Annotated in this window: 54 protein-coding genes (1 of these 54 running past the window's edge); 40 read left to right on the top strand and 14 right to left on the bottom strand. The window is 39.2% G+C overall.

Features of this window, described 5'->3' with window-relative positions; genetic code table 11:
• Positions 1 to 71 precede the first annotated feature (71 nt).
• The 3 genes from LC419_RS13750 to LC419_RS13740 are packed head-to-tail and all read right to left on the bottom strand — an operon-like array spanning position 72 to position 2,049.
• Positions 72 to 653 (bottom strand): Crp/Fnr family transcriptional regulator, encoded by a 582-nt coding sequence (locus tag LC419_RS13750; protein ID WP_223607903.1) that lies wholly within the window; start codon positions 651 to 653, stop codon positions 72 to 74.
• 48 nt (positions 654 to 701) lie between these two features.
• Positions 702 to 1,157: a PPC domain-containing DNA-binding protein gene (locus LC419_RS13745; RefSeq protein WP_223607902.1), complete on the bottom strand. Its 456-nt coding sequence runs from the start codon at positions 1,155 to 1,157 to the stop codon at positions 702 to 704.
• Between the two features lie 46 nt (positions 1,158 to 1,203).
• Positions 1,204 to 2,049: an NAD(P)-dependent oxidoreductase gene (locus LC419_RS13740; RefSeq protein WP_223607901.1), complete on the bottom strand. Its 846-nt coding sequence runs from the start codon at positions 2,047 to 2,049 to the stop codon at positions 1,204 to 1,206.
• 250 nt (positions 2,050 to 2,299) lie between these two features.
• Here LC419_RS13740 and LC419_RS13735 point away from each other — a divergent pair, with 250 nt between their 5' ends.
• The 4 genes from LC419_RS13735 (at position 2,300) to LC419_RS13720 (ending at position 8,206) form a co-directional block, all read left to right on the top strand.
• Positions 2,300 to 2,932 carry a chloramphenicol acetyltransferase gene (locus tag LC419_RS13735; protein ID WP_223607900.1) on the top strand — a complete coding sequence of 211 codons (633 nt, stop codon included), beginning with the start codon at positions 2,300 to 2,302 and terminating at the stop codon, positions 2,930 to 2,932.
• Between the two features lie 360 nt (positions 2,933 to 3,292).
• Positions 3,293 to 4,759 (top strand): tellurite resistance TerB C-terminal domain-containing protein, encoded by a 1,467-nt coding sequence (locus LC419_RS13730; protein ID WP_223607899.1) that lies wholly within the window; start codon positions 3,293 to 3,295, stop codon positions 4,757 to 4,759.
• A complete protein-coding gene (locus LC419_RS13725) occupies positions 4,752 to 6,068 on the top strand; it encodes an ATP-binding protein (protein WP_223607898.1) in 1,317 nt (438 codons plus the stop codon). The genes LC419_RS13730 and LC419_RS13725 overlap by 8 nt, the downstream gene beginning before the upstream one ends.
• The gene (locus LC419_RS13720) at positions 6,065 to 8,206 is read left to right on the top strand and encodes a DEAD/DEAH box helicase (RefSeq protein WP_223607897.1); all 2,142 of its coding nucleotides are present in this window, start codon (positions 6,065 to 6,067) and stop codon (positions 8,204 to 8,206) included. The genes LC419_RS13725 and LC419_RS13720 overlap by 4 nt, the downstream gene beginning before the upstream one ends.
• Before the next feature lie 143 nt (positions 8,207 to 8,349).
• On the opposite strand, the gene LC419_RS13715 is transcribed toward LC419_RS13720, so the two are convergent.
• On the bottom strand, positions 8,350 to 8,943 hold the full coding sequence (locus LC419_RS13715; RefSeq protein ID WP_223607896.1) for a Crp/Fnr family transcriptional regulator: 594 nt from the start codon (positions 8,941 to 8,943) through the stop codon (positions 8,350 to 8,352).
• A 629-nt stretch (positions 8,944 to 9,572) separates the two neighbouring features.
• On the opposite strand from LC419_RS13715, the gene LC419_RS13710 reads away from it, so the two are divergent.
• Complete coding sequence (locus tag LC419_RS13710) at positions 9,573 to 9,914, top strand: hypothetical protein (protein WP_223607895.1); 342 nt, start codon at positions 9,573 to 9,575, stop codon at positions 9,912 to 9,914.
• Between the two features lie 18 nt (positions 9,915 to 9,932).
• Here LC419_RS13710 and LC419_RS13705 read toward each other — a convergent pair whose 3' ends face one another.
• A complete protein-coding gene (locus LC419_RS13705) occupies positions 9,933 to 10,664 on the bottom strand; it encodes an MBL fold metallo-hydrolase (protein ID WP_223607894.1) in 732 nt (243 codons plus the stop codon).
• A gap of 75 nt (positions 10,665 to 10,739) precedes the next feature.
• Entirely contained in the window at positions 10,740 to 11,489 is a 750-nt protein-coding gene (locus tag LC419_RS13700) for an NUDIX domain-containing protein (RefSeq protein WP_223607893.1), read from the bottom strand.
• A 439-nt stretch (positions 11,490 to 11,928) separates the two neighbouring features.
• On the opposite strand from LC419_RS13700, the gene LC419_RS13695 reads away from it, so the two are divergent.
• Complete coding sequence (locus LC419_RS13695; protein ID WP_223607892.1) at positions 11,929 to 13,125, top strand: MFS transporter; 1,197 nt, start codon at positions 11,929 to 11,931, stop codon at positions 13,123 to 13,125.
• Position 13,126: 1 nt separating this feature from the next.
• Here the strand turns inward: LC419_RS13695 and LC419_RS13690 are convergent, their stop codons facing one another.
• Complete coding sequence (locus tag LC419_RS13690) at positions 13,127 to 13,495, bottom strand: helix-turn-helix domain-containing protein (RefSeq protein ID WP_223607891.1); 369 nt, start codon at positions 13,493 to 13,495, stop codon at positions 13,127 to 13,129.
• 156 nt (positions 13,496 to 13,651) lie between these two features.
• On the opposite strand from LC419_RS13690, the gene LC419_RS13685 reads away from it, so the two are divergent.
• From LC419_RS13685 to LC419_RS13640, 10 genes are all read left to right on the top strand, one after another.
• Positions 13,652 to 14,596 (top strand): alpha/beta hydrolase, encoded by a 945-nt coding sequence (locus LC419_RS13685; RefSeq protein WP_223607890.1) that lies wholly within the window; start codon positions 13,652 to 13,654, stop codon positions 14,594 to 14,596.
• A complete protein-coding gene (locus LC419_RS13680) occupies positions 14,593 to 15,762 on the top strand; it encodes an MFS transporter (RefSeq protein WP_223607889.1) in 1,170 nt (389 codons plus the stop codon). The genes LC419_RS13685 and LC419_RS13680 overlap by 4 nt, the downstream gene beginning before the upstream one ends.
• Positions 15,763 to 15,847: 85 nt before the next feature.
• The gene (locus LC419_RS13675; RefSeq protein ID WP_223607888.1) at positions 15,848 to 16,552 is read left to right on the top strand and encodes a DsbA family protein; all 705 of its coding nucleotides are present in this window, start codon (positions 15,848 to 15,850) and stop codon (positions 16,550 to 16,552) included.
• 358 nt (positions 16,553 to 16,910) lie between these two features.
• Positions 16,911 to 17,489 carry a nucleosidase gene (locus tag LC419_RS13670; RefSeq protein ID WP_223607887.1) on the top strand — a complete coding sequence of 193 codons (579 nt, stop codon included), beginning with the start codon at positions 16,911 to 16,913 and terminating at the stop codon, positions 17,487 to 17,489.
• Between the two features lie 12 nt (positions 17,490 to 17,501).
• Positions 17,502 to 18,026 (top strand): GNAT family N-acetyltransferase, encoded by a 525-nt coding sequence (locus LC419_RS13665; RefSeq protein ID WP_223607886.1) that lies wholly within the window; start codon positions 17,502 to 17,504, stop codon positions 18,024 to 18,026.
• 12 nt (positions 18,027 to 18,038) lie between these two features.
• A complete protein-coding gene (locus LC419_RS13660; protein WP_223607885.1) occupies positions 18,039 to 18,608 on the top strand; it encodes a Crp/Fnr family transcriptional regulator in 570 nt (189 codons plus the stop codon).
• Between the two features lie 147 nt (positions 18,609 to 18,755).
• Positions 18,756 to 19,568, top strand: a complete 813-nt coding sequence (locus LC419_RS13655) for an alpha/beta hydrolase family protein (RefSeq protein ID WP_223607884.1) — start codon at positions 18,756 to 18,758, stop codon at positions 19,566 to 19,568.
• A 240-nt stretch (positions 19,569 to 19,808) separates the two neighbouring features.
• The gene (locus LC419_RS13650) at positions 19,809 to 20,282 is read left to right on the top strand and encodes an RNA polymerase sigma factor (protein WP_223607883.1); all 474 of its coding nucleotides are present in this window, start codon (positions 19,809 to 19,811) and stop codon (positions 20,280 to 20,282) included.
• Entirely contained in the window at positions 20,275 to 20,865 is a 591-nt protein-coding gene (locus LC419_RS13645; protein WP_223607882.1) for a hypothetical protein, read from the top strand. Before LC419_RS13650 ends, LC419_RS13645 begins: the two co-directional genes overlap by 8 nt.
• 12 nt (positions 20,866 to 20,877) lie before the next feature.
• Positions 20,878 to 21,753 carry a PHB depolymerase family esterase gene (locus tag LC419_RS13640; RefSeq protein ID WP_223607881.1) on the top strand — a complete coding sequence of 292 codons (876 nt, stop codon included), beginning with the start codon at positions 20,878 to 20,880 and terminating at the stop codon, positions 21,751 to 21,753.
• 101 nt (positions 21,754 to 21,854) lie between these two features.
• Here the strand turns inward: LC419_RS13640 and LC419_RS13635 are convergent, their stop codons facing one another.
• Positions 21,855 to 22,952, bottom strand: a complete 1,098-nt coding sequence (locus LC419_RS13635) for a TauD/TfdA family dioxygenase (RefSeq protein ID WP_223607880.1) — start codon at positions 22,950 to 22,952, stop codon at positions 21,855 to 21,857.
• 217 nt (positions 22,953 to 23,169) lie between these two features.
• On the opposite strand from LC419_RS13635, the gene LC419_RS13630 reads away from it, so the two are divergent.
• From LC419_RS13630 to LC419_RS13590, 9 genes are read left to right on the top strand one after another with little or no spacing between them, the layout of a single operon-like run.
• On the top strand, positions 23,170 to 24,696 hold the full coding sequence (locus tag LC419_RS13630) for an aspartate aminotransferase family protein (RefSeq protein WP_223607879.1): 1,527 nt from the start codon (positions 23,170 to 23,172) through the stop codon (positions 24,694 to 24,696).
• Entirely contained in the window at positions 24,668 to 27,094 is a 2,427-nt protein-coding gene (locus tag LC419_RS13625) for a GNAT family N-acetyltransferase (RefSeq protein ID WP_223607878.1), read from the top strand. Before LC419_RS13630 ends, LC419_RS13625 begins: the two co-directional genes overlap by 29 nt.
• Complete coding sequence (locus LC419_RS13620) at positions 27,087 to 28,403, top strand: lysine N(6)-hydroxylase/L-ornithine N(5)-oxygenase family protein (protein ID WP_223607877.1); 1,317 nt, start codon at positions 27,087 to 27,089, stop codon at positions 28,401 to 28,403. Before LC419_RS13625 ends, LC419_RS13620 begins: the two co-directional genes overlap by 8 nt.
• A 7-nt stretch (positions 28,404 to 28,410) precedes the next feature.
• Positions 28,411 to 30,225, top strand: coding sequence for an IucA/IucC family siderophore biosynthesis protein (locus LC419_RS13615; protein ID WP_223607876.1), 1,815 nt, complete (start codon positions 28,411 to 28,413; stop codon positions 30,223 to 30,225).
• Positions 30,222 to 31,625 (top strand): MATE family efflux transporter, encoded by a 1,404-nt coding sequence (locus tag LC419_RS13610; protein ID WP_223607875.1) that lies wholly within the window; start codon positions 30,222 to 30,224, stop codon positions 31,623 to 31,625. Before LC419_RS13615 ends, LC419_RS13610 begins: the two co-directional genes overlap by 4 nt.
• 1 nt (position 31,626) lies before the next feature.
• The gene (locus LC419_RS13605) at positions 31,627 to 31,872 is read left to right on the top strand and encodes an acyl carrier protein (protein ID WP_062646915.1); all 246 of its coding nucleotides are present in this window, start codon (positions 31,627 to 31,629) and stop codon (positions 31,870 to 31,872) included.
• 4 nt (positions 31,873 to 31,876) lie between these two features.
• Positions 31,877 to 33,265: an AMP-binding protein gene (locus LC419_RS13600; protein ID WP_223607874.1), complete on the top strand. Its 1,389-nt coding sequence runs from the start codon at positions 31,877 to 31,879 to the stop codon at positions 33,263 to 33,265.
• Positions 33,252 to 35,690: a TonB-dependent receptor gene (locus LC419_RS13595; protein WP_223607873.1), complete on the top strand. Its 2,439-nt coding sequence runs from the start codon at positions 33,252 to 33,254 to the stop codon at positions 35,688 to 35,690. Before LC419_RS13600 ends, LC419_RS13595 begins: the two co-directional genes overlap by 14 nt.
• A 1-nt stretch (position 35,691) precedes the next feature.
• Positions 35,692 to 36,876, top strand: a complete 1,185-nt coding sequence (locus tag LC419_RS13590) for a PepSY domain-containing protein (protein ID WP_223607872.1) — start codon at positions 35,692 to 35,694, stop codon at positions 36,874 to 36,876.
• A 799-nt stretch (positions 36,877 to 37,675) separates the two neighbouring features.
• On the opposite strand, the gene LC419_RS13585 is transcribed toward LC419_RS13590, so the two are convergent.
• Complete coding sequence (locus tag LC419_RS13585) at positions 37,676 to 39,163, bottom strand: PLP-dependent aminotransferase family protein (protein ID WP_223607871.1); 1,488 nt, start codon at positions 39,161 to 39,163, stop codon at positions 37,676 to 37,678.
• A gap of 65 nt (positions 39,164 to 39,228) precedes the next feature.
• Between LC419_RS13585 and LC419_RS13580 the strand changes: the two genes are divergently transcribed.
• The 7 genes from LC419_RS13580 to LC419_RS13550 all read left to right on the top strand — a co-directional run bounded on the left by LC419_RS13580 (position 39,229) and on the right by LC419_RS13550 (position 45,472).
• Positions 39,229 to 39,852, top strand: a complete 624-nt coding sequence (locus tag LC419_RS13580; protein ID WP_223607870.1) for a hypothetical protein — start codon at positions 39,229 to 39,231, stop codon at positions 39,850 to 39,852.
• A complete protein-coding gene (locus LC419_RS13575; protein WP_223607869.1) occupies positions 39,845 to 40,945 on the top strand; it encodes an aminotransferase class I/II-fold pyridoxal phosphate-dependent enzyme in 1,101 nt (366 codons plus the stop codon). Before LC419_RS13580 ends, LC419_RS13575 begins: the two co-directional genes overlap by 8 nt.
• A gap of 54 nt (positions 40,946 to 40,999) precedes the next feature.
• On the top strand, positions 41,000 to 41,614 hold the full coding sequence (bioD, locus tag LC419_RS13570) for a dethiobiotin synthase (RefSeq protein WP_223607868.1): 615 nt from the start codon (positions 41,000 to 41,002) through the stop codon (positions 41,612 to 41,614).
• A 2-nt stretch (positions 41,615 to 41,616) separates the two neighbouring features.
• Positions 41,617 to 42,603, top strand: coding sequence for a biotin synthase BioB (bioB, locus tag LC419_RS13565; RefSeq protein WP_223607867.1), 987 nt, complete (start codon positions 41,617 to 41,619; stop codon positions 42,601 to 42,603).
• Positions 42,604 to 42,690: 87 nt separating this feature from the next.
• On the top strand, positions 42,691 to 44,013 hold the full coding sequence (gene bioA, locus LC419_RS13560) for an adenosylmethionine--8-amino-7-oxononanoate transaminase (protein WP_223607866.1): 1,323 nt from the start codon (positions 42,691 to 42,693) through the stop codon (positions 44,011 to 44,013).
• Between the two features lie 158 nt (positions 44,014 to 44,171).
• Complete coding sequence (locus tag LC419_RS13555) at positions 44,172 to 44,702, top strand: GNAT family N-acetyltransferase (RefSeq protein WP_223607865.1); 531 nt, start codon at positions 44,172 to 44,174, stop codon at positions 44,700 to 44,702.
• A 62-nt stretch (positions 44,703 to 44,764) separates the two neighbouring features.
• Positions 44,765 to 45,472, top strand: a complete 708-nt coding sequence (locus tag LC419_RS13550) for a DUF421 domain-containing protein (RefSeq protein ID WP_223607864.1) — start codon at positions 44,765 to 44,767, stop codon at positions 45,470 to 45,472.
• Positions 45,473 to 45,632: 160 nt separating this feature from the next.
• On the opposite strand, the gene LC419_RS13545 is transcribed toward LC419_RS13550, so the two are convergent.
• The gene (locus tag LC419_RS13545) at positions 45,633 to 46,838 is read right to left on the bottom strand and encodes an MFS transporter (protein WP_223607863.1); all 1,206 of its coding nucleotides are present in this window, start codon (positions 46,836 to 46,838) and stop codon (positions 45,633 to 45,635) included.
• Positions 46,839 to 46,909: 71 nt separating this feature from the next.
• On the opposite strand from LC419_RS13545, the gene LC419_RS13540 reads away from it, so the two are divergent.
• Positions 46,910 to 47,692, top strand: coding sequence for an AraC family transcriptional regulator (locus tag LC419_RS13540; RefSeq protein ID WP_223607862.1), 783 nt, complete (start codon positions 46,910 to 46,912; stop codon positions 47,690 to 47,692).
• Positions 47,693 to 47,757: 65 nt separating this feature from the next.
• On the opposite strand, the gene LC419_RS13535 is transcribed toward LC419_RS13540, so the two are convergent.
• The 3 genes from LC419_RS13535 to LC419_RS13525 form a co-directional block, all read right to left on the bottom strand.
• A complete protein-coding gene (locus tag LC419_RS13535) occupies positions 47,758 to 48,102 on the bottom strand; it encodes a mannan-binding lectin (protein WP_223607861.1) in 345 nt (114 codons plus the stop codon).
• Positions 48,103 to 48,427: 325 nt separating this feature from the next.
• The gene (locus LC419_RS13530; RefSeq protein WP_223607860.1) at positions 48,428 to 49,774 is read right to left on the bottom strand and encodes an MATE family efflux transporter; all 1,347 of its coding nucleotides are present in this window, start codon (positions 49,772 to 49,774) and stop codon (positions 48,428 to 48,430) included.
• The gene (locus tag LC419_RS13525; protein ID WP_223607859.1) at positions 49,774 to 50,424 is read right to left on the bottom strand and encodes a VOC family protein; all 651 of its coding nucleotides are present in this window, start codon (positions 50,422 to 50,424) and stop codon (positions 49,774 to 49,776) included. Before LC419_RS13525 ends, LC419_RS13530 begins: the two co-directional genes overlap by 1 nt.
• A gap of 128 nt (positions 50,425 to 50,552) precedes the next feature.
• Here LC419_RS13525 and LC419_RS13520 point away from each other — a divergent pair, with 128 nt between their 5' ends.
• Complete coding sequence (locus tag LC419_RS13520) at positions 50,553 to 51,536, top strand: AraC family transcriptional regulator (RefSeq protein ID WP_223607858.1); 984 nt, start codon at positions 50,553 to 50,555, stop codon at positions 51,534 to 51,536.
• Here the strand turns inward: LC419_RS13520 and LC419_RS13515 are convergent, their stop codons facing one another.
• Positions 51,537 to 52,139, bottom strand: a complete 603-nt coding sequence (locus LC419_RS13515) for a Crp/Fnr family transcriptional regulator (protein ID WP_223607857.1) — start codon at positions 52,137 to 52,139, stop codon at positions 51,537 to 51,539.
• A gap of 368 nt (positions 52,140 to 52,507) precedes the next feature.
• Here LC419_RS13515 and LC419_RS13510 point away from each other — a divergent pair, with 368 nt between their 5' ends.
• From LC419_RS13510 to LC419_RS13485, 6 genes are all read left to right on the top strand, one after another.
• Complete coding sequence (locus tag LC419_RS13510) at positions 52,508 to 53,116, top strand: hypothetical protein (protein ID WP_223607856.1); 609 nt, start codon at positions 52,508 to 52,510, stop codon at positions 53,114 to 53,116.
• An 86-nt stretch (positions 53,117 to 53,202) separates the two neighbouring features.
• Positions 53,203 to 54,378: an MFS transporter gene (locus LC419_RS13505; RefSeq protein WP_223607855.1), complete on the top strand. Its 1,176-nt coding sequence runs from the start codon at positions 53,203 to 53,205 to the stop codon at positions 54,376 to 54,378.
• 12 nt (positions 54,379 to 54,390) lie between these two features.
• Positions 54,391 to 55,173 (top strand): siderophore-interacting protein, encoded by a 783-nt coding sequence (locus LC419_RS13500; RefSeq protein ID WP_223607854.1) that lies wholly within the window; start codon positions 54,391 to 54,393, stop codon positions 55,171 to 55,173.
• Positions 55,174 to 55,213: 40 nt separating this feature from the next.
• Positions 55,214 to 55,783, top strand: a complete 570-nt coding sequence (locus tag LC419_RS13495) for a Crp/Fnr family transcriptional regulator (RefSeq protein ID WP_223607853.1) — start codon at positions 55,214 to 55,216, stop codon at positions 55,781 to 55,783.
• Between the two features lie 56 nt (positions 55,784 to 55,839).
• Positions 55,840 to 56,526, top strand: a complete 687-nt coding sequence (locus tag LC419_RS13490; protein ID WP_223607852.1) for a hypothetical protein — start codon at positions 55,840 to 55,842, stop codon at positions 56,524 to 56,526.
• A 194-nt stretch (positions 56,527 to 56,720) separates the two neighbouring features.
• Positions 56,721 to 57,671: the 5' portion of a hypothetical protein gene (locus tag LC419_RS13485; RefSeq protein ID WP_223607851.1), read on the top strand. It continues 855 nt past the right edge of the window; only the first 951 of its 1,806 coding nucleotides appear in the window; its start codon is at positions 56,721 to 56,723; its stop codon lies beyond the right edge, outside the window.

The following is a 57,671-nucleotide window of genomic DNA, read 5'->3' as shown; positions in this document are numbered from 1 at the left end:
TCTTGTACAAAATTATGGACAGGAGATGGCGGAAACACTTGACCTGCGTCATGCATTAGTGTTGATCCAGATCAAGTATTAAGAGACCATTTTTTTCGTATCCTGCTAACGGTTTCGGGAGCAAGCCCAAGGTAAGAAGCGATAAGATTATGGGGAACTCTCTTGATAATTTCAGGACTTCTTTGGGCAAACTGCATGTATTTTTCTTCTGCAGTAAAGCTGTTGGAAACCATCAGCCTGTAATCTTTTGTGACCAGACTGTTTTGATAAAGAATTCTAAAATAGCGGTCCATTACAGGGATTTCCAACATCATTCTTTCGTAATCTTCCAGCGTGATCATCAATACTTCGGTTTCTTCTACGGCATCAATATTCAGAACTGCTTTTTCCTGATGAATGAAACTGTTGAAATCAGAAATCCACCATCCTTCGAACGCAAACATATTGATCCGCTCGTTTCCTTTTTCATCCAGGGCGTAAGATTTGAGTAAACCTTTAATGACAAATGAAAGGCATTTGCAGATATCACCTTCCTGAAGTAGATACTGTTTCTTTCGCAATTTTTTGGACGTAAAAAAAGATGGAAGCTGATTGATCTGTTCTTCGGGAAGCTCAACTTTGTTTTGGATATGGGAAAGTAAGATGTCAAGCATCAGGAAAATATTTAGTCAAAAATACTACTTTCAATGCAGTATGTCATTTCATTTTTCAAAATCATAGAAATTGATCCCGACTTCTTCATTCTTAATTTTTACGACTCTGGTATTTAACGGATAGAAAATAAATTCTCCGGCACCGCGGATTTTAGCGTCCAAAAGATGCCCTGCCAAAGCTGTATAATCCTCTCTTCCCAGCGTAATATGCATATGAAGCGCCGGTTTTCCATCGATTTCAGAAATATTTCCGGAAATGTTGGTCACTTCCATCTGTTCATGAAAAGTTTTATCAAAATACTTTTTATCGGAAGGTTTGAAAAACCGAAGTGTGGCCTCGTTTACAGCACCAATCCCTGTAAGTTCTCCGGCCTTTATATCCTGGCTTTTAACAAAATCAGTCAAAGCATCAACGATACTTGATTGATCTTCGATGCTGACAATATAAATGGGTCCTGTTTTTCTTGCAGACCAGTGAGTTCCTTTAAAATTTTGTGTATCCATAATATTTACCGTTAAATATGTTTGCAAATCAGAACTTTCCCCTTATTTATTTTTTCAGATAATTGATAATGCCGATTACATCATCTTTACCGAAGCCTTGATCATGAGCTGCCTGATAAGTTTCGCCTAAAACCTTTGATAATGGAAAATCTGCACCAGCATTTTGAGCTAGGAGAATATCTTTCAGCATCAGGTCCAGAGCAAAGGCAGGATCATAATTATTATTGATCAATAGGGGTGTTTTCACTTTCGTGGCACCACTTCCGCTTGCACTTTCATTGATGATTTCAAGCATCGCCGTACGCTCAATTCCCAGCTGATCTGCAAACAGCACCGTTTCTGCCAACCCTTGATAAATAGCGGAAAGAAAGTAATTAATCGATAGTTTTCCGGCAATTCCTTTTCCATTTTCGCCCAGATGTTTGACCGCTTTTCCAAGTTTTTCGAGATAAGGCATCGCTCTCTGAAGGTCCTTTTCTTCGCCACCGGCCATAATAATCAGTGTGCCTTCTGCAGCCGGCATGGTACTTCCTGCCACGGGAGCATCAATGAATGATCCTTCCTTTATTTTAATAGCTCCGGAAATTTCACCGGTGGCCTGCGGGGAAATAGTACTCATATCGATAAAGAGTTTTCCACTGATATCTGATTTTAAAATTTCTTCGTAAACCGCTTTCACTGCACGGTCATCGGTAAGCATAGTGAATATGATGCTGTTGTTCTGAACCAGCTCAGTAATTTGAGTATAAACCGTCGATTGCTCTTTAAAACCCTCCACTTTTTCAGGTGACCTGTTGTACACCGAGAGTGGGAATCCCGCTTTTTCAAGATTTTTAGCCATAGGATGGCCCATATTTCCTAATCCGATGAATCCGATTTTTTCTGTCTCCATAATATATGTTTAATTATTATTAAGTAGGGCTTCTTTAGTAGGTAAGCCCGAAGAATGGTAGTAAGAAAATATACAATACAGCATAAAGATCTAATATTGTAAACCTGTTCTGTTTGCATCAAAAAACCGACCAAAATTAACTGCTGATACTAAGTTTTCATTATATCTCCGATGCTTTATTTCTATGTTTTTTTCCTGATAAACTTTTAAAACCGGGAAAACTTACGGAAATTTGCAGCAAATAAAATCAATGAAGATCTTAGACATCGAAAACTGGAACAGAAAAGAGCATTTTGAATTTTTCTCTAAAATGGCAAGCCCGTACTTTGGCTTTACCACGGAAGTGGACTGTACAAAAGCTTATGATTATGCAAAGAAAAACGGACATTCTTTTTTCGCAACCTATCTTCACCGTTCAATGGTAGCAGTGAATGCTGTGGATGAGCTGAAACTTAGAATTGTAGATGATCAGGTAGTTTTATACGATGCTATTCATGCTGGAACTACGATCGGCAGGGCAGATGGTACTTTTGGTTTTGCATTTATTCCTTTTTCTAAAGATTTTAACGTGTTTAATGCAGTGATGCAGGACGAAATAGAAGATGTACAGCGAACATCAGGGATCAGAATGAATAACGGTGAACTTGGGAAAGATCTCATCAGACATTCAACCATTCCCTGGAATTCTTTCAGTGCGTTATTGCATCCTACCAACTTTAATAATTCGGAATCTGTCCCAAAGATCACATTCGGAAAATTCAGTATCCGTGACGGTAAAAAGTATCTTCCGGTTTCTGTGGAAGCCCATCACGGGCTGGCAGACGGCATTCATATTGCGAAATATCTGGAGGGATTTCAGAGACAGCTTGATGGGGAGGGATAAGTTATGAGTAATGAGTTTGTGTCGGGATTCGGGTGTACGTTCAGTGGTGCTGTATATGGTGCGGGATGTAGAATTTATAATGATAAGTTATTTTATAGAACTTCTATCCTCTAAAATCTACTCTCACATTTTACGGAAAACCGTAAGGCATTTTTTTTAATTCTGAATATTTTTGAATCTATAATATTGCTATATTAGAAAGTTGATTTTTACTATCAACACAAGCTAATTAACCAATAAACTCGATGTATTTAAGATGACTCATTTTAAAAATCTTTACGGACAGCCTGTGAAAGTGAAATTCTCGGCAGATAAAGCGATTCATTCAATGAAATCTTTTCTACTTTAAAGACTGAAACTATGCAGAATGAACACTATGACGACTCTATCATTGATGTCTCCGGAAGTGCGGATATTCCCATCAATTTTGGAACGGATTTACCCGTGCAGGAACCTGCCTCCGAGAATATACCGCGGGCACAGTATGATCCTGAAGGCTGGAAAATAGGAAAAAAATATGTCAGAAAGCTCAGCTTAAATGATGAACAGACTGCACTATTAGACAGATTATGGTTTGCAGATAATGTTTTCAATGAAATTGAATACTGCAGAATACAGATTTTAAAACAGTTTTTAAGAGCAGTAGATTATCTTCGGACGCATTGTATTCCGGTCAATAAATCCTATGCAACGGTTATTGAGGAACTGTCGGAAATTATTGTCTGCTTACAGTACAATTACAGAAAAGAAAGTCTCAACTATCGCTATACCTATGATGCCGTACAGACAGAAATTTTTAACCATATATTAAAATTATGCGAAAATAATGTCAGGGAAGTATATGGAATTAAACGGAAGATCAATACGGATTTTAATTATTCCCATCCGGATATTCTGCATCAGTACGGCAGAAAGATTGTTTCAAAACTTGAGGTTTTTCTGCAAGAAAACCAACATCAGATTCTGGATGCAGATCACAGAACGAATACTATCCTGAATGAAAACAATACAGGACGATGGAAGACAAAATTTGAAATCATTAAAGAAGATTTTTCCAATGCTCTTGCTTTTGAAAGGGAAATATTCAGGTTGGCGGAGGTAAATATTAAAAATCCTTCTCAGGACGCGATTTTTTTCGAAGCTTCAAAATTTGTATCAAAACATGACCGGATCAGTGCTTTAAAGCTGTATCTCCATTATTTTGAAAAAGATCTCAATACGTCTCAATTTGACAGAAAACAACTTACAAAAAACATTCAGAAAAGCTTGTTCTCCACCAATGAGCAGCTGACAGATTTTGAAAATATATTAAATGAATTCGTTACAACACGGAATCTTGAAGCAGCCATTGAAAAAGCCTCTCAGCTGTATCTTCCGAAAAGAAAAAAAATAGTTATCGACAGAGAGGCTGTTGAAAATGTTCAGAGACAGCATTCAGGAACGGTGGCGTTACTGGAAGAATACCTCAGAGATGATTATGAAGAAGAAAGTATACCGTCAAAACCAGCAGAGCTGGAAGAAGGGGAAGAATTGACGATGAATATCACGCATCAGAATACTGAAATAGAGATTCACAAATATATTGATGAACTAAATTTATCAGAAATTCAAAAGGAGATTTTAGACTTATTTGAAAAGCAGAGCTTTAATATTCCACAAAGTGAAATGGCTGTCTATTTACAGTCTAAAAACCTGTTCATGGGATCTACCATCGATTCAATAAATGATCTCTGTTTTGAAACCCTCGACGACGTCCTTATTGAAGAAGAGGATGAATATTTTACAATTAATACTGATTATTATAAAAAACTTTTAAACAATGATTGACAATATTAAACCCAAAGAAGCGACTTCCATTATCAATTCACTGGTGAGCGGAGTAGTCCCAAAAATAGGGGTACAACATATAACCGTTGGAAGATCGGAAGAGATCAACGCATTCATCAGTTCTTTGGATGATGTGAAAAACGGGCACAGCATGGCGAAATTCTGGATTGGTGATTTTGGAAGCGGAAAATCGTTTATGCTTCACTTACTGAACACCGTTGCCCTGAAACAGAAATTTGTAGTTTCTAATGCAGATTTTACCCCGGATAACAGGCTGTATTCCAATGATGGAAAAAGTGTCATCCTGTATTCTGCCATTATGGACAATATTGCGATCCAGACCAAGCCTGAAGGCGGCGCATTACAGACTTTACTGGAAAAATGGATCGAGCAGGTAATTACGAAAACAGCTGAAGAAAACCATATTTCACTGTCGGAAATCAGGAATGATCAGTATCTGGGTCTGATCCAGAATTCTATAATGAAAACGGTCAATGAAATCACGGAAGTTGGTGGTTTCGATTTTGGTTCTGTGATCGTTAAATACTATGAAGGCTATATCAAAGGAGATGAACTGCTTCGCAGAAATGCCCTGAAGTGGCTCAAAGGCGAATATAAAACCAAAACGGAAGCAAGGCAGGATCTGGGGGTTAGAGAAATCATCAACGATTCCAATTTTTACGATATGCTTAAGAATTTCTGTAAATTCTTTGTAAGCATGGGCTACAGTGGCTTTATGATCAATCTCGATGAAGCCATCAATCTTTACAAAATATCTACGGCAGCGGCCCGTGAAAAAAATTACGAGAAAATTTTATCCATTTATAACGATTGTTTTCAGGGAAAAATCTCCAATCTGTTTATCAACTTTGCAGGAACAAAGGAATTTCTGGAAAACGAAAGGAGAGGGTTGTTCAGTTATCAGGCTTTAAAATCAAGACTGGAAACCAATAAATTTGAAACCCTTAATATCAGGGATTTTGCCCAGCCGGTGATCAAATTAACTCCATTGGACCACAACGAAATTTTCGTTTTGCTAAAAAAACTGAAGCTGATTTTTGATTTCAACTATAAAACGGAACTGAATATCACCGACGATGAAATTTTTGTTTTTATGGAAGAAATGTTCAACAAACCGGGAGCTTCAGAATTCCTGACCCCGAGAGAAGTGATCAGGGATTTCCTGAATATTCTGAACATTATCAGACAGAATCCGGAGGTTGACAAAAAGCAGCTCTTCGGCGACATTGAGATCTCGGATGAGAGACCGAATGATCTGGTGATTTTAGACAGCATTGAGGAAATATGACAGCATTCGACATGCTTTCTGAGCCAATCAGAAAATACATCCGCGATCAGAGATGGGAAAGTCTGAGGCCTATTCAGGAGGCGGCCATTCAAAAGATTATTCCGAATGACACTAATTATGTTTTGATTTCAAGAACCGCTTCAGGTAAAACGGAGGCTGCCTTTCTGCCGATCCTTTCAAAAGTTAATTTTAAAGAGCAAGGTGTAAAAGTTCTTTATATCTCACCGTTGATTGCTTTGATTAACGACCAGTTCATGCGCGTGGAAAAACTCTGTGCGTATCTTGATGTTCCGGTAACCAAATGGCACGGAGAAGCTTCCAAAGGAGCCAAAGAGCGCTTGTTAAAAACGCCGGAAGGAATTGTACTCATCACTCCGGAATCTCTGGAAGCGATGTTTGTGAATAAGCCTCACAATATCCATCATCTTTTTTCAACGGCGGAGTATGTGGTTATTGATGAAATTCATTCCTTTTTAGGCTCAGACAGAGGAGTTCATCTGCAGTCTCTGTTGCAGCGCCTTCAGAAAATCAATAAAAAGAAATTCAGTACTGTGGCACTTTCGGCAACGATAAGCGATGAAAATAAATACGCTGAACTCAAAGATTTTCTGGGAGATCCCGAACATACGAAAGTGATCAGGGATACTACACCGAAACCTATTAATGCTGTTTTTAAATACTTTGAAGGAACAACCAGTGAACTTCCGTTGGATCTTATTAAAGATCTGTATGTGAGAACCAGAGACAGTAAGGTTTTGGTATTTCCCAATGCAAGAGGAAGAGTGGAAGAAGTCGCGGTAAAGCTCAAGAGGATCTCAGAAAAAGTGGGTGGACATTCCAACTATTTTTCCCATCATTCCGCTGTAGACAAAGAAGTGCGCGAATACGTTGAATTTTTTGCTAAAAAAAGTGTTCATGAGAATTTTTGTATATCCTGCACCTCTACGCTGGAATTAGGGATTGATATCGGAAATGTGGATGAAGTTGCCCAAATTGATGCTACCCACAGCATTGCTTCCCTGATCCAGAGAGTTGGGAGAAGCGGCCGCCGGGAAGGGAAGTCCAGTAATCTGTTTCTGTATGCTACGGATCGATGGAGTCTTCTTCAGTCGATGGCGTGTTGGCTGCTTTTTAAAGATCAGTATATCGAACCTTTTCCCGTTAATGATCAACCTTATGACGTGCTGGTTCATCAACTGTTGTCTATCGTGAAAGGATCTTCGGGCATGACACTTGCCCAGCTTTTAGAAGATTTGACCACGAACAGGACTTTTAAGAATATTAAGGTAGAAGAAATCTCAGAGATCATTCATTATCTTACCGAAATTGATTTTCTGGAAAAGCTTGGAAATGAATATATCATCGGGATCGAAGGTGAAAAAGTGGTGAATACGAAAGATTTTTATACCCTTTTTCATACTCCGGTTTTTTTCAGGGTGATCAGCCAGGGAGTGAAAATAGGCGAGTTGCCGCTTTCTACGCAGACCATCATAGACCAAAATGTATATCTTTCGGCCAGAATATGGAAAATAAAAGACATTGATTATCAATCAAAAAAAATAGAAGTGATCCCTGCCAAAGACGGAAAGAAACCGCTCTTTTTTGGAGATCCTGCGGATACCGCATCAAAGATCAGAGAGAAAATGCTGGAAATCCTTATTTCTGAGGAGAAGTATGATTTTCTGGATGAGGCAGGTGAAGAAATCATCAGGCAGATGCGTAAAGACTTTTCTGTGTATGGGATTAAGTCCTACCTGACGGACAGACCGTTGTTCTCCGGTAATAACAAACTTACATTCTACTCGTTTGCAGGATCGAAGGTGAATAAAACCTTACATTTTGTACTGAACAGAATTGGGATTAGCAATCAATTATACGATAGCGAGAGTGAATTTGAACTCGATTTTTCTAAGAAAAAGGAATTCATCCTGATGCTTAAAGATTTAAATTTAAATAATGTAAATCTCGACGAAGCGTTGACCGAATTAATAGAACATTCTCCCGATATTCTGAACTTTTCAAAATGGGGAATATATCTGCCGGTACACTATCAAATCAAGCTTCTAAAAAACCGCCATTTCGATTTTGAAGGTTGTAATGAATTTATCCGGAATTTGAATTTTGTGGAAAATCAATAAAGGGAGAAAAGTGTAAATAAATAATGGAAGTCAGTAAATAGCTTCCATTTTTCTTTCCCGAACTAAAAAATGTTAATTGAAAGACTTAGATTTTTCTTCAGGACCGCTGAGAACTTCCATTTCCCATCTTCTTACTTCCTGACTCAATACAAAATCTTCCTCTTCTCTATCCTCAAAATTTCTTCTTTTTCCATCGTTTTTATAGCTCTGATAACGGTTTCTACCCGCAGACCGGTGAGTGAGGCGAGTTGTTGTCGTGTAAGAGGGATCTCAAATGAGTAGGGGCTTTTGTTTTCCTGATAGCTTTTAAGATAATCCATGAGCTGTTTCAGTTTCAGCATTGGATTCTGAAAGGAGAGGTTGTAAAGCATCAGATATTTATAGTACATTCTTTCGGCCATACATTGATAGACATTGAGAGAAATCTCCTGATTTTCCTTAATCAGATTCAAAAAAACAGATTTAGGAAGTCTCAGAATATGGGAATCCTTTATCGCTATGGCATTCATGGGATATGGACGGTCTACAAACAGCAGGGATTCTGCAAAACTGTGTCCTCCTGAAAATATATTCTGAATGAATTCTTTCCCGTCTTCCGTATAATTATTGAGTTTCACCTGTCCTTTTTCAATCTGGTAATAAAATGCAGAAAATTCGCCTTCCCGGAAAATAATCTCCTCCGATTTATACGTTTTGGTTTCAGCTCCATAAGAAATTAATACGTCGTCAGCGATCATGGTGTAATAGGTTTTTAATTGAATCTTTAAACAGATGTTTAACCATTAATGTCTTTCATCAGGCAGTAAACAGAAAAGTCTCTGGTTTCAATCATGTAAAGAAAGTTCAATTTCAATCCGTTTCTGCAAAACTATGTACCATATACATACCACAGAATAAAGAACTGAATCCGGTTCGGAATGCCTGTAGATTCTACAAAAGACAGGCAATGAAAACGTAAAAAACATTGATTACGATCATAAAAAATAAGATTCACAATCTGCTACATTTGTTTAAAATTAACAAATGGGCAGCTCAATTTTAAAACTCAGCTTAAAATAGAACAAATACACTGTTAATAGGCATAGCGTGGTATGTATGTGGTATTTTAATTTTGTAAAATTTTAATCATTTTTTCTTTCTTTGTTTGTTTTAAAAATGATTGAAAAGATAACATGAGTTAGAGCATTTTTAAGAGTAAATATCAGGAACCACACAATGTATTTATGAGAATGAATGATAGATGATAGAATTGAAATAGGCCGTCTGAATATAAAACAAGCTGCTATAAAATAGCAACAGAAGAAGAATTTGTACTGGTGCTGCCCATGTAAAGGCATCAGAAATAAGTAGAGATGAGAAAAATATTATGAAAAACGAAAAACCGCAATCCAATTTAGAAGATTTGAACCAAAAGATTTTAGTGCAGGACGAGATCATGGCATTGGCTAAAGAAAATTCTCCACGCCTGCTGAATAAATTCAGATTAGTGTATCCAGATTTTTTTGACAAGATCACGAATGTACAGCCCAATCTCAAAAATTCTGAACTGATTTTCTGCATTTACCTAAAACTCAACTTTACCACTAAGGAAATTGCAACCTATACTTTTGTGACTCCAAAAGCGATTCAGAACAGAAAAAACAGGATACGGAAAAAACTCAGTATTCCTTCCGATCTGGATATTTACAAATGGTTTAATGACCTGTAAACCTATTTTTGCGTCAGATTATATTTGGATTACTGCTTTGTCCAGATCATGGTAAAGCAGTATTTTCCATTGCTCTTCGGCGGCTTTTTTCTGCCATTCCTGTCTTAATTCCATTGCTTTTCTACCATCGAAATCGCTTTTATACGCCAGATGGTATTTCAGGTAAGATTCCTGAGGAAGGTCATCTGCACCATAGAAAACGGTCTCTCCATTTTCCCGGATCCAGAATACCTGCATAAAAGGAGTGTGGCCACCCACCACTTCAAAAGAAATTTCATCGTTAATTTTCCCGTGATCATCATCCATCCAGATGATATTTGGAAGAGTGATCAGTTTTTCAAGGGTATCAAAGTCAAATGAGGGGTTTCCTGTGTTTTCCATCGCAAAAGCCAGTTCGCGTTTCTGGATATAAATTTGGGCATTCGGAAACGTTGGGATAAAACCATTATCTGTTTTTTGTAGGCTGCCGTCGATATGATCCTTGTGGAGATGTGAAAGCAGAAGCCTGGTGATTTGTTCCGGCTTGATATTTTCTTTTGCCAGTAGTTCAGAAATAACAGTCTTTCCCTCACCATTCTTCCAACTGATACCGGCATCAAGAAGGATATAATCATGATCTGTAACGATCAGAAAAGGCTGCACAGACATTTTAATCCCTTTTACGGTATCAAAGTTTTCATCTGTTAAAAGCGTAAATTCTTTTGTTCTGCTGGCCGAGAAATTGCCTTCTTTAAGCGGAATAATTTTCATTCTGCAAATTTCCCTATTATTTCTAAATTCTGAAAACCTTTTTTTCAATAGAGCTCATCGGAAAAAACAATCAGATTACCAGCTATTAAGCCCGTTTTCCATAGCTTTGGCGTAATGTTCTTCATCAAAAGAATAGAGGTCAGGAGCTTTATGGGCACCGCCGCGCCTTTGTTCTTCAAGCTTTTTCAGAATACCCAAATTCTTTATTTTCCTGTAAAAATTTCCGCGGTTTAGCTCTTTTCCTAAAACGGCTTCATATAATTTCTGCAATTCAGGAAGTGTAAATTTTTCAGGAAGAAGGTTTCGCCCGATAGGTTTTGTAGATATTTTCTGTCTCAGGGTAAACAGGGCTTTCTGAATGATCTCATAATGATCCATCCCCAGTTCTATCTCCGATAACTGGCTTATAAAGACCCATTCACAAGTCTCGCTGAACTCATCAGGGATCAGGTGAAACCTTGAAGGGCTGTACAAAGCATAATATCCCACCGTTATAAAGCGCTGTTTCTGAAAAAGGCTGTCATCAAAATCCTCAAAATGAAATTCACTCCTGTTTTTCTTTCCAAAGACCCCGAATTCCTCAAGATAAACATCCGTTATTCCGGACCTTTCTTTTAAAATTCTTTTTACCGCTTCGTCCAGATCTTCATCTTTTCTTACATAACCGCCCGGAAGCAGCCATTTTTTTCTGTAATTGGTTTTTAAGAGAAGAACTTTAAGTTCATTATGCTCGAATCCGAAAATAACCGGATCAGCTGAAATATGGGGCAGGAAAACCTCTTTGGCCGCGATTGACTGCTGTAAAAGCTGTTGTTTGGAATCCATGGAACTCGTGTGAAATGTGTATTAGTACAAATGTGCTAAAAAAAAATGAATTTCCATCAAAAATCCTTTAGATAAAGGTATTTAAGATAGATTGGGTTAAAAAAACAGAATAAAAAAAAACTGCTGCAAAATATTAACAGCTATTTTTCCGTTACAGATATACACAAAACATACGGCTGACTTTCTGTAAAGCTGTTAGTGACGAAAAAACACCTCCCTCTTTTCCAGCCTGTAAATTATTTTAAGATTAAATGCCATAGTTGATTGAAAGAGGTCGTTACCAAACGGTCTCTTTTTTTTATTTGATTACCTTTGTCCATCTTAAAAAAGCGGTATGTCCGATTGAATGTATTAATGAAATCATTCATGATTAACAATCTGGAATGCTTCTTATTCATTAATTCTATTCTTACATTTGAAATCAAATTTAAATTCAACTATGCAGGCGAGCAATACGGGCGGTATTTCAAGAACAGTTATCTGGCTCATGGCCATTATTTCTGGACTTGTGGTAGCCAACAACTATTATAACCAGCCTTTACTGGCTCTTATTTCCGACGATCTTCATGTTTCTGAAAGTGCAGCAAGCCGGATTTCTGTACTGACACAGATAGGATATGCGCTGGGTTTGTTGCTGCTCGTGCCTTTGGGAGATAAATTTTTTCGTAAGAAGCTTATTCTGATTGATCTGTTTTTAGTTTTCGGGTCACTGTTATGGATGACATTCGCAACTCAATTATGGATGCTGTACGCTGCCAGCCTGTTGATTGGGGCTACTTCAGTGATTCCTCAGTTATTTATACCGATTGCTGCAGAATTGTCCTCGGATAAAGAGAAATCTTCCAATATCGGAGTCGTCATGTCAGGATTGTTATTAGGAATTCTTTTATCCCGTTTTATTGGTGGAATTGTTGGAGATGTGTGGGGCTGGAGAGCGATGTTCGGTATTGCGGCAGGACTGATGATTCTGGTTTGGGTTGCGGTGTACAAAATGTTACCCGAAATGCAGCCCAATTTCAAAGGAACCTACAGAGAACTGATGAAGTCCGTAGCTCATCTGGCTAAAACACAGCCTATTTTGCAGCTGGCTTCATTCCGTGGAGCGATGGCGTTCGGATCTATGTGTGCTTTATTTACAACGCTGGTTTTTCATATGGAAAAACCGCCTTTCAATGCGGGATCTTCTGTTGTGGGAAGTTTCGGACTGGCCGGAGCAGTAGGTGCACTGGCAGCCGCAAAAGTGGGAAAACTTCAGAAATATCTGGACATCAACCGGATCATTTTGTATTCACTTTTTATTGTGGTGGGAAGCTGGGCTTTCACGTATTTTGCAGGCGAAACATATTGGGGCCTGATCGTTGGCGTTATCCTTGTTGATCTTGGAGTACAGTCGAGCCACATCATGAACCAGACCAATTATTTTTTAATTAAATCCAATGCTGTCAACAGATTAAATACCGTTTACATGGTTTCCTATTTCATCGGCGGATCACTGGGAACGTGGCTGGCTTCTATGGCCTGGCAATATGCACAATGGTCTGGGGTCTGCTTTGTAGGAGCATCTTTCGGGATACTTGCAATCATCGCTCACGTACTGTTTTGTAACAAAGTGAATGCCTCTCAATCTACATCTTAGCCTAAATCTCACTGCTTTGAACTAAGTCTTTGTGCTTATTTCCCCATTTTTCGAGCTCTTCCCAGATCGGGATCAGCTCTCTGGCTATATTCGTAAGTTCATAGTCTACTCTTGGCGGAACTTCGGCATGTACAGTTCGTTTGACTAAACCTTCTTTTTCAAGCTCTCTCAACTGTAATGTAAGCATTCTTTCAGTGATTCCGCAGATCCGGTCCCGGACTTCACTGAAACGCAGTTTTCCGTCTTTCAATCTGTTTAAAATCAATAGTTTCCATCTTCCGCCAATTTTGCAGACCGCGTAAGACAGATCACATTCCTGTATGTACTTTTTATTGATATTGTTTGTCGAATTTTCCTTTATTTTCCCCATAGCTTACAAATTTGTTAGTACCATACAATTCGCTGTATACAGTGCAAATGTAAGGTTTGAAAATTAATTTTGTCCTCAGAAACTGAAATAAACAGCAGTTCGGGAACAATAGCGCTTATGTTCCCTTGAAAATATATTAACAGGAAAATTAAAATAATGGAATTTACATCACCCATCAATCAAATCATCAGTCAGTTAGAAAAAATACAGTCATTCAATGCACGGGATCCCTTAGATGATACCCGCAAATATCTTGAAACGATGTCACTTCAGCTCAGCGGAAAAAAAGAATCTGTGGCAATGATCGAAGAACTGAATATTCCAATGGAAAATTACCAGATCCCGATTCGTATCTACCGCCCGAAAGGAAAAACTACTCAAAAATCATCAGCTATTGTCTACATACACGGAGGATGGTTCATTGCCGGCAGTTTTGAAACCCATGATGCTGTAGTCCGTAAACTGGCCAATAAAACGGGATCAGCTGTGATTTTTGTCGATTACCGTTTAGCACCTGAGCATCCTTTTCCGGCAGGATTAAATGACTGCATCGATATTGTAAAATGGATCATTGATCATGCAGAATCTCTAGGAATAGACAAAGATCAAATCGGAATTATTGGCGACAGTGCCGGTGGAGCCCTTTCAACAAGCGTTTCCACACAGATTGGAGAGCTTCTTAGGTTCCAGGTATTGATTTATCCGGCAGCCGGTAATCAACTTAATACAAAGTCATGGGAAATCTATGAAACGGGTCCGGTTTTAAACAAAGAAGGCGGTATTCAGGCGTGGAAATGGTATCATCCGGAAGGTAATAGCCATCCGGATCCGTTGGCAGTTCCTATATTGATAAAAGATTTCAAAAATACACCATCCACACTAGTTTTTATTGCTGAACACGACGCTTTAAGAGACGAAGGGGAAACACTTGCCCAAAATATGAAAGAAGCAGGAATTCCTGTAGACATTCGTTTTTACAAAGATATGGTTCACGGTTTCATGCATATGGGAGAAGTACTGAACGAAGTGGAGCAGGTGGCCGGTGAAATAGCAGCTTTTGCCCATCAACAGCTTGAAATAGCCATAGAAAAAGAAGGATGAAAAAGTACGCCTACATCGGATGCTTAGGATTCATTGCGGTGATTACGACAGAATTCGGAGTAATAGGAATCCTGCCCCAGATTGCAGAACATTATCAGATAGGAATTGACAAAGCCGGTTGGCTCCTCAGTGCTTTTGCACTGATTATTGCATTAACGGGGCCTTTTATGACCTTGTTGATGTCCGGATTTGACCGAAAGAAAGTGATGTTGACCGCGATTGCTATCTTCCTGTTTACGGCTGTTGTTTCGGCGATGTCGCCACCGTTTTGGCTTCTGATGCTGGTGAGAATACTTCCTGCATTTTTACAACCGGTCTATATTGCCACGGCATTATCGGTTGCAGTCTCAGGGGCAGATCAAAAGCAGGCGAATAAGCTGATGGGCATTGTCTTTATCGGGGTGGCTCTGGCTATGGTGACTACAGTTCCTTTTGCCACTTGGCTGTCTAGTGTATGGATTTGGGAATCTTCATTCATCGTGCAGGGGATTGTAAGCACAATAGCTTTAGCCGTGATCTATTGGTTACTTCCCCCTATGCCGGTACAAGAGAAAAAATCTTACAAAAGCCAGCTCACCATTCTGACTAAACCCACATTTATCGTCAGTATAGCCATGAATTTTTTCATGATCACAGCATGGTTTTCCACCTACAGCTATTTTGCAGACTATCTTAATAAAGCGAAAGGAATGGACGGAACGATGGTAAGCTACATGCTTTTCCTTTTCGGAATTATTGGTGTATTTTCAAACTGGATCGCAGGAAAAATGTTGAGCTGGAATGTCCCGAAAACAACAGCTCTGTTTCTTTCTGGGACTGTCATTATGCCGTTCTTACTGTTTTCCGGAGACAGTCTGCCTGCCAATATCATCAGTATTGCGGTTTGGGGTTTTCTGTATTCTCCGAGTTTTCAGAATGCTTCCACGTATATGATCTCTTCTGTACCGGATTCTCTTGAATTTGCCAACAGTTTAGCCACTTCTTTTGGAAACTTAGGTGTGACTTTGGGAACAACCTTGGGAGGGTGGATGATTGTTGCCAAAGGAGCTTCATACAATCCATGGATAGGCTTTGTATTTGGGATTTTAGCTTTTTTAATGATCATTCTGAGAAGTATTCTGGAGAAAAGAGCTGAAAAGCAGAAGATCATTATTCCGTGCCAGTGATATATTGTAATGAATTTTGTTACAATTAAAAAAAGCAGTAATTTTGATGAATTAATAATTTCATCAAGAATTAAAACAATAAAAAATGAAAATAGAAATATGGTCGGATGTCATGTGTCCGTTCTGCTATATCGGAAAGCATAATTTTGAGCAGGCTCTTGAAAAACTGCCGTTTAAAGACGAAATTGAAGTAGAGTGGAAGAGCTTCCAGTTAGACCCAACTTTAGATGCTTCACAACCTCAGAATACCATTGAATATTTTAAAGAGAAAAAAGGTTTTCCGGCAGAACAGGCATCTCAGATGATTGGTCAGGTTGCCCAGATGGGAAAAGGCGCGGGAATTGATTTTAATTTCGAAAAAGCTTTGATCATCAATACATTTACAGCACATAAACTGCTTCACCTTGCTAAAAAACACGGGAAGGCCAATGAAATGGAAGAAGCGCTTTTCATTGCTCATTTTACCGACGGAAAAAATGTTGGGGATATAGAAGAACTTATTACTCTTGCTGATAGTTTAGGGATTGATAAAGATGAGACCAGACAGGTCTTAACATCAGACCAACTTGATTATGAAATCAATCAGGATATTCAGGAGGCGAAAAATAATGGTATTTCCAGCGTTCCTTTCTTTGTTTTGAATGGAAAATATGCGGTATCCGGTGCACAGCCTGCAGAAGTTTTCGCAGATGCACTTCAACAGACCTATAAAGAAACGGTAAGTCCGTTTAAAGACCTTTCCAAAGAAGGAGGTGCATCGTGTGATGCTGATGGATGCACTGTGGAATAATGTAAGGAAGTCATTAAGCTCCAAACAGAAAATGACAATGTGCTTTATTTAATTTTTAAGGTTAATTCTTTAAATTTTATTGAATAGAACTAACTTCCAGCTTCCTGATTAGATTAAATTTTTAACCACAAATAACACTAATAGGTTCACGAATGTCACTATTGAATGTCAGCAACATTCGTTAAATTCGTGAAAAGATTAGTGAGATTAGTGTTGTCAATGAAAAATAATTTAGCATATTCAATATAAAACACCTCAAAGCGAGGTGTTTTTTTGTTGAATACAGATTATAAAAAACCAGAAAAGAATTCCCGTTTTAGCTGCTCAATGCTTATTTTTGTTTAAATATTTATGTTCAATGATAAAAATCAATACTGAAGCTCATTATCCTGTTTCAGAAACCCTGTTTGTCTTTGCTCTGGACTCGGAAGCAGGAAAGGCTTTTGAAGGAAAAAATAAGCTGGTGACCGGAATAGGGAAAGTGAATGCTGCTATTGAACTGACCAGAGAAATCCATCTCAGAAAACCTAAACTGATCGTTAATCTGGGTTCTGCAGGGAGTAAAAGCTTTGGGAAAGGGGAAGTGGTTTGCTGTACAAAATTCATTCAACGGGATATGGATGTGAGAGGACTGGGGTTTAGTCTTTATGAAACGCCCTTATCCGGAATTCCACCTGTTCTGGAATACGGTCTTAAGATGAACGGCCTTGAGGAAGGGATTTGTGGCAGCGGCGACAGCTTTGAGATGAATCATTCCGAAACGGACTATAATATTGTAGATATGGAAGCCTATCCGCTTGCGCTGATCGCTAAGAAAGAGAACATCCCTTTCCTGTGCCTGAAATATATTTCTGATGATGCAGGGAGCGATGCGGCAGACGACTGGGCGGTTCAGGTACATCTGGCTTCTGAGGCGTTTAAAAAACTATTGTTTTAACAAAAAAGAAAAATGGCATCTATTATCATTAATACAGCTTCAACTGAAGATTTGGAAACCATACAGAGCCTGGGTAGACAGACGTTCTCAGAAACCTTTGCAGAAAGTAATTCTGAAGAGGCTATGACAACCTATCTGGAAGAAAGTTTCAATACAGAAAAAGTAAAGTCGGAACTCAATAATCCCGATTCTCATTTCTTTATCGCATGGGAAGAGGACCATCCTGTCGGCTACCTTAAATTGAATTCCGGAGCAGCACAAACCGAACTGAAGGACGATAATACGTCTCTGGAAATAGAGCGTATTTATGTCAAAAAAAGTCATCACGGACAGAAAGTAGGGCAATTACTGTATGATCAGGCATTGGAGAGTGCTCAAAATCTCGGTAAAAATTATCTTTGGCTTGGCGTCTGGGAAAAGAATCTGAGAGCCCTGAACTTTTACAGGAAAAATGGCTTTGAGGAATTCGGAAGTCATACTTTTACGCTGGGAGATGATGATCAGACAGATCTGATGATGAAGAAAATTTTAGATTAATAACAATCCGCTTTGAAAGAACTTTTAGAAGAGATCAATTCCTATTACCCATTATCAGAAGAAACGGTTGGGGCAATGATGAATATCTGTACGGAAGAAACATTTCGTAAAAACGATCTTCTTCAGGAAGCCGGAACTGCAGCCAGATACTATTACTTTATAAAATCAGGGTTGGTAGGGTATTATACAGTGGATGAACAGGGAGATTCTGTCTATAAAATTTTCTTTGAAGAAAAGAGTTTTGTGGCTTCTACTGCTGCTGTGATCAAGGATAAACCCAGTGAATTTAATATTGTCGCGCTGGAAGACTGTTCGGTGATCAAATATCCTGCAAAGGCTTTCAGAGAGCTGATCAACCGATATCATGACCTGGCATTATTTCAAATCAATTATCTGGAAAAAAACTGGGTAGTAAAAAAAGAACCGCTGGAGATTTCTTTAAAGCATGAAACAGCCAAACAGCGTTATCTGCAGTTGCTGGAAAATAAACCACTGTATGATCGCCTTAAACAGCATCATATTGCTTCTTATCTGGGTATTACACCCACTCAGCTGAGCCGCATAAAAAAAGAAATAAACTGACAAAAGCTTCAACATATGTTGAGGCTTTTTTATTTTATCGGCCGCATATTTGTACCGTAATCAATAACAATGGTATGGTAGCCAGCCACAACGTGGCGATTTAGCCTAAGATAGCATGCAGTCCTATCAGATTTAAAATTATATCCTATGAAAAATATAGTAAGCATTGTATGTGTATTGACGGTATCTGCACAGCTTTCCGCACAGAAAATCATTCATAAAGAAGTGTTCAGTGCCAGAATGAACAAGAACATTAAAACCATTATTATCACGCCGGATGTACAGCAGGGAGCAACCTATCCATCGGTTTATATTCTCCACGGGTATAGTGGAAACCCTGACAGAACGATCAAACAGGATATTCCGGATCTGGTTCAGAAAGCGCAGGAGTATAAAATGATTTATGTATTGCCGGACGGAAATTACAATTCATGGTATATAGACAGTCCGTTGGTTAAAGATTCACATTATCAGATATTTATCGGGCAGGAACTTGTAGATTTTGTCAATAAAAACTATCCTGTGAAAAATGACAGAAAATTCCGCGGTATCCTGGGCTGGAGCATGGGAGGTTATGGTGCTGTGAACATTGGTACCACGTACAATAAGACGTTTGGCATCGTTGGAAGCTCTTGTGGAGCGCTGGATCTGGCTTCCTTTGGGGAAGGCTATATGAAGTATCAGGTAGATAAAGTGGCAGGTCCTGTGATCACGTTAAATCCTAAATTTCTTACAGACAGTAAGATTAAAACAATGGCATCAGCAGATCAGCAGTATATCTTTGACTGCGGTACGGAAGACACCCAGATGATCGCTATGAACAGAAACTTTCATAAAAAACTAACTGACCAAAAGATTCAGCATCTTTATATTGAGTCTTTAGGAATCCATGATCCTAAATACTGGAGCAGATCTTTATCTGAGCAGCTGACTTTGTTTGATAGATTTTTTAAGCCATAAATTTAACTTTATATAAACTGGTATATATTACTTTATTACAATTAATTATTTATGTTTATTTGAAGTTAGAATAAATCTGTTTTTTATTTTAGATTACTATTTCTTTACGTATAAATTCTCCTGGTATTATCTTAAATACCGGGATTTTTTTGTTTATATTCGGACTTAAATTATTTTCTTTTTTTTACATTTTGCAAAATTTTCTGTAACATTTCTTCCGTCAATGGATTTATAAGGTATATGGATTTTGAAAACTTATATCAGCAGTATTCACCCAAAATATTCAGGTTGTGCCATGGATATTTTAATGATGTGGATAAAGCTAAAGATATGACGCAGGAAACATTCATTACCGTATTTGAAAACCTCGGATCGCTGAAGAATACCAGCAATATTCCCGGATGGATATTTCGGATAGCGACCAATAAATGTCTGAGGCAAATCGAGAACGAAAAAAGGAATCAGACCGTGACAGATTATAATTTTACAAAAATAGAAGCTTCAGAAACGGTTAATGAAGATGAAAAACTGGTCAGACTGAGAACATGCATCAAAGAACTTTCTGAAATCGACCGTCTGATCATAGGGCTTTATCTCGAAGATGTGGCTCAGGAAAAAATAGGAGAGATCATGGGGATCAACCATTCCAATGTAAGGGTAAGAATACACAGGATCAAGGAAGTTTTATCAAAAAAAATGAAAAACCATGAGTGATAATTTCGACGATATAAAAGACATCTGGCTCTCAGCAGACGAGCGTGTTCCGGATATTGATCTTGTAAAAGAAGAGATCTCATACCTGAGAAAGAAAAAAAACACCCGTTTCATGCGCTGGTATTTGTCTGTTATTGCTTTTTCATTGTCGGTGATTGCTTATGTAATTTATACCGATAAACTAAACAGTGTTTATGAAAGTATCTCAGAATTTATCCTCCTGTTCACAGGAAGCTTTCTTTTATACCATTCCTGGAAATCTATAAAAATCCATAAAAGCGAATACCTTCTGAGCAGTCAGGAGTTTTTGCAGCAAATGAAAGACGGAAGCAGAAACCACGATAGAAAAAAGATTTTTGTCAACTGTGTGAGTGCATCACTTTTCACAACAGCGCTCTTCCTGTATTTTTTTAAGAAGTTGTCTGTAACACAAACATTATTAACGGCAGGCTCACTGTTATTTTTAATCATCAATGTTCTGATATGGACTGTTATCAGGGCTTTTTATGAAAAGAAAAGTGCAGAGAAGGCCACTGCGTTTATTTCTGCTGCTGAAAAACTTCTTAAGGATATCAATACTTAAATATACCATCTTATGACACGAAATTTTATACTGCTGTTTGTAACGGCATTGTTTTCTCATGCCCTTTTGGGTCAGACTAAATCTTTACAACACAACGATGTAAAACGAAAATACATTGTCTACACTCCCAAAGGGTATGACCCCGGAACTTCCCGAAAATACCCTGTTATTTTCAATTTCCATGGTGGCGGAATGACGCCGGCAGAGCAAATGCTGTATACTCAGATGAACAGAACAGCTGATCAACATAACTTTATCGCAGTTTACCCAAAAGGCATCAAGGAAGACTGGAATGTAGGCTTTGGAATGTCCTACAAAAAAGGAACGGATGATATGGGCTTTGTTGAAGCACTTCTCAACCAGATTGAAAAAGATTATAAGGTAGATCCTAAAAAAGTCTTTGCGACAGGATTATCCAGAGGCGGATTCTTTTGCCATCGGATTGCTGCAGAACTTCCACACAGGTTTTCGGCTATAGCTACAGCTGGTGCTTCTTTACCGGATTCTGTAGCCTATTATCACAAAGACCGAGGAGAAATTGGAGTTTTAATGGTCCACGGGAAAGCGGATGTGGTTGTAGATTATGCAGGAAAAGAGGGTGGATATTTTTCTGCATTAAAATCTTATCAGTACTGGCAGAAACAGAATTATTCAACAACCGATAAGGAGAAAATGAGTAAGCTTGATCAAAATAAAAATGATCAGACCTCAGCAGAAATTATTGAAACAAAAACAGGTAAAAAATACGTAACGTTAATATCAATTGAAAATGCCGGTCATACCTGGCCCGGAGCAGATGATTTCAATATCGGGCTTCCTATCGGATTGACCTCTAAAGAAATAGATTTCAATGAATATATGTGGGCATTTTTCAATAAGCAGGAATGATTTTTAAACTGGAATGTTTTTGAAAATAAAAAATCCTTTTAAGCCTTGTGCTTAAAAGGATCCATCATAATTATTATCAAATAAATATCTAATAGAACATTTTAAATGTTTTCAAAATTTTTCCCCAAATGCTCTTCAATAACAAAGAAAGGGTCTTCTGTAAGCGTGTGGGCTCTCATTTCCATGAGACTCACTTTGCTCATCATACGCAGCATAATTCTTCTTTGGCATTCGTGTTCTACGCCGTTGATATTTCTTACCCCGGCACGGAAAGCTGATCTTCCGTGAGCACATAAATGGTTATTCACCAATATCACATCTCCGGCCTGTGGCGTGAACCCTGAATAGATCAGATCTCTGGCCTCTTCCCAGAATTCTGTCAGATGACTATGGGCATCATCAGTCTGCTTAATGCTTGGGTTGAATAACTGTTCTGCAGCATCAAACCTCATAAAAGGCAGTTCATAATTACCGTACAGAACGGCATCCAATGCTTCTTCTTCGTCTGCAGCTGTTTCCAGATTGGCATCTTTCGGAATTTTATACATACGCTCAAAAAGAGGTCTGAAATTTTCCCCGATAGCCCCGTGAGAACGGATGGAGTATAGGGTAGAAGGTACCTGCTCTTCATTACGGATGTACATAAAGCTTAAAAAGTCGGCCTGATGCTTCAGAAAGGCATCTTCAGTATGTACATAAAGATCTGTTGCAGATCCCGATCCGGTTTGCGTTTCTCTCATTTTTTCGTCAGGAATAATGGCGTGCATTAATCCTCCGCCTTTACGTTGAGAATAATATTGTACAGGTTTCGATGGAAGTGCTCCATGAATTAAAGCACACGCAAAACCATAGATATTGAATTTGGAATAATCCGCAGACTGCCAGTTAGGAGGTGTATTCCCTATACTTTCCTGATCGATGTCCATTAATCCTTTAAATACCAGTGCTCCATACTGATCTATTGAAAAATCGCTGGCAAAATCAGCGGCTATATGCAGAATTCTTTCCGGTAAAAAATAAGAAGCCAGTTGATGAACGTGGGTAATGAAATCTCTGTTTTCGTAGCTGCCATATTTTCTCTGAAGATGCGCCGCCGCATCTTGTATCATTCTTCTTTCCTGAGCAGTGAGCTCAATGACTCTCGGAAGCAGTTTTACCGCAGTAATACTGTCGTTATCTAAAATTTTTAGCGAATTCATTAAAAAAATATTTGGTGTGTGAATATAATTTTTATATTTGTTTTTAATTATTCTAAATAACAATAGACGGTTCAAATTTAGGAATAATTTATCAATCACCAAAAAAAAACTTGAATAAATGCAAAAAATAAAAACTTGACAATCAAGTATATACATCTATATACTATACACACTTTACACTACTTATTGATTTAAAAAATCACCTTACAAATACCATATGAACAACAATCAAATGCCCGCCGGAGAGATCCTGGGCGCTTCCTTACCTCACATTTCGGGGAATTTTGGAAATATTTTTCATACTGACAATTATGATCATTATCGTTCCGCTGTCGAAGAAACTTTAGACCTTGTAGGAACTTTTCTTCACAGAAATGACAAACCCTTCAGCGGAATCGAAGCCAAAGAAATGAAAGGCATGGTACAGCAGATAGACCTTAATCAAAAACTATCTTCGTATCAGGAGCTACTTGAAGAGGTAGATACTATATATGTAAAGCATGCGACTGCTTTTCACCTTCCACAATACGTGGCACACCTTAACTGTCCTATCGTTATTCCTGCACTGGCAGGAGAGATTCTTGTAAGTGCCATCAATTCTTCACAGGATACCTACGACCAGAGTGCAGGAGGAACTTTCATGGAAAGAAAACTGATCGACTGGACCGCAGAGCAGTTAGGATACAATGCAGAAATCAGCGACGGCGTTTTCACAGCAGGCGGATCACAGAGTAATCTGATGGGCCTTGTGATGATGCGCGACTGCTTTTCCCAGAAGAGATACAACCATAATATTAAACTGGATGGTCTTCCACAGGAAGCAAGCCGATTCAGAATTTTTGTTTCTGACAAATCCCATTTCAGCAACTTAAAGAATGCCTCTATCATGGGATTGGGCGAAAAAAGTATCGTGAAAGTTCCTACAGACGAAAGATTCTGCATGGATATCACTTTGCTAAAAAAATACATTAAGAGAGAAGAACAGATGGGAAATATTCCTATTGGAATTGTAGCTACGGCCGGAACTACAGATTTCGGAAATGTAGACCCACTGGAAGACATCGCCAATGTTGCTGAACAATATAATATCTGGATGCACGTAGACGCGGCTTATGGATGTGCTTTATTATTAAGCGAAAAGTACCGTCATCTTCTGAATGGTATCGAAAGAGCGGATTCGGTAACGATAGATTATCATAAATCTTTCTTCCAGCCTATCAGCAGCAGTGCATTCATCGTTAAAAATAAAAGGGAATTAAGAATCCTAAAACACCACGCAGACTACCTGAATCCTGCGGAAATGGATGAAGAGGAAATTCCTGCACAGATCAATAAATCCATTATTCAGAGTACCCGTAGATTCGACGCACTGAAGCTGTGGTTTACCTTAAGAATGATGGGCAAAGAACAGCTCGCAGAATATACAGACACAGTGATAAACCTCACCAAAGACGTAGCGTCTATGATCACTGAAAACCCTCACTTCGAACTGCTTTCCGATACAGATCTGAGCGTTCTGGTTTTCCGTTATATCAGACCTGATATTGAGGACCTGAATGCTTTGAACCAGCATATCAAAATGAAGCTTTTCTACAGCGGGGAAATTCTGGTGGCAAGTACCAAAGTAGATGGAAATTTCTACCTGAAGTTTACTTTCCTGAACCCGATCACCACAACAGAAGATGTTCACCAAATTTTAAATACAATCAAATCGCATGGAGAAGACTTTGATACAGCAAACTAAGCTTACGGAAAAAGCACAGGAAATCACGATTAGAATCCTGCTGAACGGAATGCTTCGTGAGCTTGGAAACGGAAAGTTCTATCAGGGAGTTCCCAAATACGACGTACTTACGGCTCAGGCACTGGAAAACAGCACCTATCCACTTCATATAAGATTTGAACTAAAGAAAAGCGACATCTTTTTATTCGCTCCGGTTTCTTACCGTTCTGAAAGTGCTTTTCACAATTACGGATCGCCTTTATGGGTGGTTGATCATAACAATCAGAAGGTTTTTGAACCGGATGTTGATCAGCTTACCGAATTCGTATACCGCGAACTCTCTGAGCAGTTCAGTGAAAAAGGCCTTGAATTATTTACAAAAAGAATTCACAGCAGCTTAAGAAATCTGGAAATGATTATGGAGGAAGGTTTACAGGATAAAGATGCTTTGACGTATTCTTTCCTGGAATCTGAACAACAGCTTCCTGTAGGACACAATCTCCATCCGTTTACAAAAGCGAGAATGGGATTCTCCAGAGAAGAGCAGCTTCTTTACGGACCTGAATTCAATAAAGGAATTAAGCTGGAGTATTTTCTGGTACATAAAAGTTGTGTTCAGGAACAGTCGGTTTTGGAGCAGCCTTACAATGAATTTCTGAAGAGTATGGTTTCATTACCGGAAGATCTTGAACATAAATTCCTTCAAGAGGATGAGAAACTTTATGATTTTTACACGGTTCCGTGTCATCCATGGGAAGCTACGTATCTTTTATCCATCGAAGAAGGAGCGGAAATGATCAAAGACCGTACTTTAATTCATATCGGAACTTTTGGGAAAGAATTTTATTCAACCTCTTCCATCAGAAGCATGTACAGTCCCCATATTCCGTGGATGCCTAAGTTTTCTTTAAATGTTCTTTTAACGGGATCGATAAGGATCAACACGGAGAAAGATTTAAAAAGAGGCTATGCATCAGCTTTATGGAGAAAACATGCAGGAGCAGCATTTGAAAAGGATTTTAACCAGTTTAAACTGCTTTTAGAGCCTGTAACATTAGGCGTTTATCATCAGGATAAAAATATTGAAAGTCTTAATCTGTTGATCCGCGAAAATCCGTTCCTGCCGGAAGATAAAATACTTCTTTTAGCAAGATTATGTCAGGATGAGCCTGCAGACGGACAAAATTTTATTCAAAAATTCTTTACAGATGTTTCTGAAAAATTAGGAAACAGTCCGGAAGAATCGGTTACTATTTGGTTTGCAAAATATATTCACCTGCTGATTGCTCCTTTAAACCATTTATACAGCCAATACGGCATGGCTCCTGAAGCACACCAGCAGAATCTTTTAATTCAACTGGATGATCAGTTGCTTCCGAAAACTCTTTTTGTAAGAGATGCACAGGGCTATTTATTAAGAGAAAGCGCAGGAGAACAATATACGGAGCTTTCCAAAGCGTATCCTGAGATTGAAGATCTTTTCATCAGGGATGAGCGTCTTTTAGATATTATCTCTTACCATGTTTTGGTGAGCAATCTTTCAGCATTGGTGGCTTCATTAGGAAAGACAGGATGGGTGAAAGAGAGAACTCTGATCAATATTCTGCATAACGAATTTGAACAGGTTCATCAGGAAATGCCTTCAGATTTTACCCGTTATGCACTTGAAAACCGTCATTGGGGAACAAAAACCAATTTTAAGGCGGTTGCTAATGAAATTGACGGAATTACAAGCGCTGCAGCTATTTCTTACGCCAAAGTTCCGAATCTTCTTCATTATCACTATTTCTCTGATCAGCTTATCCATCCGAAAGGAAAAGAAGCTTTCTTCAAGCGTTATTTCCAGAAAGATGATGTCACGGTTACAATGAGACCTGTTGATCTTGATGAGGACCTTGAAATGCTTCATGAGTGGTTTAACCGTGAACACGCGATCAAAATCTGGCAGATGAACTGGCCAATTGATGAACTGGAAAGCTACTACCGCTTAATGCTACCGGGTGATGAAGCGCATAGCTACATCGTCATGAGCAATGGTGAGCCTACATGTAATATTGAGGTATACTGGCCGTGCAGAGATATTGTCGGTGATTACTATGATGTACTGCCTACCGATTACGGAACCCACCAATTTATCGCACCCACAGATCCGAAGAAGAAATACGTTTCTCCTTCCACCCAGTCTATGGTAGATTATGTATTTGCCCAGCCGGAGGTTGGAAAAATGGTAGGGGAAGGCTCGGTAGATTCTCTGGCTTCTATGATGAACAAGGCGCATGTCGGGTTCAAAGTAGATAAAGTCATTGAAATGCCTCATAAAAAAGCCAACCTTAATTTCTGCTACAGAGAATGGTACTGGGAAAAATTCCCGCAAAACAAAGATGTAGAATTCACCGTAAAAATTACTGAACATGAATAACGACACTGTATATAACGTGATCGGAATAGGTATTGGTCCTTTTAATTTAGGACTTGCCGCCTTATCGAATCCGATTTCTGAATTAAAAACCCTTTTCCTTGACCAGAGAGACGGTTTCGACTGGCATCCGGGATTAATGATCGACCACGTAACACTGCAGACGCCTTTTCTATGCGACTGTGTATCCATGGCAGATCCAACCAATCCTTTAAGCCTTCTGAACTATCTGAAAGAAACGAACAGACTGTATAAATTCTTTATCAGGGAAGATTTTTTCATTCCGCGTAAAGAATACAACCGTTACTGCCAATGGGTAGTCAGTCAGCTTCCACAGTGCCGTTTTTCAACGCAGGTAGTTGATATCGTGTATGAAGACGGATTGTATTTAATCACAACCATTCATACCAAAACTAAGGAAACAGAGGTTTTCAGAACAGAAAGACTGATCCTGGGAACAGGCACACAGCCTCATATTCCTTCGTTTATTCCGAAAGAGGATTCCCGTATTCTTCATACAAGCTCTTATCTGTACCGTAAGGAAGAACTTTTAGCTCAGGGTAAAAAAATTGCCGTGATTGGTTCAGGACAAAGTGCCGCAGAGGTTTTCTATGATTTATTGCAAAGCCGTGATGAAAATACCCAATTGGGCTGGTATTCACGTCCGGACCGTTTCTTCCCGATGGAATATTCAAAGCTGACGTTGGAACTGACTTCTCCTGATTATGTAGATTATTTTTACAGCAGGGATGAAACGGCAAGAAAATCAATATTAAGCAAGCAACAGGCTCAGTTTAAAGGAATCAACTACGACCTCATCAACCAGATCTATGATTTCATTTACGACCTGAATATTGATAATGCTGATCCTAAGCTTACCATCATTCCAAACAGCCAGTTGGATAGAGTAGACAACAGCAATCCTGATAATTTGACTCTTGAATTCACACAATTAGAACAAGAGGTCCCTTACGAACAGGAAGCTGATTATCTGGTGGTAGGAACAGGATACCGTTATCATGAACCGGCTTTCTTAAAAAATATTCAGTCCAGAATTAAAAGAGATTCCACAGGTTTATTTGCGGTCAACAGGAATTATTCCATAGATCATAACGGCGGTGAAATCTATGTGCTTCATGCAGAAGTACACACCCACAGCTACATTTCTACCGATCTTGGAATGGCGGCCTACCGTAATTCGTATATCATCAATGACATTTTGGGAAGAGAACATTATAAAATCGAAAAGAAAATTGCTTTCCAGGATTTTGATGTAGAGAAACACGCTGCTGTATCAACTGTCAAAATATAACAGAACAATGAACACCAACTTAAAAAATAATACAATCAGCCAGGAAATCTGGCTGCAGGCTAACAGAGATCTTATGGCCAAGACGATTGCGGAGTTAATGCATGAAGAACGTCTGAAACCTGTTGCCGTTACTCAGGATGAAGCAGAATTTACGGTCTTCAAACTGGAAACCGGGATCGAAACTATAGAATACATTTTCCGCGGACAGGAAAGGATGATGGATTACTGGTATATTGATACGGAAAGTATCGTGAAAATAGAGAATGGCGTACCCACCTCAGCGCTGAATATTCCCCAGTTCTTCCTTGAAATGCAGACCGTATTCGATCTGGATGCTAATACACTGGCGAGATATACCGAAGAATTGTTGCATACGTTATACTGTGACGCATTAATTTTATCGAGAGGCGTTATGTCTTCAAAAGAACTGGCATCAAGTAATTACCAGACCGTAGAGCATCAGATGACGGGCCACCCTTGGGTAATCGTTAACAAAAGCAGATTAGGATTTTCTCCTACCGATCTTGAAACGTTTGCTCCAGAAGCAGGAGAGGATTTAAAAGTGTTGTGGCTGGCTGCTCATAAGGACAGATCAGCGTTCCAGTCGCTGGAGCATATAGATCAGGAAGGATTTTACCGCTCTGAAATTGGAGACGAATTGTATCAGTCATTTCAACAAAGACTGCTTGATTACAGAAAGTCTCCTGAGGATTATAATTTAATTCCCGTGCACCCGTGGCAGTGGGAACATAAACTGAAAATTCACTTTGCTGGCGATATCGCATCCGGTATTTTAATTCTGTTAGGAGAAGGAAATGATATCTACAGCCCGCAACAGAGTATCAGAACTTTGTTCAATACAGATCATCCTGAAAAAAGATACCTGAAAACCGCTGTTTCTATTTTAAGTACAGGAAACATCAGAGGACTGTCGCCTAAGCAGATGAAAATTGCCCCTTCAATTACAGACTGGGTAAAAGGATTGATCAAAGGCGATGCATATCTTGAAACAAAAGGAACCATATTTTTAGGAGAAGAAGCTTCTATTGCTTATCTGCATCCTCAATACAGTGCGATTGCCGGTGTTCCTTATCAGTATAACGAATTTCTTGGAGCTTTGTGGCGCGAAAGTGCTTCCAATTATTTACAGGAAGATGAAGAAATGTTTACCATGGCTTCCCTGCTTTTTGTAGATCAACATGGAGTTCCATTGGTACAGGCTTTTGCAGAACAGGCAGGAATTAGTATCCAGCAATGGATCACAGATTATCTGGATGCCTATCTTACACCGCTGCTTCACATTTATTACACCCATTCTCTTTGTGTAACGCCTCATGGAGAAAACATTATGGTCGTATTGAAAAACGGAGTACCGAAGAGAATTGTGATCAAAGATTTTGTAGATGATATTGTCCTGACGACAGAAGCAAGGGAAAAACTTCCTGATCATCTGGCAGACGGACTCATCCAGTCTTCCAATAAGGAAAACGTTCCGTTGTCTATTCTTCTGGGTGTTTTTGATGCGTTCTTCAGATATTTATCCAATGTTCTGCATACCCATTCCAATTTTCAGGAAGAGACCTTCTGGACGCTTGTTCATGAGTGTATAGAAAACTACAAAACCCATAATCCTCATCTGAATGAGCGGTATGAAAAATATGATCTGTATGTTCCTACATTCAAAAGGTTCTACATCAACAGTCTTCGTTTGAAAAACAATGGCTACAGTGAAAATAAAGCATTTGCTATTCCAAAGAAAGACGGTGCACTGCCGAATCCTTTGTATCAGATTGCGAATAAAAACTCTGTAGCGACGGTATGAGAAAGTTTCTGCATCTTGTAAAAGAAGGCTCTGTATTTGCGTACGGAGCTTTAGCGGGAAAAAAAGTAGAACTTACCTCAGGGAGTATCAACCGTTCTATCTTCAGCCTTGCCATTCCAATGGTGATGGAGCTCGTGATGGAATCTGTTTTTGTCAGTATCAATCTTTTAATCATTGCAAGATTAGGAGATAAGGTCCTTGGACTCGTGGGAATTGCAGATAACTATATCAATTTTGCCAATGCGATTGCCATTGGTTTGGGTATCGCTGCTGCAACACTGACGGCCAGGAGAGCAGGAGAAAAAGACCAAGAAGGTATGAGCCGGACTGCCCATTATATCATATTGCTAGCTGCTGCTTTTGCATTACTGATTGGCGGTCTGTCATTCCTTTTTGCGGGTGAGATCATCAGTTTCCTTGGATTCAATACTGGTATTGTAGATAACGGACTTCCTTTTTCCAAGCTGGTCTTTTTGAGTATCGGTCTGGTGATTCTGCGTCTGTCTATCAATGGTCTTTTCAGAGGAGCAGGGGATGCAGATCTGGCGATGAAGTCACTTTGGCTTTGCCATATCTCCAGTATGATCTTTGCCGTGATTCTTGTGTTCGGACTTGGCTTTATTCCCGCTTACGGAATAATGGGACTGGCGTATTCTACCATATTATCCCGGTTACTGGCGGTTTTATATCAGTTCTTTATTCTTCTTACACGCAAAACCAGTGTGAATATCCTGGTGAAATTTCATCTCGATCTGCCTTTAATTAAGAAAATACTGAAAATTACTTTTGGCGGACTGGTTCAGTATATTATTCCTGCTTCAAGCTGGCTGATCATGGTTAAAATCATTGCCACCTTCGGCACTACTGCTCTTGCAGGATACGTTATTGCGCAGAGAATTGCTTCTGTTGCGACGATGCCTGCCTGGGGAATAGGAAATGCTGCAGGGGTTCTTACAGGACAAAATTTAGGAGCTGGAAATCCGGATCGCGCAGAGAAAACGGTATGGAGAGCCGGAGGGATCAATATGACCTATCTGATAGCTGTCGCTATATTTTGGCAGTTTGCTGCGGAATATGTAGTGACATTCTTCACCAAGGAAGTCGAGGTAGCACAATACGCCGTACAATACATCCATGTGGTGTCTATGGCTTATCTGTTATTAGGCTTTACAATGGTGATCAGCCGTGCCCTTAATGCGGCCGGCAATATTATGCAGGTAACCCTGCTGTACATGATCATGTTTTATGTGATTCAGCTTCCTTTAGCCTACCTGCTTGGGGTAAGGCTTCAATGGGAACTGAAAGGAATATTTACGGCTATTGTTTCCTCGGAAATCGTACTGGCTGTCTTGTTCCTCATGATCTTCAAAAATGGTAAATGGAAAACTATAAAAATTTAAAATGCACACAACAGACGAATTTTATGAAATTATCGCATCAGCAATCGCTGTGAAAAAAGAATTGGTAGACGAAAATCTTACGTACCAGGAAATTCCTGAGTGGGATTCCATGTCGCATCTGCTTATTGTAGAAGCTTTGGAGCAGTTCTACCGGGTCAAGTTTGACTTCAACGACATCCTTGAAATGGGAACCGTCGGAAAGATCCGCGAAAAAATGAAAAAATACGATGTACTCGTAGAAAACTAAGTATATGAAAATTTTAGAAAATGTAATTGCCAACAAGAACTTGTTGTTTACAGATGCTTCCACCGGTGCTTCCACGCCGGTTGGAACCCTGTACCGGTCTTTAGGCCTCAATCCTGTAGAAAAAGGATTGATCTTTTTGTACAATGACAATCAGCTGCCCAGTATTGAGGTGCTCCTCAATTTCTATGGAACGGCACATGCCATTGCTGTTTTGGGACAGAAACTTCATCCGGAATTTAAAGAACGTCTGGAAGCGGAATACCGTCCCAAATATATCTTTGACCCCTCAAGAGATGAGGTTCAGGGATATTCGTTAAAGGAGTTTTCAGAAACGGTGAAAATCTTTGCTAAGGAAGATTACCAGCCGGAAGTGACGATTCATCCTGACATCAAGATCCTTTTAAGTACTTCCGGAACTACCGGAGTTCCGAAACTGGTGAAGCTTTCCGATGAAAATCTTTATCAGAATGCTGTGAGCATCCTTCAATATATGCCGATCCTGGAATCTGATGTAGTTCCGCTCAACGTACCGATTAATTTCGTGTACGGTTTTTCTATTTTTACCACCAACTGTATGCGTGCGGGAAGAATCGTTTGTACAGACAAAGACATTATGCAGAAAGCATTCTGGGACGAAATGGAAGCGTATGGATACAGCACGCTGGGAGGTGTTCCGTATCTGTACGAAAACCTGAACAGAATCGGATTCTTCAGAAAAGACAGTACCAGTCTGAGATACATGACCCATACAGGAGGGGTGATCAATGCTGAATTGAGGAAAACCATCTTCAATTACTGTCATGAATTTGAAAAACAGTTTTTTGCTCAGTACGGACAAACCGAAGCAGGCGGAAGAATGGCTTATCTTACGACGGACGGACTTCTTGAAGAAGAAACATCTATTGGTACTCCTGTACACGGAGGAAGTTTCCAGGTCGATCCTGAAACGGATGAACTGCTCTTTTTACATTCAAGCATCAGTGGAGGTTATGCCAACAAGCTTGAAGATCTGTCTACCTACGAACAACCTAGACTTCTTCATACAGGAGATACAGGCAGAAGAGGGCAGAACGGACTGTATTATATTACAGGAAGAATTAAACGCATCATGAAGCTTTTTGGGATCCGTCTTAACCTGGATGAGGTAGAGTTTATCCTTAAGAATGAGCTGGAAGGCAATACAGTTGTTTGTCTGAACGGCAATGATAAAAAAATCATTGTTCTGTATAACAATATTGAAATTGATCCTGAGAGCATTAAGGAAACCATTAAGAATAAACTGCGCATCAATCCGCAATACGTACGCACCGAACACATAGAATCATTTCCATTATCACAAAACGGCAAAATCAACTATCCCCTGTTACAAAACTTACAGCATGAAAATATTTAAAACCCCTATATTACTTTTATTTCTTGTCGGTCTTCCATTATTTGTTTCTGCCCAGCAGAATGAACGCGTCAACGGAAAGATCATGTTGTCTGAAAAAGTGCCCGTGAAGAATGCGCTTTTAAGATTAGTCAATACGCCGTATCAGGCTAAGACCAACAATTTAGGAGAATACTATTTTGATAATGTGCCACCAGGAGAATATACGCTTCAGGTGGTTTTAAATGATATTGAATTGATGCGTGAGCAGATCCGTATTGAAAAAGATGTCTTTGAAATTCCGGTAATTTATCCTGAGACAGAAAACAATGTTATCGAAGGCATTACCGTATATGCGTTCAGCAGAAATAAATTTCTGGACAGAGACAGTACTTCGATCTCTAAAATGCCTTTGAGAAACATTGAAAATCCCCAAATGTATACAAGCATCAACCAGCAGATTCTGAAAGAGCAGTTGGTGTATGATATGTCGGACGCTTTAAAAAACGTTCCGGGTATTGTGAAAATGCAGGGAAGTGCGGGTAGAGCGGGAGACGGAAGTTTCTACTACAATTTAAGAGGTTTCCCTACCAGAGTTTCTATGGTAGATGGTGTTCCTGCGACCACCAACTCAGAAATTGATCCGGCGGATATTGAACGTATCGATGTGATCAAAGGACCTTCCGGAACGCTTTACGGTGGTGCGGTAAATTCTTTTGGGGGATTAATTAATGTGGTGACGAAAAAGCCTAAAGATTATTTCGGCGGAGAAGCTTCTTATCTTTTGGGAAGTTATAACCTGAACCGTGTCACGGCTGATGTATATGGCCCAATCACGGATTCAAGGAAGACTTTATTCCGTTTGAATGCAGCGTACCAATATCAGAACGGATTCAGAGATTCGGAGTTCAGAAAATCCATGTTTGTAGCGCCTACATTCAGCTACCAGGTGAATGACCGGTTAAAGTTTAATTTGGGAGCCCAGATTTACACCTATGAAGGAACGAATACACCGATTATCTTTTTACCGAGAACCAGAGCATTCATCGCAACCACGCCTGATGAGCTTGGATATGACTGGAAGAGGTCTTATTCCAATAATGATATGACCTTAAAAGCACCTTCCATCAATGTAAAAGCTGAGATTAATTATAAAATTTCAGATCAGTGGAGTTCTCAGACTCTGATCTCAAGAAATTACAGAAAAACGGAAGGACTCTATCAGTATCAGTTCATGAGAGGAGCTACAGATAACCTTTTGGAGCGTAATGTACAGTGGCAGAATGGTGAAGGAGCGTCTACCAGCATTCAGCAGAACTTTAACGGGGAATTTAAAATAGGAAAAATCAAAAATAAAGTTCTTGTCGGATTAGATTATTTAAACCAGTCTTTGAACAATAACCTTTCTCCAATTGTTGTTTTTGATTACATTGACCCTAAAAATCCTACAGCACCTATAGCTTCGCCTGTCACAGGATTATATGGAAATATAACCAGAGATTTAGCGTTACAGAAAATTCAAACTTCTACAGCACCTTTAGTAAGAAATACAGCATCAAGCAATATTTATGGCGCTTATATTTCTGATGCGGTATATATTACAGACCGTTTGGTTACTTTGCTAAGTTTACGTTTTGACCATTATGAAAGCAAAGGACAACTTGATCTGGTTAAGAATACCAATACGGGGACATTCAACCAGAATGCGTTGTCTCCAAAACTTGGTTTATCCTATCAGATCTTCAAAGACCGTCTCTCTGCCTATGCTAACTATATGAATGGTTTCAGTAATGTAGCTCCGGTTGCGCAGCCGCTTGCAGACTTTAGTGGAGATTTCAAACCGCAGAGATCCAATCAGTGGGAAGTAGGATTCAAAGGAAATCTTTGGAGAAACAGAGTGAATTTCACGGTAGGATATTATGATATTCTGGTTGACAATATGCTAAGAGCAGATATTGTGACCCGCGGCGGAACAAGTTATAATGTGACGATCCAGGACGGAGAACAAAGAAGTAAAGGGATCGAAATTGAAACCATCCTGAACCCGATCCAGGGACTGAACATTATGGCGGGATATTCTTATAACGACAGTAAGTTTGTAAAGGCTGCTGCCAATGTAGATGGCCGTCGTCCATCGTCTTCAGGTCCGGCTAATGTATTCAATTCATGGGTGAGCTACATATTGCCGATCCAAGGACTTTCAGGTCTCGGAGTAGGCTTTGGTGTGAACCGTGTGGGTGAGCAGATTAGCGTAGACAACGTGACAACAGGACAGTTTATATTCCCGGCTTATACTTTAGTGAACGCTTCCGTATCTCTTGAAAAAGAAAGATACAGATTAGGATTTAAAATGAATAATTTAGGAAATGCGCAGTATTTCGCAGGGCAGGGTGTTATAGTTGCCCAAATGCCTCGTAACTTTGTGGCGGAGGTTACTCTTAAGTTTTAATATGAATTCTATACTCAGAAAGACAGCATATCAATTACATCTATGGCTCGGACTAACGTCCGGGCTTATAATTGTGATAATGGCAGTGACAGGATGTATTCTCGCTTTTGAAAAAGAACTGAAACATGCCATACACCCGGAGAAATATTTCGTCAAAACTATAAAAAAAGAAAAACTCCCATTTTCTGAACTTAAATTGAAAGCAGAGCAGGCGCTTCCGGACAGTTTAAAGGTAAGCAGGGTAGAAATATCCTCAGATCCATCCAGAAGCTATGCGTTTCGCTCCCTGAAAATGGACAAGGAGGCTTTGACCTATTGGGGTTCTTATATTCATTATTACAGGGTTTATGTGGATCCTTACACCGGAAAAGTTCTTGAGGTTGAAAATGCCAAAAATGATTTTTTTGAGATCGTGATGGATCTTCACCGCAGACTCTTATTGGGTGAAAAAATTGGTAAAACCATTACCGGATCTTCAACATTGATATTGGCTGTCATGCTTTTCTCAGGACTGGTCATCTGGTTTCCACGTAAAATGAATAAGAAAGCACTCAAAGGGATGTTTATGATCAAGACATCAGCCAAATGGAAAAGGGTTAATTACGATATGCACAATGTCCTGGGATTTTATGCCGTTATTCCTTTATGTCTTATCTCATACGCTGCCTTGATATGGAATTTTGAAGAGGTGGATCAATGGGTCAAAAAAACACTGAACGGAAAGGTGAAGACTGAACAGAAGGCTAAAAGTACCATTCCTTCCGAAGAATCTTCAGACAAGAAAAAGATCTTGAATATTGTAGGAAACAGGATAGAAAAGAGCCTGGCTGATAAAAAATCCGCACTCATCAGCTTTCCGAAAACAGAAGAAGGAACTTATTATGCTGAGGTAACCTACGGTGATAAACAGTACCAGAATGAGCAGTTCAATTTTGATCAGTACTCAGGAAAAATCCTAAAACATCAATCCTATAAAGACAAAAATATCGGTAATGGAACGGCTTTAAGAGAAAGAAATTATGACCTTCATACAGGAAGCATATTTGGAATGACAGGCCGGATTTTATACCTTTTTGCAGGTATGATTGCAGCTTCACTTCCCATCACAGGATTCATTATTTATCTGAACAGAAAAAAGAAGAAACCCAAGAAAAAGAAAATGAAGGCTTTAGTGCCTACAAATTAACAAAAACAAAATTTTAGATAAGTGTAACCTAACCGTTGCACTTTTTTTATTTCAAAGTTCCTTACAACTAATTCTACTTTTGTCGCACGGATTTCAAAAACCCATACAACGCAAACATCTGTGAAAATCTGTGTCATCTGTGTTTAATTTCAAAACTTCATTTAAAATCAAACATAAATAAACCCATTTCTTTTCCTTTCCCAGATTCTCATGGTACACTTTCTAAAACATTAAGATAAATGAAGGTAGTAAGGTTGGTTAAGAAAAATCAAATGATTTTTTAAGCTGTAAGCTTTAATGCGATGCTAAACTTCATATTCTTAAAAACTTAATGGTCCTTAATGGTTTAAAATATTATCTCTCGCAGATTAAAAAGATCCGGCGGATCTTCCCGTTATGGTAAAGAAAATCAGAGATTTTCACAAAACTTAAGTGTACTTTTACGATAAGCTTTTAAACTTTAAATAAACTTAAGTGTTTCAAGAAAACTTTTGTGACTTTTGTGGTTGATATTTTTTGCTTACATACAGCTTCATAAAAACGCAATCATCTGCGTGATCCGTGTGATCTGCGGGAAATTTTTAACAATTATTTGTAATGACTCTGTTATGCAAATCTTCTCGCTTCATCAGATCAACTTTTTCAATCCTTAAAATGAAAAGTGTCAAACATAAAACTTTGCGTGGTAAATTACAGTAAGTATATTTTTTATCCCACAGATACTACAGATTTCACAGATTTATAAAAAACAATTATCTGTGTGATCCGTGGGATCTGTGGGAAATTTATAACAATTATATTATAGCAGCTTTCTAGTATGATCAGAAAGAATTTCAATACTTTTCTCCATTTCCTCAAAGTTGAGATTTCCAAAACCCAATCTCATCGCCGTAAGATCCTTGGTCTGATAAAGCAGTGTTTTAGGAATAAATAAATTATTCTGCGCACAGTTCCGGCTCAGCTGCATCAGGTTCACCGGAATAGTCCATTCCAGCCAGAAAGCGAGACCTCCCGAAGGCTTTTGAAACTGTATACATTCATCTAAATTTCCCTTAAGAAGTTCTGCAAAGTGATTCCGTCTTTCCTGATAAATCTTTAAAGATTTTTTAAGATACCGGTGTATTTCTCCTTCCTCAATCATTTCGCCCAAAGCCCTTTCCATTAAGATATCACCCTGACGGTCTATAATTCCGAGATACTTCCTCATCTCGACCATCAGATTTTCCGGAGCGACAATAAAGCCGGTTCTGAATCCAGGTGCCAATGATTTCCCAAAAGATCCGATATAAATCACCATTCCATTAGTATCTGCACTTGCCAGTGGAAGAATCGGACTTTTGTCGTAATGAAATTCATAATCATAATCATCTTCAAGGATGATAAATCCATACTCGTGGGCAAGATCGAGCAGCTCAAGTCTTCGTTGTGCACTTAAAGCAAAAGTAGTAGGATAGTGGTGATGCGGTGTAAGGTAAAGCATTCTGATTTTCTGCTTTTTACAGGTCTCCCGAACGCTCTCTACTATAATTCCATCCTCATCAATAGGCATTGAAACAATATGAACTCCAGCTTTTTGAAAGATCATATTGACCGAAAAATAGCTCAAAGCACCTACCAACACGGTATCTCCTGCGGAAAGTAGAATTTCGGAAACAATATAAATACTCATTTCCGTGCTTCGGGTAATAAGGAGATTATTCTTTGAAATAGGCAGTCCCCGGGATAGATTAAGGTAATTTGACAGATGTTCCTTAAAAAATTCACTTCCATCGTGATTATAATGGCCCAGCATTTTCTGATTGGATTTCCTTTTAAGAATAGAGCTGTAAAACCTCGAATGCTGTCCGATCTGAGTCAGTCTGATATCCGGTACACCATCATTAAAAACATACTCACAGTCTGAATGTTCAAAAGGATTGTCTAAAATATTCGAAGTTTTAAACGAAAAACCTGTTGTTTCAGGATAATTCTGAAGGTTGTTTTTTTCAAAGTTTTTAACCTTTACCGGTTTTTCCTGATGTTCTCCGATGATGAAAGTTCCTTTATTGGGAAGGCTTTCCACCCAACCCTGTGCAGATAATTCATCATAAACGGCAACAGCGGTATTCCTGTGGATTTCCAGCACTTCACTAAAGGTTCTCGTTCCCGGTAGCTTGGTACCGTATGGCAGAAAACCTCTCTGAATCGCATTGATCAATTGATTCGCAATCTGCATATAGATCGAAGTTTCTGAATTTCTGTCAATTTCTATAAAACTTTGATAAGGAATCTTAACCGGACTATCCATAATATTAAAACTGGCACCTTTTAATGGTCCGGCAATATACTAATTTTGGTTCAAAATAAAAATCTATGGAATTTCAACAACTGCTTGAAAGAATTGTACAGGATTGCGTAACCCATGCCAAATGGCTGAATACGCTTTCATTCATGGAAAATGCAGGCGCCCGAAAGATATCAAAGTGTGAACATCCGGTTTCAGTAACTATGATTCAGCTGAAACATGCTGCTGAAGAACACCGCCACGCTTATTATCTAAAAAAACAGATTGGAAAGATAGATCCCGAATTGTGTAAAAGCTATGAAGTTGATGAACTTTTGGCCCCAATTTCAACCAGACAATATCTTCATTCATTAGATGTTAAGGCTTGCAGATATCTTCAAACTGTATTTACCCTAAATAAGGAAGAGCTGAAATATGCGGCTTATCTTTTTGTGACTTATGCTATTGAAGTCCGGGCAGATGAGTTATATCCTGTTTATCAAGATATTCTGACCAAAGAATCTTCGAAAATTATGGTGAAATCTATTATTCTGGAAGAGGAAGGGCATCTTGAAGAAATGATCAATCAGCTCAATGAATTTTCTCCGGATTGGAACCAGCATGCAGAAAATATCCTGGCGATAGAAAAAGAACTGCATGATCAGTGGATCAATGCAATCGCAGAGGAAGTTTCAGAGTTAAATTATGCTTAAGAAATTACAGGAAGCGCTTGAAAAAAGAAAAGAAGCGAGCATATTAAGGACTTTAAAGCCAAAATCAGAAGGGATTGATTTTTATTCCAACGACTATCTTGGATTAGCGGGAAATAAAGAACTTCAGGCACAACTGCTTCAGAAGGTTCAGGAAAATCCTAAACTTCTTTCAGGAAGCTCCGGCTCAAGACTGATCAGCGGAAACAGCACTATCGCTGATGAAGCAGAAATGTGCATTGCTGAACAGCATCAATATCCAGCGACTCTTCTTTTTTCTTCCGGCTACAATGCGAATCTGGCTTTGTTTTCTACACTGCCGGACCGTCACGACACGATCATTGTAGATGAGCAGATCCACCGTTCTGTTCATGATGCCTGCAGGATGTCTCATGTAAAGAAATTAAAATTCCGTCACAATGATCCGGAAGATTTGGAAAGTATGCTGAAAAAGCAGTCCGGACCCTGTTACATTGCCATAGAAAGCTTGTATTCAATGGATGGAGATCTTGCACCCCTTCAGGAAATTGCGGCTTTAGCGAAAAGGTATAATGCTTCACTGATTGTAGATGAAGCCCATGCTTTCGGAGTTTTCGGAATTGGTTTGATTGAGAAATACCAGTTGCAAAATGAAGTTTTTGCCGCCGTAATCACTTATGGAAAAGCTTTAGGAGCACATGGTGCGGCTGTTTTGTGTGATGAAACCGTGAAATCATATTTGGTGAATTTTGCATCTCCGTTTATTTATACAACCGCAGCACAGGATTTTTTATGGATGGCTATTCAAACAGGCTATGAATTTTTAAAGCAAAAGCCGGGACTGTCAGAAAAACTTCATCACAACATTGAAATTTTTAGAAATCAAAATATAGAAACACCATCTTCGGAATTGAGCCCAATACAGGCTGTATTGGTTCCGGATAATCAACAATTAAGAAATTTACAAAAAGCACTTTTTGATAATAATTTCTTAACCTATGCCGTCTATAGTCCAACTGTAAAAGCTGGAACCGAAAGACTCAGAATATGCCTCCACAGCTTCAATACTAAAAACGAAATTATAAAACTCACAGGAATCATTAAGGCATTCCTATAAACCAAACTTAAGACCCCGAATCACGTATCTCGCACCCTGAAACCCGTAACACTCATGACCCAACTCTTCATCACCGGCATAGGCACCGAAGTAGGAAAAACAATATGCTCAGCCGTTTTAACACAATATTTTAAAGCTGATTACTGGAAGCCTATACAGTCCGGAGATCTCGACTACACAGACAGTCATAAAATAGAATCATGGACAGCAAACACAGTATGTCAACCGGAAACCTACCGTTTTAAGCTGGCTGCGTCACCGCATCAATCCGCAAGAGAGGAAAATGTACAGATCAATCTTGACTTGTTTCAGCTGCCTGAAACGGAGAATAAGCTTATTGTAGAAGGAGCAGGAGGACTTATGGTTCCGCTTACGGATGATATTTTAATGATCGATCTGATAGAAAAACTGGAGCTTCCTGTGGCATTGGTGGTGAGGAATTATTTAGGATGTATTAATCATACTTTGCTTTCCATCATGGCATTAGAACAGAAAAAACTTAAACTGGAATATCTGATCCTCAACGGAACTTTTCCTCCGGATACTGAAAGGGTGATCTGCAACTTTATTAAAAGAGAAACAAGAGTCATCCTAATTCCTGAAATTGATCAACCTACAAAAGAAAGCATTCAGGCTGCCGCAGAACAATTAACAAAAACAAATTTATGATAATGGACAAAAAAACAACCGTAAGAAACAACTGGACAAAAGAAGAAATAGAAGAAATTTACCACCAGCCTTTGCTGGAACTTATTTATAAGGCATCCACCGTTCACCGGGAATGGCATGATCCGTCAGAAGTACAGATCTCCACCTTATTATCCATTAAAACGGGAGGTTGTCCTGAAGACTGCTCGTACTGTGGTCAGGCGGCGCGTTACCACACCAATATCAAAGTTCAGGCATTGCTTCCGACGGAAACCGTTATTGCTCATGCTCAAAAAGCAAAAGACAGTGGTTCATCCCGTTTCTGTATGGCTGCAGCATGGCGTGAAGTCCGAAACAACCGTGATTTCGACCGGGTAATCGATATGGTAAAAGGAGTAAATGAACTGGGACTTGAAGTATGCTGTACTTTAGGAATGCTTACCGAGGAACAGGCCATTCGTCTTCAGGAAGCAGGTTTATACGCTTACAATCATAATCTGGATACTTCTGAACAGTATTACGAAGAAATTATCTCAACCAGAACCTTCGATAACAGGATTAATACGATCAATAACGTAAGAAATGCAGGAATAACGGTGTGTTCTGGAGGGATCATCGGACTTGGAGAAACGCACAGGGATAGAATTTCAATGCTTCTAACATTGGCCACCATGCCAAAGCATCCGGAATCAGTTCCCATCAACGCTTTAGCCAGAGTAGCTGGAACACCGCTTGAGGACAACGAAAAAGTAGATACCTGGGAAATGGTCAGAATGATCGCTACCGCAAGAATTGTTATGCCTTCCTCAATGGTCAGATTAAGTGCAGGACGAATAGAAATGAATGAAACAGAACAGGCCTGGTGTTTTATGGCCGGAGCGAATTCTATTTTTACAGGAGAAAGAGAAACCTTATTGGTAACGCCAAATCCGGGCGTTTCCGAAGATATGCAGATGCTGGAAAAACTGGGTCTGAAACCGATGAAGATGAAGGAGAGTACTTGTTGTTAACGAGGTTCGGGATGTGGGGTACGGGTTACAGGTTGGCTTATAGAACTATCATCTCCAATAACTTCTAACATATAATTAAAAAAAAAAATGAAAACATTAATACAAACCCATCTTGCCGAAAGGGATAAAGCCGTCAACTGGCATCCTTACACTCAGATGAAAACGGCGGGCGATGCAGTGCCCATTGTAAAAGGAAAAGGCGTTTATTTATATGATGAGGAAGGGAAAAAATATATTGATGCAGTTTCATCGTGGTGGGTGACTTTGCACGGCCATGCCCATCCTTATATTGCAGAACGTGTTTTTCAGCAGCTGAATACCCTGGAACAGGTTATTTTTGCAGGCTTTACGCATGAACCGGCTGTTCAGTTGTCAGAGAATTTATTAAAACTGCTGCCTGAGAATCAGAAAAAGGTTTTTTATTCGGATAACGGTTCCACGGCAGTGGAAGCGGCGCTGAAGATGTGCATTCAGTATGCCTATAATTCAGGGAAAGAAAAAACGAAGATCCTGGCTTTTAAAAATGCTTATCACGGTGATACCTTCGGGGCGATGTCCGTAAGCGGAAGAAGTGTCTGGACAAAACCTTTCGGAAGTATGCTCTTTGAGGTCGTATTTATTGATACACCCAACGCAGAAAATCTGGAAAGTATAAAAATTCAGATTAAAGATCTTGCAGAAGAAACGGCCTGTTTTATCTATGAACCTTTGGTGCAAGGCGCTGCAGGTATGCTGATGTATGAAGCCAAACATCTGGATGAGCTGATGAGATTTTGCAGAAATGAAGAAATTCTGATGATCCAGGACGAAGTATTCACAGGTTTCGGAAGAACAGGAAAACTGTTCGCAGCCAATCATCTTACGGAAATGCCGGATATTATGTGCTTCTCAAAAGGTCTGACCGGTGGAACAATGCCAATGGGAATTACGACCTGTTCACAGGAGATTTTCAATGCCTTTTTATCTGATGACAAGTATAAAACGCTTTTTCACGGACATTCTTTTACGGCCAATCCTTTGGCATGTACTGCGGCGCTGGCCAGTATGGAACTTTTATTACAGGAAGAAACGTTAACGGCCATTGAGCGTATTAGCAACCAGCATTCAGATTTTACGAAAATTCTTTCAAAGCACTCAGATGTTGAAAATGTACGTCAGACCGGAACTATTCTGGCTTTTGAGTATAAAACAGACCAAAATACTTCTTATTTTAATCAGATCGGAAAGGTTCTCTATGATGAATTCCTGGAACGCGGGATCATCATGCGTCCACTGGGGAATGTCATGTATTTGGTTCCGCCATACTGTATCACATCAGAGGAATTGAATTTTATTTATCAGAATATACTGGAGGTACTGGATACCTTTAAAAATTCAGATTATCTCCTTCATGCAGCTGATCATGGATAGGACCTGATCTGTAAGCTTACCATACACTTCCGGAGGGAAATTGTAGACTTCAATCTATTGAATCATATGATTTTCCTCCATTTGTTTTAGCAGTTCCAAAAGCACTTTTTTTGAAAATCATGGCATTTTACATAATTTAGCCTATTAAAATTGATAAAATGATTCTTGAAACAGAAAGACTGCTTCTCCGAGATCTTCATATGGATGATAAGGAAGCCATTTTCGGATACCGCGCTGATGCGGAAACGAATAAATTTCAAAGCTGGATCCCCAAAACATTGGAGGAAGTGGAAGCATTCATCACCAGAAATTTCAAGGAATTCAATCAGCCGGAAACATGGTATCAGTTGCTGATTACAGATAAGGAAACGAAAGAAATCATAGGTGATACCGGTGTACATTTTATCGACAGTGATCAGGTAGAATTTGGAATTACATTAAGTAAAAAACACCATCATAAAGGATATGCTTCAGAAGCGCTTAAAGGTTTGATGAATCTGATGTTTAAAGATCTGCAAAAACACAGAATCACCACTTCAATTGATCCGGATAATACAGGTTCATTACAATTGATGGAACGCATCGGTTTCAGAAAGGAAGGGCATTTCATTAAAAGTTTGTACATCAATGGTGTTTGGGTAGATGATGTGATTTATGCAATCCTTGCTGAAGAATGGATGAATAGGTAAGAGAGGTGCATGAGCCAATAGCTATGGCTCATTTTTTGGATACTCCTTTTAAATTAATATCTATGCTAGCCTTATTTCTCTTAGAACTTAACTGGAAAGAATTATTGATGGGACATGAAGAATGGTCTTTCCTTTTGGAAATCATACTCCGGACTGCCATTATGTTTTTGGCTATTATCATTGGCTTAAGGGTTTTGGGTAAAAGAGGGGTGAAGCAGCTTTCTATTTTCGAACTGGTCGTTATTATCGGTTTAGGTTCTGCAGCTGGTGATCCTATGTTTAATAAAGATGTGGGAATTGTCTCTTCAATCCTGGTTTTTATCGTTATTATTCTTTTATACACGATCATTACAATTTTTATTGCCAAGAGCAAAAGTTTTGAGAAGCTGGTGGAAGGTACTTCGGCCTGCCTGATCCGAGATGGGGAATTTGCGATCGATAATTTTAAAAAGGAAAATCTCGGTAGTGATGAATTCTTTGCTGAGCTCAGATTAAAAGGCGTATCCCAATTGGGGCAGATCGAAATAGCCATTGTAGAGAGTTCCGGAGAAATCAGCATATTTTTTCATGAAGATCAAGCCGTGAAGTATGGACTTCCCATCATGCCTGATTCGTTGGAAGATCCATTGACAATAATCCCTAAAGAAAGCTATTATTCCTGTATTTTCTGTGGACATACGGAATTTAAACATGAGGGAAATGCCGGAAACTGCTCAAAATGCCAAAAAGATGAATGGGTGGAAGCCAGCGACAAAAGAAGAGTGACGTAGCTTAATACATGAGTAATGAGTAATGAGTAATGGTGCTCGGATTTAACAATATTCCTTATTTCTTTGCCTTAATATGAAATCTCATATCTCTTTTCTGAAATCTGACATCTAAAATCTGTTGTTTTTATTCTTGGTTCTTGACTCTTGACTCTTTGTTACTTTAATCCTCCACACATCTATTCCTTGCCGCCTTCATTCCAAAATAAAACATCAGGATGACGGCGAAACTTAAAAAGTAAAACGAACTTTTCCAGGAAACATCCCAGTCATGCAATTTTCCAAAGACCGGAGGACCAAATGCCGCAATAAGATAGCCTACAGACTGTGCCATTCCGGATATTTTTACCGCATTAGCGCTGTTTTTTGTTCTTGTTGAAAAGAAAAGAATGGATAAACTGAAAGACAAACCGTTGGAAAGACCAATAATAATAGCATTCGCGTAAATCCATTGAGACTGTAGCCAAACGAACATCATGGTACTTCCGAACATTAAAGTACAGATAAGAACGATCAAAATCCGTTGATCTTTCATTTTCCCTGCAATGATCGGGGCACAGAAGGTAACAGGAATCATGGTAATCTGAATGACGAAGAGAACCCATCCGGTACTTTCGCCCTGCATATTGTAATCAGTCAAAAATGACGGCAGCCAGGCCATCATACAGTAATAAAACAATGACTGCAGCCCCATAAAAATGCTGATATTCCATGCCTGAGCAGATTTAAACATATTGAAATCAGAAACAGTTAATGCCGCTTTTGCCTGACCCGGATTTTTTTTATTGAATATCAGTTCGAGAATCAGAACAAAAAGGCCCAATCCGGCAATCACCAGCCAGATTCCCAGCGAACCCCGCCACCCGAATCCCGTCCATTCACCGATTCTTACACTGAAACCTGATGCCAGAGCTGCGGTAAGATTCATAGATACTGCAAAAATACCGGTCATCAGGCCAATCTGTTTTGGGAAGTTATTCTTGATATAACCCGGTGTCACCACATTTCCGATACAGATTCCAAGGCCTATGAATACGGATCCTGCAAAAAGCATCGAAAGAGAGCCTGTAATCCGTAGAAACAATCCGAAACTCAAAATAATCAGAGAATACATCAGGAATCTGCTGATGCTGAATTTATGCGAAAATCTGCTGACCAAAACGGAACAGGTTGCAAACATAAACAGTGGGATAGACGTAAGCAGACTGACCTGAAAACTATTCAGGTTCAATGCATTCCGTATGTCGGACAATACCGGAGATACGGAAATAATAGGAGATCGCAGATTGCTGGAGACCAGAATTACAACCAGTACATTGATCAGCATCAGAACATAGGAAGCATTCTTTCTTGTTTCATTCTTCATCATACAGATATATTTGATGCAAAATTAATTCAGTTGTTTTGTTTAATTTTGCCAAAGTTTTAACTTAAAACGACATGAATCCACACGACACAATTGCTATTGATGAACTGAACAAACCTTATTTTGTATGGTTTGAAGACAACTGGAGCCATGATGACATCCTTCATTCCCATGAAAAAGGGCAGCTGGTCTATGTAGAAAGCGGATTTCAGTACATTACCATAGAAGGAAAGATCTATCTGCTTCCACAAAACCATGCTGCATGGATTCCCCCAGGTTCTATTCATAAAACGAATACACATTCTGAGAAAATCAAGCTGATGATCATGTTTGCTGATGTAGGTCCAAACGCTTCTTTTCATCGTGAAATCAATGTATTTTCAGTTCCACCCGTTTTAAAGGAAATGATAAAGTATTCGGAAAGATGGTCAAAAAGCAGGATAAAAGATCCGGATGAAATGGTGTTCTTAAAAGCACTTTTCAATGAACTTCCCCGTTTTGTAGAACATTCCCTGAAGCTGCACATCAGTCTTCCTGAAGATAAACGTCTGTCTAAACCGATTGAATATCTGCACCATCATTATCAGGAAGATATCAGAATAGAAGACTTAAGTGAAATATCCCTGCTTTCCTTACGAACGCTGGAACGTATTTTTAAGAAAGAAACAGGAATGACACTGATCAAGTACCAGCAGGTATTGCGGATCATTAAAAGTCTGGAACTGCTGAGTTCCGGTGATCTTACCATATCGGAAACGGCGTATCGGGTAGGGTATAAAAGTGTACAGGCTTTTACGAGAAGTTTCCAGTCTGTCATGCAGTCGAAGCCTACCGATTTTATCAAAACAACTCAATAATTTAGGGTAAATCAAAAATCTCCGGGTTACCCCGGAGATTAATCTATTATGAATTTAAATAGTTCCTAGAATTTAAATAAGCATTCGCAAACGCTCATTTTGCCTTCAACAACTGTTGACCAAGCTCCTGTCCATGTGCCTCCATAAGAAGCGCATATTGCTGGACATACTTCCTTCGCATCTTCAGTGCTCCAGATAGGTCCGGCAAGGACATTCAATTTATATTCCGTACTTCCAGATGATTCTGTATCGTATTCAACTTCGATAACGCTCATCTGACCTTCAACAATGGTGCTCCATTGTCCAGTGAATTTTCCTAAATGTGCCGCAGCAATACGGCCTCCGATTTTTTGTGCTTCGTCGTTGCTCCAAAGCGGACCTGCAACGATGTTGATTTTGAATTTTGACATGGTGTAATGTTTTAAGTTGTTTAACATTACAAAGTTGTCACTTTAAAGGGATATATATCAGCGTATAAAGTACCAAATTCATTATTCCGTATTTACACTTAACCTGCAAATTTCTCAATTTTCATTTCCATATACACATCAGATAAACAATTACGTATGCATATAATGAAAAAGGCCTCCTGAATGAGGAGGCCTTAAAAAAACACAAATGATGAAAAAAAATTATTTCGAAGCTCAAATATAAGCAAAATTTATATTATGAAAAACACCATAAAAGCATAAATATTAAAAAATTATTAATTCTACTTAAAAATAACCTATGCTTTTAATGGGCTCTTTCTTTCAGTTTTTTGCAATTTTTTCCTACTGCATAAATCACCAATCCAAAAATAATCCAGTCAATGACAGCACTCGCTGTATATATGCCACTTATTCCGTATATCAAAGGAACAATCAAGAGGGCTGGAATATAGAAAACAACCTGTCTTAAAATGCTGATCACGGTAGCCGGTTTAGCATAATCTACAGACGGAAACCATACCATTGCCATGAAAAGAAAAGGCAATGCAGGCAGAATACTCATGTAAATTCTGAAATCAGTCAATTGGGTATTGCTGAAAACCATATCCGGAATCATCACCGATAATACACCTGATGGGTAGAACATCACAAAGAGCCAGAATGGTAACAGAATCATTAATCCGACTAAAGAGAAAATCCGGTAGGCATTGATACTTCTTTCATATTTTCCGGCTCCGTAATTCATACCCGAAACCGGCTGAAGGGCTCGCATCAGGCCCCAAAGCGGGGTATTCAGAAGAATATAGAATCTATTCACTGCGGTAAAAAAGGTAATATCCGAATCTTTTCCGTACCTCGCCAGTACATTGAAGACTACAATATTCTGTATAACGATCATGATCATCATAATAAATCCCGGCATTCCCAGCGAAAGCGCTTCCTTAATAATCGCTTTGTCTTTTTTTAATGACCAGAATCTGGTTTTAAAAGAAGCTTTTCCTGAGGAATAATACCAAACCCCAAGAACCGTGTAAATAATCATTGAAATATTGGTAGCCCAGGCAGCACCGGCCACTCCCCAGCCAAACGTATGGATAAAAACAGGTTTTAAAGCGACATCCACCACCAGCCCTACAGCAATCATCCATGCTGCGGTCTTCATACGTCCTTCTGCACGGATCATCATATTCAGGGCCAGACCGTGAATCCAGAAAAAGCTTCCGAGAATCGTTGCACGGAAGTACTCAGTCCCCAATGAAAGAATTTCACCTCTTCCGCCCATCATATATACCAGTTCTTTTCCGAAAATAAAGCATGGAATGGTAATAAGAACAGAAAAAATTAACGTAAGATAATTCGCTGTTCCCAAAGAGTTGTTCAGTTTTTCCTTGTCCTCAGAGCCAATCCAGATACTCACTGCAGAACCAATTCCCGTTCCGATCAAGGTTCCGAATCCCTGGGCAAACTGAGCCAGCGGATAGGCTATACCTACTGCCGCCAGTGCTGTTGTACTGATCAGATGGCCGACAAAGATTCCATCCAGAAAATTATTCATTCCATATAGGACCATGGCAATTACGGCCGGCCAAGAAAGCTGCCACATCACCTGATACATATTTCCGTTTAAAATAAGTTGTTTTTGCTTTTCCATTATATAAGTATATCTTCTATTTTTATATCTGAATGAAGAAACTCTACAGTCTGAAGTCCTTGACAGCCTTCTATGAGTTCCAATGGTTTTTTATCCTCGATGAGGGCATCGAGAAGAACAGTATCCAGTTTTTCTTTTCCTACTTTGATGATTCGCACCTTTTTAATTCCATTAGGGTGTATCATCTTTTCAGGTCTGGGATTTAGGGAATAGGCAGACATTAAAAAAGGAAATTGGGTGTCCTCAGGTATGGCAAGCCGCCATGAGAGTTTTCTTCCATGAAAATCCTTTCGGGTGCTTTTGAAAATCTTGCACCCAATGTCTAAATATTCCAGAAGAAGCTGATAATATTTCAGGTCTTTCTCCTGGGTTTCCAGTGACCAGTCGCACCAGCCTGAACTTTCATTCCAAACCTTCATCCGGTCCAAAACTGGTGAATACCCAAATATTCGCATCAGCCATCTGAATAGCAAGGGAATAGTTCGGATTTTAAAAATCTCAATAAAAACACCCTCTTCAAACCAGATAAACGCATTGTAGGCTTTGGAAGGATGAGCTCCGTATTCAACGCTAAATCCGGCATCTGTCAGTTGCTGAACTGACCGTTGTAGATTGTCTGTACGGAATAAAACATGGCTTAAGTGCATCATTTATATTTTATAATTAAGAATGATTCTAAATAATCATTAACTTTGGCAAATATAAATGCTAAGCTTAGCTTTTCAGGTCTGTATCGCGGAGTAAAAAGTCCGTGAAAAGGAGAAATAAACCAATATCAATGGCACTTAAACTGTATGGAGATGATATTGCAAATCCGCTGATGGAGAGAGACCATCCGCTCACTGGTCATTTTCAATATCAGGATATCACGGAATGTGAAACGCATCTGGAGCTGCCGTATGGAAAAGGAAGTTATCGCGAGATTTATTTTGGAGATATTCATATCGGATTCGGACAGGCCAACCTTGCAGACAAAACCCTGCTGAATTTTGAAACCGATCATGAAACAGTGGAAATGCATTTCGCCCTGAAAGGAAAAAGCAGCGCGGTTTCAGGAAATTTCTCTGAAAATATAGATTTTTCAGACTGTCAGAACAATATTATCTATGCATCGGGAATGGAAGGAACGATGGAGTGGGAGAGCAAAAATTTTGAGCTATTTGAGATCAACCTTTCACCGGATTTTTTCAAAAGATTTATGCCGGCAGGGTCTCCGCTATTTGAAACCTTCAGAAACCGTATGGAAAAAGGGAATGGCTGTCAGTTGAATCCGGTTCATAACAGGATCAATGCACAGATGTATCAGCTTATTCATGAGATCATCCACTGTGATCGAAAAGGCCTGTTCAAAAGGATGTTTATGGAAGCAAAAACCATTGAACTGATGCTTTTGCAGTTTGAACAGATCGCTGATCAGTCACTGATAAAAAGTTCTTTAAAAAGGACAGAAGTTGACAAGATTCACGCCGTAAAGGATTTTATCATGAAAAACCGTGATTCAGATCATTCACTGATTGAGCTTGCCCATTATGCCGGAACTAATGAATTTACTCTTAAAAAAGGATTTAAGGAGCTCTTCGGAACTACCGTTTTCGGATTCTGGAACAGTCTTAAAATGGAAGAAGCCAGGAAAATGATTCTGGAAAAAGATATGAATATCAGCGAAGTTTCAGATGCAATGGGGTACAAAAATCCACGCCACTTTTCTACGGCTTTCAAAAAGAAATTCGGCATCGTCCCAAGTCAGCTGAAAAAGTTCTGATCAATAAAATATTTTACCGTTTTCTATTCGCACCATTTCTTCTTTCTCCATTTTTTTAACCACCCGGATAACGGTTTCTACGCATAAACCGGTAAGGGAAGCCAGTTGCTGCCGTGTAAACGGAAACTGATAGGAATACTTATCAGTGTACTGATTATAAGATTTCAGACACTCCATCACCCGTTTTACTTTGGTTCCCGGATCAGGTGCAGAAATGTTATTCAGCATCACATGTCTGAAATACATCCTTTCTGCTGTATAGCTGTACAGTTTTGCAAGAAGATCGGGCGAGCTGCCTATAAGCGCTAAAAACTTACCCTTATCCAGTCTCATAATCTCGCAGCTGGTCATCGCCATGGCATTAACGGGGTAGGCTTTATCAATAAACAGGGAGCTCTCTACAAGGCAATGCCCGTCAAAAGGGATGCTGTGAATGACTTCCCGTCCGTCTTCATGATAGTTATTGATCTTTACAGTTCCGGTTTTGATCTGAAAATAATACTTCGGGGTATCACCTTCTTTAAAAATAACATCGTTTACCACATAACGGACAAGTTCGGCTCCTGAGGACAATAAAAGTTCTTCATCGATTATCATAGGCATATCGGACGTACAGACTGTGAGATTGAATGATTCAGGTCAATATCCATCTGTTGCTTTTAAATTTTTACCCAAAAATAAATATTAGTTTACAAAAAGAGGGTAGAATAAGCAAACTTTAACAAATCCGCAATGAAATTACCACAACATGACTCCAATCATAAAATGTATCATCCCATTATTTATATTTTTGCTTGCATTATAAAACTCCATATATCTCAATACATTACGTTTTAACATCGGCCTCTCCCTTGAGAGGTTTTTATATTTCCATTATTAAATAAGCGTTTTATCCACGCCAATCTGATGTTGTGACTCTGCTCATAAAGAAATCCTTTAGTTTTGTATACCTTAGTACAAAATTCCACCTCATGAAACCAAAACAGATTCCAAGAGTTCCCCAACAGATATCCGGTGGATTTCACGATACAGAAAGCGAAAAACAGTTTGAACCGGCACTTCTTCCGGTAAAGTTTGAACTGTTGAAAGAAAGATTTTTTGCGTTTGACCAATGGAAAAGCTACTGTGGAGAAGGGTTTGCAGACTTTAAACTTTATGATTCCGAAGGAAATGGGGTAGGAAGAACTCCTCAGATGGCAGATTTCATGAGAATCGATATTCCCGGTCCGGGAGAACAGGAGGCGAAAGGCTATGACTGGGTAGAAATAACTGATATCTGTTTTCAGGAGGACAATATCTCGGAAAGTATTATGATCACATGCACTCCATCCAGAAATCCTGAACATCCACAGAGCAATCATATTGCGCATTTTTATAGTCCTAAAGCTACATCCACGTTTATGATTTCCAGAACACCCACTCACTTAAAAGCCGCAGTCTACGGACGGAACGAGAAACCCAATTTCAACGCGGGATTTATCGATATCGTTAGAAATCTTATGGTATCCGCAGGAGGAATGGTGGGCATTTCCAAAATCCAGTGGAAAAAACTTTCTGACGGTTTTCTCGATTTTAAATAAAAGCTCTGTTTTCCTTTTTTGACCTAAGTCAAAGTTTTTTTTCTGCCATACCAGGACATTTGCACCGAAATATTTAAACAAAAATTATGAGTGCAACATTAGCAAAGGGACAGACCATTAATTTCTATCAGGCAACCATGCCTATTATCCTGTCGGTTTTTGCCATATATCTGACGATAGGAATTGCCTTGGGTGTACTTCCGAAATTTGTTCAGAACAATTTAGGATTCAACAGCCTTATCATCGGACTGGTGATTGGACTTCAGTCGCTGGCAACCCTTGTAACCCGAGCTTATTCCGGGAAAATAACAGATACAAAAGGCGCTAAAAAAAGCAAAATGTCAGGCATCATATTATCTGTCATTGCCGGAGCGGCCTATATTCTTTCAGTATCCTGCCAGTCTACCCCCTTACTTGCCCTCGGTTTTCTGCTGCTGGCCAGAATCATTCATGGAGTAGGTGAAAGTTTTCTGGTTACGGGAGCTTTAACCTGGGGGATAGGGCTTGTAGGCCATGAAAAATCAGGAAAAGTCATGACCTGGAACGGGATTGCCATGTATGCGGGTATTGCAGTCGGAGCTCCGTCAAGCATCTGGCTGAGTAAAGGCTTTGGAGACCTTCCGGCATTTATTCTGATCATGCTGCTGCCGCTTATCAGCTGGATTTCTACAGTGAAACTTCCCGCTATTCCAGTGGATAAAGACCATATCAGAACCCCTTTTTATAAGGTGATCAAAACAGTAGCCGGACAAGGGTTAAGCCTTGCGTTTTCCTCTATGGCATTCGGATGTATTGCTTCTTTTGTAGGCCTTTTCTTTATGGAGAAAAACTGGGGTGATGCATCGCTGGCTTTCATGACTTTCGGGGCATGCTATGTTTTGACCAGAATTTTCTTTGCTTCTTTTCCTGACAAATTTGGGGGTTTCAAAGTCGCTTTTATCTCGTTGATAATTGAAGTGGCCGGACAGATCATGATCTGGACTTCGGCCTCAAAAGCAGTGGCCCTCATCGGATGCGGACTGACAGGAATAGGTTTTTCCCTTATTTTCCCGGCTCTCGGAGTATTGGCCATTCAGAAAGTAAAACCCCAGATGAGAGGAACGGCTTTAGGAGCTTATGTGGCTTTTGTAGATCTTTCGTTGGGATTGGCCGGTCCGGCTGCAGGCCTTGCTGCGGGATGGTTTAATTATCAGGCGGTGTATCTTTTTGGAGCCGTAAGCTGCGTTCTTTCGATGATCATCCTAATATCTAATAAAAAATAATTCTTTACAACAATGACAACAAGTCCAGCAATAACCCGAAAAATACGCTCTGTATTTACCGTTAAAGATAAAAAATACCTCACGCCGCATCTTATCCGGGTCGTATTTAAAATTGATGAAACCCAAATTGAATTATTAACGAATGTTCAATCCGGATCCAATAACAAAATATTTATTCCGGATCACACAGCAGATCAAAACCCGGAACCGGCAGTAAGAATAAGAACCTACACCAACCGTAAGATTGATCTGGAAAACCGCGAACTGACTATTGATTTTGTCGCTCATGGGGAAAACAGTCCGGCATCGGCATGGGCAATGAATGCAAAACCGGGTGATTTACTTGAAATAGGCATGAAGGAAAGCACGAGACCATTGGTTCCGGATGCTGACTTCTATCTACTGGTTGGCGATGCTACAGCGTTACCGGTGATCAGTGCAATTGTAGAACAGCTGCCTTCCTTTGTAACCGCAAAAGTTTTTTTAGAGGTACATGGAAAAGAAGATGAAACCATTTTATGTTCTGCCGCCGATCTATCTGTGGAATGGCTTAATAACCCGCATCCTGAGAAGGGAAGTCAACTTGCGCATCTTGTTAAAAGTTTTGTCTTTCCCAAAGGAATACTGAAAGAATATGTCTATGCCGCTACCGAATATACCACGGCAAAAGAAATCCGCAGTTATTTCAAAACAGAATTAAACTGGGATTCACACGGTATGCATATGGTTTCCTATTGGAAGGCAGGACAATCGGAAGACGAAACATCCGGAGACAGGCAGATACAGAGAGATTGAGCATTTATTGCTACATTTGCTGACGACTGACTTTACATCAATGGAAGAATTATTAGCTTCATATATTAAAAGCAAAATATCGGTAAACGACGAAGAACTGGACATCATTATTTCCCGTTTCAAACCAATGAAACTCAAAAAGAATGAACTGCTGCTCGCAAACGGACAGTCCAGCCAGAGAACATTTTTTGTTGTGAAAGGCTGTCTCCGCATCTTCTTTATCAATGAGGAAGGACAGGACTCTACCCGATATTTTGCTTTTGAAAATCAGTTTGCTACTGCTTTGGTGAGCTTTATCACTTCGGAACCTTCGGATGAATTCATTCAGGCTGTGGAAGATTCAGAAATATATTATATCACCCACGGCAGCTTTTATCATCTGCTGGATCAGATTCCTCAGTGGGAAAAATTTTACAGAATCTACCTCGAAGGGGCTTATGTCAACAATACGCGGAGACTCATGTCTTTTCTCGTTCAGGATGCCCTTGAAAAATACCGCCAGCTATTGGATGAAAACCCGATTATTGTACGCAGGCTTTCCAACAAAATGGTGGCGTCCTACCTCAATATTTCCCAGGAAACATTAAGCAGATTAAAATCAAAACTCTGATTTTGTAATACTGACCTTTCTCAATCTAAATTCTAACCTCTAATTTCTAGCATCTTATGAATGGCCAGACCCAACCTCATGATTTTTTTTCAGGGATGATCCTTTCAAAAAATAAAATTGCAGAAAACACTTTCCACATCAGGATACAGAGCAGGGATTTCTCACAGATTCCATATGTCGCAGGATATACGGCAGAAATTTTCCTTTCTGATCCTTATTACAATCTGCAACGTGAAATCGGGGAGTATGCGTTCTGGAATTACGAACCGGTTTATCACACCGCCGATTTCGTCATTCACGCAAATCCACTGGATAAAGCTGAAAAATGGATAAAAGAAGTCGGGGAAGGAGACAGTGTGTTTTTCAGAAAACTTTCTGATGATCTGATTTTAGATGAATCAGGGAGTCATTATTTTCTGATAGGTGATGTTAAAGCATTGGCTTATTTGTATGAAATCAACAGAGCTTTAGCTGTAAGTAAGAAAGTGGACAGTCTTATTTATACTGAACGAGAAGAAGATCTGTTTTCCGATCTTGATCATAGCTTTCCTTTAACATCGTATGTCATTAATCCATTAAAACCGGAGAAAATAGTGGAAATCATAAAGGGAAATTTCCCTGAAAGCAGTAAAAATACAATTGTTTATATGGTAGGGAATTCTGAAATCAGTTTTTGCATTTCTAATTATTTACAGGATAATCCCGCTTTTGAAATCAGAAAAATATACATGAAAGAGTTCTGACAGAGAAAAATAGGAGCTATAAAAGAATGACATTTAACATATTTCCGATATTATAAGTGTTATTTAATGCATAGCTAATATTAAAATGATAAATTTAGGTAGTTAAAGCCCGGATTAAAGTGCTCAATTCAGTAGAAATGAGTTGCTCCAAGGGTTTAATCCATCCTTAGCGAAAGAATTTTTATCAAAATAAAATGACACATAAACCGTTACACAATTTCCATATTCCGGTGATGGGTCTGGCGTATACCATAGACAGCCCGATCCGTGTAGCCCAATATGGAATTTCTTCCGTTATTTCCATTATCGATGATGAGATCCTGGAAAAAATGAAAGGCTTTTATAACAAGAAATTCAATCTGGATTATTTAGGAATTTCAACAAAAACAGAAGATTACAGAGCAAAAAGAATTACGGCTTACCTGGATATGGTAGATGATATCGTGAATGAAAAATTTGAATCTTTCAAACAGGAGATCACTAAAAACAAGGAAGCATTAAAAAACTTTATGGCCATACTGCCCAATACTTCAGATCTGAAAAGCGGGCTTCAGAATTTGGTCAGCCAAAAAGACAATTTAGGCTCTGGCATTAAAAATTTCATTGAATCCAATTTAAAGCCGGGAAGCATCGACGTCAATATCATGACGAAAGTGGATAAAGACAACTATAAAAAAGACGAGCAGCTTCCTGTCATGTTCAATGATGCGCACGCTTCACTTCGTGGCTTCGCTCAGAGTAAATTATCTTCTTCCATGGTGCTTTCTGCAGGAATGAATCCCCGTCTGTACAGCTATATCGAAGAGTTTGATGATTTCTTTCCTGATCAGAATGGCGTTCTGAAAAAGAAGATTATTCTTAAGGTAAGTGATTTCCGTTCAGCCATGATTCAGGGAAATTTTCTTGCTAAAAAAGGTCTTTGGATCTCAGAATACAGAATCGAATCCGGACTGAACTGTGGGGGTCATGCATTTGCTACGGAAGGTATGCTGCTGGGACCTATCATGGAAGAATTCAAGCAGAAAAAGAATGATCTGATCCAGTCTGCACATGCATTAATGATCGCTGCACTGGAACAGAAAGGGAAATATGCCGTTTCTGAGCCACTGGAAATGAAAATTACCGTTCAGGGCGGGGTGGGAACT

The sequence above is a fragment of the Chryseobacterium sp. OSA05B genome, assembly GCF_019970065.1.
In the GTDB taxonomy this organism is placed as follows: domain Bacteria; phylum Bacteroidota; class Bacteroidia; order Flavobacteriales; family Weeksellaceae; genus Chryseobacterium.
This window is presented reverse-complemented; position numbering and strand designations above follow the sequence as displayed.

Coding starts and splice junctions, on each gene's coding strand:
- LC419_RS13550 (WP_223607864.1), top strand. CDS start 44,765: ATGCTAGCCTTATTTCTCTTAGAACTTAACTGGAAAGAATTATTGATG.
- LC419_RS13590 (WP_223607872.1), top strand. CDS start 35,692: ATGAATTCTATACTCAGAAAGACAGCATATCAATTACATCTATGGCTC.
- LC419_RS13585 (WP_223607871.1), bottom strand. CDS start 39,163: ATGGATAGTCCGGTTAAGATTCCTTATCAAAGTTTTATAGAAATTGAC.
- LC419_RS13670 (WP_223607887.1), top strand. CDS start 16,911: ATGATAAAAATCAATACTGAAGCTCATTATCCTGTTTCAGAAACCCTG.
- LC419_RS13610 (WP_223607875.1), top strand. CDS start 30,222: ATGAGAAAGTTTCTGCATCTTGTAAAAGAAGGCTCTGTATTTGCGTAC.
- LC419_RS13740 (WP_223607901.1), bottom strand. CDS start 2,049: ATGGAGACAGAAAAAATCGGATTCATCGGATTAGGAAATATGGGCCAT.
- LC419_RS13650 (WP_223607883.1), top strand. CDS start 19,809: ATGGATTTTGAAAACTTATATCAGCAGTATTCACCCAAAATATTCAGG.
- LC419_RS13685 (WP_223607890.1), top strand. CDS start 13,652: ATGGAATTTACATCACCCATCAATCAAATCATCAGTCAGTTAGAAAAA.
- LC419_RS13620 (WP_223607877.1), top strand. CDS start 27,087: ATGAATAACGACACTGTATATAACGTGATCGGAATAGGTATTGGTCCT.
- LC419_RS13500 (WP_223607854.1), top strand. CDS start 54,391: ATGACAACAAGTCCAGCAATAACCCGAAAAATACGCTCTGTATTTACC.
- bioD (WP_223607868.1), top strand. CDS start 41,000: ATGACCCAACTCTTCATCACCGGCATAGGCACCGAAGTAGGAAAAACA.
- LC419_RS13705 (WP_223607894.1), bottom strand. CDS start 10,664: ATGAAAATTATTCCGCTTAAAGAAGGCAATTTCTCGGCCAGCAGAACA.
- LC419_RS13490 (WP_223607852.1), top strand. CDS start 55,840: ATGAATGGCCAGACCCAACCTCATGATTTTTTTTCAGGGATGATCCTT.
- LC419_RS13495 (WP_223607853.1), top strand. CDS start 55,214: ATGGAAGAATTATTAGCTTCATATATTAAAAGCAAAATATCGGTAAAC.
- LC419_RS13695 (WP_223607892.1), top strand. CDS start 11,929: ATGCAGGCGAGCAATACGGGCGGTATTTCAAGAACAGTTATCTGGCTC.
- LC419_RS13730 (WP_223607899.1), top strand. CDS start 3,293: ATGCAGAATGAACACTATGACGACTCTATCATTGATGTCTCCGGAAGT.
- LC419_RS13715 (WP_223607896.1), bottom strand. CDS start 8,943: ATGATCGCTGACGACGTATTAATTTCTTATGGAGCTGAAACCAAAACG.
- LC419_RS13665 (WP_223607886.1), top strand. CDS start 17,502: ATGGCATCTATTATCATTAATACAGCTTCAACTGAAGATTTGGAAACC.
- LC419_RS13545 (WP_223607863.1), bottom strand. CDS start 46,838: ATGATGAAGAATGAAACAAGAAAGAATGCTTCCTATGTTCTGATGCTG.
- LC419_RS13535 (WP_223607861.1), bottom strand. CDS start 48,102: ATGTCAAAATTCAAAATCAACATCGTTGCAGGTCCGCTTTGGAGCAAC.
- LC419_RS13555 (WP_223607865.1), top strand. CDS start 44,172: ATGATTCTTGAAACAGAAAGACTGCTTCTCCGAGATCTTCATATGGAT.
- LC419_RS13720 (WP_223607897.1), top strand. CDS start 6,065: ATGACAGCATTCGACATGCTTTCTGAGCCAATCAGAAAATACATCCGC.
- LC419_RS13675 (WP_223607888.1), top strand. CDS start 15,848: ATGAAAATAGAAATATGGTCGGATGTCATGTGTCCGTTCTGCTATATC.
- LC419_RS13700 (WP_223607893.1), bottom strand. CDS start 11,489: ATGGATTCCAAACAACAGCTTTTACAGCAGTCAATCGCGGCCAAAGAG.
- LC419_RS13625 (WP_223607878.1), top strand. CDS start 24,668: ATGGAGAAGACTTTGATACAGCAAACTAAGCTTACGGAAAAAGCACAG.
- LC419_RS13640 (WP_223607881.1), top strand. CDS start 20,878: ATGACACGAAATTTTATACTGCTGTTTGTAACGGCATTGTTTTCTCAT.
- LC419_RS13595 (WP_223607873.1), top strand. CDS start 33,252: ATGAAAATATTTAAAACCCCTATATTACTTTTATTTCTTGTCGGTCTT.
- LC419_RS13600 (WP_223607874.1), top strand. CDS start 31,877: ATGAAAATTTTAGAAAATGTAATTGCCAACAAGAACTTGTTGTTTACA.
- LC419_RS13580 (WP_223607870.1), top strand. CDS start 39,229: ATGGAATTTCAACAACTGCTTGAAAGAATTGTACAGGATTGCGTAACC.
- LC419_RS13505 (WP_223607855.1), top strand. CDS start 53,203: ATGAGTGCAACATTAGCAAAGGGACAGACCATTAATTTCTATCAGGCA.
- LC419_RS13530 (WP_223607860.1), bottom strand. CDS start 49,774: ATGGAAAAGCAAAAACAACTTATTTTAAACGGAAATATGTATCAGGTG.
- LC419_RS13510 (WP_223607856.1), top strand. CDS start 52,508: ATGAAACCAAAACAGATTCCAAGAGTTCCCCAACAGATATCCGGTGGA.
- LC419_RS13690 (WP_223607891.1), bottom strand. CDS start 13,495: ATGGGGAAAATAAAGGAAAATTCGACAAACAATATCAATAAAAAGTAC.
- LC419_RS13575 (WP_223607869.1), top strand. CDS start 39,845: ATGCTTAAGAAATTACAGGAAGCGCTTGAAAAAAGAAAAGAAGCGAGC.
- LC419_RS13710 (WP_223607895.1), top strand. CDS start 9,573: ATGAAAAACGAAAAACCGCAATCCAATTTAGAAGATTTGAACCAAAAG.
- LC419_RS13635 (WP_223607880.1), bottom strand. CDS start 22,952: ATGAATTCGCTAAAAATTTTAGATAACGACAGTATTACTGCGGTAAAA.
- LC419_RS13515 (WP_223607857.1), bottom strand. CDS start 52,139: ATGCCTATGATAATCGATGAAGAACTTTTATTGTCCTCAGGAGCCGAA.
- bioB (WP_223607867.1), top strand. CDS start 41,617: ATGGACAAAAAAACAACCGTAAGAAACAACTGGACAAAAGAAGAAATA.
- LC419_RS13750 (WP_223607903.1), bottom strand. CDS start 653: ATGCTTGACATCTTACTTTCCCATATCCAAAACAAAGTTGAGCTTCCC.
- bioA (WP_223607866.1), top strand. CDS start 42,691: ATGAAAACATTAATACAAACCCATCTTGCCGAAAGGGATAAAGCCGTC.
- LC419_RS13645 (WP_223607882.1), top strand. CDS start 20,275: ATGAGTGATAATTTCGACGATATAAAAGACATCTGGCTCTCAGCAGAC.
- LC419_RS13540 (WP_223607862.1), top strand. CDS start 46,910: ATGAATCCACACGACACAATTGCTATTGATGAACTGAACAAACCTTAT.
- LC419_RS13615 (WP_223607876.1), top strand. CDS start 28,411: ATGAACACCAACTTAAAAAATAATACAATCAGCCAGGAAATCTGGCTG.
- LC419_RS13745 (WP_223607902.1), bottom strand. CDS start 1,157: ATGGATACACAAAATTTTAAAGGAACTCACTGGTCTGCAAGAAAAACA.
- LC419_RS13520 (WP_223607858.1), top strand. CDS start 50,553: ATGGCACTTAAACTGTATGGAGATGATATTGCAAATCCGCTGATGGAG.
- LC419_RS13655 (WP_223607884.1), top strand. CDS start 18,756: ATGAAAAATATAGTAAGCATTGTATGTGTATTGACGGTATCTGCACAG.
- LC419_RS13525 (WP_223607859.1), bottom strand. CDS start 50,424: ATGATGCACTTAAGCCATGTTTTATTCCGTACAGACAATCTACAACGG.
- LC419_RS13630 (WP_223607879.1), top strand. CDS start 23,170: ATGAACAACAATCAAATGCCCGCCGGAGAGATCCTGGGCGCTTCCTTA.
- LC419_RS13735 (WP_223607900.1), top strand. CDS start 2,300: ATGAAGATCTTAGACATCGAAAACTGGAACAGAAAAGAGCATTTTGAA.
- LC419_RS13725 (WP_223607898.1), top strand. CDS start 4,752: ATGATTGACAATATTAAACCCAAAGAAGCGACTTCCATTATCAATTCA.
- LC419_RS13605 (WP_062646915.1), top strand. CDS start 31,627: ATGCACACAACAGACGAATTTTATGAAATTATCGCATCAGCAATCGCT.
- LC419_RS13680 (WP_223607889.1), top strand. CDS start 14,593: ATGAAAAAGTACGCCTACATCGGATGCTTAGGATTCATTGCGGTGATT.